The sequence below is a fragment of the Dysgonomonas sp. ZJ709 genome (genome assembly GCF_011039195.1).
Taxonomy (GTDB): Bacteria; Bacteroidota; Bacteroidia; order Bacteroidales; family Dysgonomonadaceae; genus Dysgonomonas.
In genome coordinates this window covers 461,371-513,219 of sequence record NZ_JAAKEM010000001.1, presented here as the reverse complement: position 1 = coordinate 513,219, position 51,849 = coordinate 461,371, and the positions used below count along the sequence as shown (strand labels likewise).

At 36.2% G+C, this 51,849-nt stretch carries 49 protein-coding genes (1 of these 49 only partly in view); 28 read left to right on the top strand and 21 right to left on the bottom strand.

Annotated elements, in window-relative coordinates; translation table 11 throughout:
• Window positions 1-401: 401 nt before the first annotated feature.
• The 3 genes from G7Y56_RS02300 to G7Y56_RS02290 are packed head-to-tail and all read right to left on the bottom strand — an operon-like array spanning window position 402 to window position 2,325.
• The gene (locus G7Y56_RS02300) at window positions 402-761 is read right to left on the bottom strand and encodes a GntR family transcriptional regulator (RefSeq protein ID WP_165040697.1); all 360 of its coding nucleotides are present in this window, start codon (window positions 759-761) and stop codon (window positions 402-404) included.
• 15 nt (window positions 762-776) lie between these two features.
• The gene (locus G7Y56_RS02295; RefSeq protein ID WP_165040695.1) at window positions 777-1,505 is read right to left on the bottom strand and encodes a hypothetical protein; all 729 of its coding nucleotides are present in this window, start codon (window positions 1,503-1,505) and stop codon (window positions 777-779) included.
• Window positions 1,498-2,325 (bottom strand): ATP-binding cassette domain-containing protein, encoded by an 828-nt coding sequence (locus tag G7Y56_RS02290; RefSeq protein WP_165040693.1) that lies wholly within the window; start codon window positions 2,323-2,325, stop codon window positions 1,498-1,500. Before G7Y56_RS02290 ends, G7Y56_RS02295 begins: the two co-directional genes overlap by 8 nt.
• Before the next feature lie 175 nt (window positions 2,326-2,500).
• On the opposite strand from G7Y56_RS02290, the gene G7Y56_RS02285 reads away from it, so the two are divergent.
• A complete protein-coding gene (locus tag G7Y56_RS02285) occupies window positions 2,501-3,400 on the top strand; it encodes a helix-turn-helix transcriptional regulator (RefSeq protein ID WP_165020700.1) in 900 nt (299 codons plus the stop codon).
• A gap of 399 nt (window positions 3,401-3,799) precedes the next feature.
• On the top strand, window positions 3,800-4,102 hold the full coding sequence (locus G7Y56_RS02280) for a hypothetical protein (protein WP_165020699.1): 303 nt from the start codon (window positions 3,800-3,802) through the stop codon (window positions 4,100-4,102).
• A 72-nt stretch (window positions 4,103-4,174) separates the two neighbouring features.
• Here G7Y56_RS02280 and G7Y56_RS02275 read toward each other — a convergent pair whose 3' ends face one another.
• A complete protein-coding gene (locus G7Y56_RS02275; RefSeq protein ID WP_165040691.1) occupies window positions 4,175-5,089 on the bottom strand; it encodes a dimethylarginine dimethylaminohydrolase family protein in 915 nt (304 codons plus the stop codon).
• A 129-nt stretch (window positions 5,090-5,218) separates the two neighbouring features.
• Between G7Y56_RS02275 and G7Y56_RS02270 the strand changes: the two genes are divergently transcribed.
• Window positions 5,219-7,024, top strand: coding sequence for an alpha-L-fucosidase (locus tag G7Y56_RS02270; protein WP_165040689.1), 1,806 nt, complete (start codon window positions 5,219-5,221; stop codon window positions 7,022-7,024).
• Between the two features lie 71 nt (window positions 7,025-7,095).
• Here G7Y56_RS02270 and G7Y56_RS02265 read toward each other — a convergent pair whose 3' ends face one another.
• Window positions 7,096-7,491 (bottom strand): hypothetical protein, encoded by a 396-nt coding sequence (locus G7Y56_RS02265; protein WP_165040687.1) that lies wholly within the window; start codon window positions 7,489-7,491, stop codon window positions 7,096-7,098.
• Entirely contained in the window at window positions 7,488-8,042 is a 555-nt protein-coding gene (locus tag G7Y56_RS02260; protein WP_165040685.1) for an RNA polymerase sigma factor, read from the bottom strand. The genes G7Y56_RS02265 and G7Y56_RS02260 overlap by 4 nt, the downstream gene beginning before the upstream one ends.
• 155 nt (window positions 8,043-8,197) lie before the next feature.
• Here G7Y56_RS02260 and G7Y56_RS02255 point away from each other — a divergent pair, with 155 nt between their 5' ends.
• The 6 genes from G7Y56_RS02255 to G7Y56_RS02230 all read left to right on the top strand — a co-directional run bounded on the left by G7Y56_RS02255 (window position 8,198) and on the right by G7Y56_RS02230 (window position 15,691).
• Window positions 8,198-8,581, top strand: a complete 384-nt coding sequence (locus G7Y56_RS02255) for a DUF6249 domain-containing protein (protein ID WP_165020694.1) — start codon at window positions 8,198-8,200, stop codon at window positions 8,579-8,581.
• A 2-nt stretch (window positions 8,582-8,583) separates the two neighbouring features.
• Complete coding sequence (locus G7Y56_RS02250) at window positions 8,584-8,934, top strand: hypothetical protein (protein WP_165020693.1); 351 nt, start codon at window positions 8,584-8,586, stop codon at window positions 8,932-8,934.
• A 238-nt stretch (window positions 8,935-9,172) separates the two neighbouring features.
• A complete protein-coding gene (locus G7Y56_RS02245; RefSeq protein WP_165040683.1) occupies window positions 9,173-11,656 on the top strand; it encodes a TonB-dependent receptor domain-containing protein in 2,484 nt (827 codons plus the stop codon).
• 164 nt (window positions 11,657-11,820) lie between these two features.
• Window positions 11,821-14,097, top strand: coding sequence for a GH92 family glycosyl hydrolase (locus G7Y56_RS02240; RefSeq protein ID WP_165040681.1), 2,277 nt, complete (start codon window positions 11,821-11,823; stop codon window positions 14,095-14,097).
• Window positions 14,098-14,173: 76 nt separating this feature from the next.
• Entirely contained in the window at window positions 14,174-14,716 is a 543-nt protein-coding gene (locus tag G7Y56_RS02235) for a hypothetical protein (protein ID WP_165040679.1), read from the top strand.
• 75 nt (window positions 14,717-14,791) lie between these two features.
• A complete protein-coding gene (locus G7Y56_RS02230; RefSeq protein ID WP_165020689.1) occupies window positions 14,792-15,691 on the top strand; it encodes a DMT family transporter in 900 nt (299 codons plus the stop codon).
• Between the two features lie 54 nt (window positions 15,692-15,745).
• On the opposite strand, the gene G7Y56_RS02225 is transcribed toward G7Y56_RS02230, so the two are convergent.
• From G7Y56_RS02225 to G7Y56_RS02215, 3 genes are all read right to left on the bottom strand, one after another.
• Complete coding sequence (locus tag G7Y56_RS02225; protein WP_165040677.1) at window positions 15,746-16,399, bottom strand: YceI family protein; 654 nt, start codon at window positions 16,397-16,399, stop codon at window positions 15,746-15,748.
• Between the two features lie 147 nt (window positions 16,400-16,546).
• Complete coding sequence (locus G7Y56_RS02220; protein WP_165040674.1) at window positions 16,547-17,065, bottom strand: DUF2867 domain-containing protein; 519 nt, start codon at window positions 17,063-17,065, stop codon at window positions 16,547-16,549.
• Between the two features lie 25 nt (window positions 17,066-17,090).
• A complete protein-coding gene (locus tag G7Y56_RS02215; RefSeq protein WP_165020686.1) occupies window positions 17,091-17,960 on the bottom strand; it encodes a cation diffusion facilitator family transporter in 870 nt (289 codons plus the stop codon).
• Window positions 17,961-18,199: 239 nt separating this feature from the next.
• On the opposite strand from G7Y56_RS02215, the gene G7Y56_RS02210 reads away from it, so the two are divergent.
• The 12 genes from G7Y56_RS02210 (at window position 18,200) to G7Y56_RS02155 (ending at window position 31,016) form a co-directional block, all read left to right on the top strand.
• Window positions 18,200-19,633 (top strand): alpha-L-fucosidase, encoded by a 1,434-nt coding sequence (locus G7Y56_RS02210; protein ID WP_165040672.1) that lies wholly within the window; start codon window positions 18,200-18,202, stop codon window positions 19,631-19,633.
• Between the two features lie 183 nt (window positions 19,634-19,816).
• The gene (locus G7Y56_RS18825; RefSeq protein ID WP_165040670.1) at window positions 19,817-20,026 is read left to right on the top strand and encodes a 4Fe-4S dicluster domain-containing protein; all 210 of its coding nucleotides are present in this window, start codon (window positions 19,817-19,819) and stop codon (window positions 20,024-20,026) included.
• 174 nt (window positions 20,027-20,200) lie between these two features.
• Window positions 20,201-20,617: a hypothetical protein gene (locus G7Y56_RS02200; RefSeq protein ID WP_255498613.1), complete on the top strand. Its 417-nt coding sequence runs from the start codon at window positions 20,201-20,203 to the stop codon at window positions 20,615-20,617.
• Window positions 20,618-20,639: 22 nt separating this feature from the next.
• Window positions 20,640-21,209, top strand: a complete 570-nt coding sequence (locus tag G7Y56_RS02195) for an RNA polymerase sigma factor (RefSeq protein WP_165040668.1) — start codon at window positions 20,640-20,642, stop codon at window positions 21,207-21,209.
• A gap of 200 nt (window positions 21,210-21,409) precedes the next feature.
• Window positions 21,410-23,692 (top strand): TonB-dependent receptor, encoded by a 2,283-nt coding sequence (locus G7Y56_RS02190; RefSeq protein ID WP_165040666.1) that lies wholly within the window; start codon window positions 21,410-21,412, stop codon window positions 23,690-23,692.
• Window positions 23,693-23,895: 203 nt separating this feature from the next.
• Window positions 23,896-25,290: an alpha-L-fucosidase gene (locus G7Y56_RS02185; RefSeq protein WP_165040664.1), complete on the top strand. Its 1,395-nt coding sequence runs from the start codon at window positions 23,896-23,898 to the stop codon at window positions 25,288-25,290.
• Window positions 25,291-25,513: 223 nt separating this feature from the next.
• On the top strand, window positions 25,514-26,302 hold the full coding sequence (locus tag G7Y56_RS02180; RefSeq protein ID WP_165040662.1) for a tetratricopeptide repeat protein: 789 nt from the start codon (window positions 25,514-25,516) through the stop codon (window positions 26,300-26,302).
• A gap of 311 nt (window positions 26,303-26,613) precedes the next feature.
• Window positions 26,614-27,201: a PspC domain-containing protein gene (locus tag G7Y56_RS02175; RefSeq protein WP_165040647.1), complete on the top strand. Its 588-nt coding sequence runs from the start codon at window positions 26,614-26,616 to the stop codon at window positions 27,199-27,201.
• A gap of 11 nt (window positions 27,202-27,212) precedes the next feature.
• Complete coding sequence (locus tag G7Y56_RS02170; protein ID WP_165020678.1) at window positions 27,213-27,548, top strand: PadR family transcriptional regulator; 336 nt, start codon at window positions 27,213-27,215, stop codon at window positions 27,546-27,548.
• 10 nt (window positions 27,549-27,558) lie between these two features.
• Window positions 27,559-29,064: a PspC domain-containing protein gene (locus G7Y56_RS02165; protein ID WP_165040646.1), complete on the top strand. Its 1,506-nt coding sequence runs from the start codon at window positions 27,559-27,561 to the stop codon at window positions 29,062-29,064.
• A gap of 189 nt (window positions 29,065-29,253) precedes the next feature.
• Entirely contained in the window at window positions 29,254-29,742 is a 489-nt protein-coding gene (locus G7Y56_RS02160; protein WP_165040645.1) for a hypothetical protein, read from the top strand.
• 290 nt (window positions 29,743-30,032) lie between these two features.
• Window positions 30,033-31,016, top strand: a complete 984-nt coding sequence (locus G7Y56_RS02155) for a tetratricopeptide repeat protein (RefSeq protein ID WP_165040644.1) — start codon at window positions 30,033-30,035, stop codon at window positions 31,014-31,016.
• A 6-nt stretch (window positions 31,017-31,022) separates the two neighbouring features.
• On the opposite strand, the gene G7Y56_RS02150 is transcribed toward G7Y56_RS02155, so the two are convergent.
• From G7Y56_RS02150 to G7Y56_RS02125, 6 genes are all read right to left on the bottom strand, one after another.
• Complete coding sequence (locus tag G7Y56_RS02150; protein WP_165020674.1) at window positions 31,023-31,589, bottom strand: hypothetical protein; 567 nt, start codon at window positions 31,587-31,589, stop codon at window positions 31,023-31,025.
• Window positions 31,590-31,716: 127 nt separating this feature from the next.
• Window positions 31,717-32,298 carry a DUF1287 domain-containing protein gene (locus G7Y56_RS02145; RefSeq protein ID WP_165040643.1) on the bottom strand — a complete coding sequence of 194 codons (582 nt, stop codon included), beginning with the start codon at window positions 32,296-32,298 and terminating at the stop codon, window positions 31,717-31,719.
• A 139-nt stretch (window positions 32,299-32,437) separates the two neighbouring features.
• Window positions 32,438-34,051 carry a RagB/SusD family nutrient uptake outer membrane protein gene (locus G7Y56_RS02140; RefSeq protein ID WP_165040641.1) on the bottom strand — a complete coding sequence of 538 codons (1,614 nt, stop codon included), beginning with the start codon at window positions 34,049-34,051 and terminating at the stop codon, window positions 32,438-32,440.
• A gap of 19 nt (window positions 34,052-34,070) precedes the next feature.
• Window positions 34,071-37,226, bottom strand: a complete 3,156-nt coding sequence (locus G7Y56_RS02135) for a TonB-dependent receptor (protein ID WP_165040639.1) — start codon at window positions 37,224-37,226, stop codon at window positions 34,071-34,073.
• Window positions 37,227-37,737: 511 nt separating this feature from the next.
• Entirely contained in the window at window positions 37,738-38,514 is a 777-nt protein-coding gene (locus tag G7Y56_RS02130; protein WP_165040638.1) for a hypothetical protein, read from the bottom strand.
• 64 nt (window positions 38,515-38,578) lie between these two features.
• The gene (locus G7Y56_RS02125) at window positions 38,579-39,493 is read right to left on the bottom strand and encodes a LysR family transcriptional regulator (RefSeq protein WP_165040637.1); all 915 of its coding nucleotides are present in this window, start codon (window positions 39,491-39,493) and stop codon (window positions 38,579-38,581) included.
• Window positions 39,494-39,638: 145 nt separating this feature from the next.
• Between G7Y56_RS02125 and G7Y56_RS02120 the strand changes: the two genes are divergently transcribed.
• From G7Y56_RS02120 to G7Y56_RS02110, 3 genes are all read left to right on the top strand, one after another.
• On the top strand, window positions 39,639-40,355 hold the full coding sequence (locus tag G7Y56_RS02120; protein ID WP_165040636.1) for a pirin family protein: 717 nt from the start codon (window positions 39,639-39,641) through the stop codon (window positions 40,353-40,355).
• 309 nt (window positions 40,356-40,664) lie between these two features.
• Window positions 40,665-41,537: an AraC family transcriptional regulator gene (locus G7Y56_RS02115; RefSeq protein ID WP_165040635.1), complete on the top strand. Its 873-nt coding sequence runs from the start codon at window positions 40,665-40,667 to the stop codon at window positions 41,535-41,537.
• Between the two features lie 71 nt (window positions 41,538-41,608).
• A complete protein-coding gene (locus tag G7Y56_RS02110) occupies window positions 41,609-41,974 on the top strand; it encodes a DUF3868 domain-containing protein (protein WP_165040634.1) in 366 nt (121 codons plus the stop codon).
• A gap of 183 nt (window positions 41,975-42,157) precedes the next feature.
• Here the strand turns inward: G7Y56_RS02110 and G7Y56_RS02105 are convergent, their stop codons facing one another.
• On the bottom strand, window positions 42,158-42,991 hold the full coding sequence (locus G7Y56_RS02105) for an MBL fold metallo-hydrolase (RefSeq protein ID WP_165040633.1): 834 nt from the start codon (window positions 42,989-42,991) through the stop codon (window positions 42,158-42,160).
• A gap of 340 nt (window positions 42,992-43,331) precedes the next feature.
• On the opposite strand from G7Y56_RS02105, the gene G7Y56_RS02100 reads away from it, so the two are divergent.
• Window positions 43,332-43,874, top strand: coding sequence for a DUF4924 family protein (locus G7Y56_RS02100; protein WP_165040632.1), 543 nt, complete (start codon window positions 43,332-43,334; stop codon window positions 43,872-43,874).
• Window positions 43,875-43,886: 12 nt separating this feature from the next.
• Complete coding sequence (locus tag G7Y56_RS02095; protein WP_185153969.1) at window positions 43,887-45,158, top strand: peptidase U32 family protein; 1,272 nt, start codon at window positions 43,887-43,889, stop codon at window positions 45,156-45,158.
• Window positions 45,159-45,242: 84 nt separating this feature from the next.
• On the opposite strand, the gene G7Y56_RS02090 is transcribed toward G7Y56_RS02095, so the two are convergent.
• The 3 genes from G7Y56_RS02090 to G7Y56_RS02080 all read right to left on the bottom strand — a co-directional run bounded on the left by G7Y56_RS02090 (window position 45,243) and on the right by G7Y56_RS02080 (window position 46,964).
• Window positions 45,243-45,746 carry an outer membrane protein gene (locus G7Y56_RS02090; protein ID WP_165040631.1) on the bottom strand — a complete coding sequence of 168 codons (504 nt, stop codon included), beginning with the start codon at window positions 45,744-45,746 and terminating at the stop codon, window positions 45,243-45,245.
• Between the two features lie 127 nt (window positions 45,747-45,873).
• Window positions 45,874-46,344: a porin family protein gene (locus G7Y56_RS02085; RefSeq protein ID WP_165040629.1), complete on the bottom strand. Its 471-nt coding sequence runs from the start codon at window positions 46,342-46,344 to the stop codon at window positions 45,874-45,876.
• Between the two features lie 212 nt (window positions 46,345-46,556).
• Complete coding sequence (locus tag G7Y56_RS02080) at window positions 46,557-46,964, bottom strand: DUF4332 domain-containing protein (protein ID WP_165040627.1); 408 nt, start codon at window positions 46,962-46,964, stop codon at window positions 46,557-46,559.
• A gap of 153 nt (window positions 46,965-47,117) precedes the next feature.
• On the opposite strand from G7Y56_RS02080, the gene G7Y56_RS02075 reads away from it, so the two are divergent.
• Together G7Y56_RS02075 and G7Y56_RS02070 are read left to right on the top strand one after the other, a co-directional pair.
• The gene (locus tag G7Y56_RS02075) at window positions 47,118-47,462 is read left to right on the top strand and encodes a translation initiation factor (RefSeq protein WP_185153972.1); all 345 of its coding nucleotides are present in this window, start codon (window positions 47,118-47,120) and stop codon (window positions 47,460-47,462) included.
• Window positions 47,440-50,679 carry an exodeoxyribonuclease V subunit beta gene (locus tag G7Y56_RS02070; protein ID WP_165040622.1) on the top strand — a complete coding sequence of 1,080 codons (3,240 nt, stop codon included), beginning with the start codon at window positions 47,440-47,442 and terminating at the stop codon, window positions 50,677-50,679. Before G7Y56_RS02075 ends, G7Y56_RS02070 begins: the two co-directional genes overlap by 23 nt.
• A gap of 59 nt (window positions 50,680-50,738) precedes the next feature.
• Here the strand turns inward: G7Y56_RS02070 and gldN are convergent, their stop codons facing one another.
• A complete protein-coding gene (gene gldN, locus G7Y56_RS02065) occupies window positions 50,739-51,752 on the bottom strand; it encodes a gliding motility protein GldN (protein WP_165040619.1) in 1,014 nt (337 codons plus the stop codon).
• A gap of 5 nt (window positions 51,753-51,757) precedes the next feature.
• A protein-coding gene (locus G7Y56_RS02060; RefSeq protein ID WP_165040617.1) for an SUMF1/EgtB/PvdO family nonheme iron enzyme crosses the window boundary here: on the bottom strand, window positions 51,758-51,849 show its 3' portion. It continues 1,333 nt past the right edge of the window; the window shows 92 of its 1,425 coding nt (coding positions 1,334-1,425); its start codon lies off the right edge, out of view — the gene reads right to left on this strand; the stop codon is at window positions 51,758-51,760.

Genomic DNA, 51,849 nt, shown 5'->3' with positions numbered 1-51,849 from the left:
TTACAAGAAAACAGCTTAAGTAAGCTATTTTCCCTTTTTCAATCTGCCCCCCTAAAAAACGGGTAGTTGAAAAAGGAAAAATGCGATAACTTTTAACAATATTAATAGGAATTAATCATAGAATTCAGAATAGCTGAAAAACAGATACTAATCATAATTCATATACATTGCTTATATCGAATTCACGTCAAATAATAAACAAACCCTGTCTCTTTCATTAGAGACAGGGTTTGTTTTAATAGTGTTTGTACGAATGGAGATACATATATCTCCTTTATTTATCCGAATTATGTACCGGATGCGATGGAATTAATTGCCTGATAGACCATCACAGCGAAAAAGACTACAATAACTGCGATCATAACTATTAATATTTTATTTGCATATTTTTTCATAACACTCTATTTTTTAGATTTTTCATAACGATCTACCACTTCTTCAATCGTAATACCCAACAGGTTCATTGCCTGAAAAGTTTCAGGAAGAGTCTCGTCAAAAAACTCTTTCTTTTGAAGTTTTGATATTTGCTTCCGGGCATCCACAGAGACAAAATATCCCATACCACGTTTCGGATAAATAACCTCTTCGCTTTGCATATACTCGAAAGCACGCATAGCTGTATTAGGATTTACCTGCAACATCCCACCCAATTCGCGTACCGAAGGGATGCGCTCATCCTCTACCCACTCACTAGTTAGTATTTTCTGAAAACAGAATTCTACTATCTGCATATATATAGGTTTACTTGCTTTGAAATCCATAATTTTCTTTTTTTGTTAAATTTCGGTTTCTCTCAGTTTGAAAAAAGATATAACCCACATACCGATAGGAAGCACCACACCCGACATAATGTCCCATTTGTCCGATACTCCAAGACTAAATTTATATTTTAGCATACCATGTTCTGGGCCATATAGGGCTACTACACTACCAAATACAATTGCCAGAACTAAAGAAAAAAGAATCAGAGCCAGACAGACTTTGGCAAATGCATAACGTCGGAAATAAAAATAGCCTAAGAAAAATATCGATTGTACTACTAACACTTTATGTATCCTGTACCATGATATTTCAGATCCGAGGTCTAAATCTTTTGCATGAGCATTCAATGCTTCAATGGGAAGAATGGAAGATATGCCCGACAATATGAACAAGATAGAAATACATAAGAAAGGAATCAAGAAAGCATACTTCAAAAATAAACTTAAGAATTTTTCGAAAGTAGATGCAGGAAGCATAAAATCAAAAATAGAATTATTCTTACTAATATTTTTCCCTAACAAACAGGGGGCAAATATTATTACAAACATATAGAGAATAGGTATCAAATCGCCCAAACTGGCAGAGTCCGTTGCAACAAAAAGCACAGTAGATATAATATAAATTGCTACCGAAGCAGCTATCAGATAAAGATATTGCATTCTGTCAGCAACAATATTCCGTTTCTCCAGGTTTATAAATCTTTTTATATTAAATATGGCATCCATAGTTTCAAAATTAAACATTAAACAATCCTTTTATTCTATCTTTATTATTCACTACCGCATTAAACAATGCTTCTATGTTGAGAGTGCTCTCTTCTCTATCAGCATTAACCTGAACTGATAAATAACCCTGTATAGATTGTTCGCAATAAAGAGCATCGATTGGTTTTACAGCACTGTGAGTGAAAAGAAGTTTCTGAGTAATTTCTTCTACCGAATTATTCAATAATACCTGATTACGATCAAGAATAATAATAGGATCGATTAAACTTTCCAAGTCGCGAACCTGATGGGTTGAAATAACAATGCATCTTTCTTCATCGTAAGCCGAAGCTACAACCTTTCTAAATTGGCTTTTAGAAGGAATATCCAATCCGTTTGTCGGTTCATCAAGCAATGTGATTGGTGTATTAATAGCCATTGCATAAGATATCAATGTCTTTTTCTTCTGTCCGAACGACAGTTCCGACATCTTCCGATCATTCTCTACCTGAAACTCACTCAGGCATGTATCGAATTGCTCCTGACTGAAATTAGGATAGAAAGCCGAATTATATTTTACGAACTCATTAATACTAATTGCAGGGGCTTGAAATTCCTCCGGCAAGAAAAACATTTTTGATAGCATATCCGGATTTCGATAGACCGATTTATGTCCGAACACCTCACAACTCCCCTCTTTGGGAAATCGCAAACCACTAATAATGTGCAACAAAGTAGTCTTACCTACTCCATTCTCACCCAATAAGCCATATATCCCACCCTTCAATTGCAATGAGACATTATCGAAAATAGGACGCGTCTTCTTATAATAAAAACTAAGATTATTTATTTGTATCATATCCTAACGATTTAGTGTATTACATAACTAGAACACTGCAAATATATAACAATATTTTAATATTCCAAAAAAAAATTCTATATTTACACATACACAATTTAGAGTAAGAGAATTTATTTTTAAATTTACGGCTGAATTCAAGACTTTCAGATTAATAGAGAATTAATTCGACACAATGGCAGGAGTATTATATGCACACGAGCATACAAGTTGTTACAACTACGATAAACCAGAAAAGCCAATAATTCAAGGCTTTACAATAAATAAAGGACAAGGATGGAACTTCTTTTCAGAAGACAGCAAAATCATCCTTATCACAAAAGGGCAACTTTGCCTTTCTTTTGGAGATTTTTCTGATAGAATAATCTCTAAAGGCGAATTTCTGCATTTACCTTCGGGCTATCAATTTACATCTAAAGCTAAGGAGAGTACAACCCTGCTGATTTTAAAACTTACTTCGCTTACAAAGCTTTGCGACTGTTTTGCCACAGAAAATCTCCTATTAGAAAAAGATAAAGATGCCGACTTCAAACATGATTTAACATTCCTAACCATGAACGAAGTTGCATGGAACTACACTCAGGGCCTTGAATTCTACATGAGAGACGGTTTAAAATGTGTCTTTTTGCTTAATGCGAAAATTAAGGAATTCTTTTACATACTGCGAGGTTACTATACTAAGAAAGATCTTTTGGATTTTTTCTATCTACACTTAACGAATGATATCAGTTTTTCCGATTTCATTCATCAAAATCATCATAAAGCAAAAACAGCACAAGAACTAGCAGACTTGTCGCACTATAGCCTATCGGGATTTCAAAAACGATTCAAAAGAGTTTTTGGCATTTCGGTCTATAACTGGATGCTTGAACAACGAGCCAGAAACATTCTACATGAAATAAACGGTAGTGCCAAGTCTTTCAAAGAGATAAGCAACGAATATGAATTCTCATCCCCATCACATTTTAATAACTTTTGCAAAACCCACTTTAGAGCAACTCCCGGAGAAATACGTGACAGTGGCAAGATAGAAACATTCCTCATCCATACAGAAAAGAAAGAAAGGTCGAAATAGTATATATTCTGGCTGATATCTGTAATTCACATAAAGTTAAAACCACGTATATTTGCATAGTCTTTTTAAATAAATAAAAAGAGTGTGCTGAGTAATAAAATTGAATCCTGTCGTGAGATTTGGATTACAATTAACTCTATTGTGTAGTTTTGTAAAGTTTGTGTTAAGGTTGGGAGTCTACGAAGGGATTTTGTGGACTTCCTCATTTTTTTTATCGCTACCACATCTCTTGACTGATAAATACAATCTCAATTAATCACTATTATCTTCGGAATAAATTAGATAAGATAAATTACTAATTATTTATAAACTTTTGCTTCTATGAGATTGTTAAATTGATAATTGAAGTATATTTGAAACAACAAGTAGAAAATGTTTAACTTACAAAATAGAGAAGTTATGAAGGGATTTTTAGTGGGATTGGCTGTTGGCGCACTAGGTGTATACGCAGCATTGAAGTTAGTAGACGAAGAAAAAAGAGAAGAACTGTACGAGAAAGCACACAAAGCAGCAGATAAGGCTAAAATAGAACTAGATCACGGTTTGGTTATTGGTAAAAGCAAGGCTTTACGTGCAGGCGTTATTGCCAGACAAGAAGTACGAAAAGGCAAGAAAAAAATCAATCAGGTAGCAGGCGATGTGGCCGGTAAACTAGCTGACGAATTAACAGAATTTGAAGCAAAGGCTAAAGCCAACGCTTAAGCATATACATAAAAAAAGAAAGGCTAAGACTATATTCGTCTTGGCCTTTTTTATGCTATAGCATTTAAATACTCATTCTCTTATTAAGGGTAAAGTAGAACAACGTAATAACCCTCCCATCTTCGATATTTCATAATAAGGAATGCTTTCTACTGTTATCCCCCATTCATTAATCATAAACTGATTCAGTCTGCTAAATCGCTCTTCACTTACTACTACAGATGGCGATATAGAAAATATGTTGGTATTCATATAATACATTTCTTCCTGTGTTACTTCAAAGACATTCCCTTTGCCAAAGAACTCAATTAAATAATTATAATCATTCGGGTTACGAAATCCATCTTTGTAGATTATTGCTTTGCCATTTCCTACCGGCATAAAGGTACAGTCGAGATGTAGAATTCCTTTACGAGGATCTGTATCATTTTTTTCCAATTCAAGAGGTACAAATGTTTTATTAGGAAATAATTCTTTCATAAAATCTATTGCATAGGCATTTGTCCGTGCTGTTTTGAAGTTTGGATAATCATCCGCTGTATATGTACCTACAAATACAACATCATTATATAAAACAACATCACCACCCTCTACGTGCGCTTTCTCCGGCAAATTATATATCTTATTAAAAGCAATCTTACTATAAATAGGAGCATAAGCCTCCTGCTCATCCGCTCGCTCGGGTATTATATTCGATGTTATTATTTTATCGTCTATCACAAAAGCAACATCCCGGGCATATACCTGATTACAATTAGGTAAAATAAGCGGACGAAATACTTTTACCTCATATTTCAGTAAAACCTGCTCAAAAGCACTCATTTCAGCAACAATATCCTCTTCACGAGGATAAGTATTATTTTTAACCGATTCATACGATTTAGCATCATAAGTCTCGTTTACGGCCGGATCTTTTCCGATAGAATACGGTTGACCTAATACAACAGTTTTCAATCGTGCTGTCTCATTCTGTATATTCAGATTCATATCTTTTTGTTATTTGAGTCTAAAGATAATGCATTTAAGTACAAAAATAGTAACAATCAACCAAGTCTTATTTTATACTTTAGTAACATTTTTCTATCTTTGAAAATATTTTAATAATTAAATCTTATCATGAAGAAGAACCTATTTACAATTATTTCTGTACTACTCCTATCATCATTTATGGTACAGGGTCAAAATCAGAAAGTAGAACCGACATGGGAGTCTATAAAAGAACGTGGATATCCTCAATGGTTTGGCGATGCAAAACTTGGAATCTTCATCCATTGGGGGCTATATTCAGTTCCTTCGTGGACTAAAAAGGAAGGCTATTCCGAGTGGGCCTACAAAGGCTGGCGTGACGGAGGATCTCAAGCTGTAAACTTTGCAAAGAGTGTATATGGTCCTGATTTTAAATATGAAGATTTTAGAAGCCTATTCAAAGCCGAAATCTTCAATCCACAAGAATGGGCAGAGCTCTTTAAACGCTCAGGAGCAAAATATGTAATACTGACATCGAAGCATCACGACGGATATGCCTTATGGGGTAGTAAATATTCTCCGGGATGGAATTCGGTAGAAACAGGCCCTAAACGCGATATAGTAGGAGAACTGACTACTGCCGTAGAAAATGAGGGACTAAAGATGGGATTATATTACTCACTACCTGAATGGTCTAATCCATTGCATTACTGGGAAATAGACCCTAACGATTCTATAGCTCGTTATGTTGATCAACATATGATACCTCAATTCAAAGAAGTAATAGGTAAATATAAACCTTCCGTAATATTTACCGATGGAGAGTGGTGGAATAGTGCAGAGCAATGGCATGCCCGTGAGCTTATCGCATGGTACTACAACTTAGTAGGCAAAGACGCTATCGTCAACGACAGATGGGGATCTGGTGCCGATTATGGCTTCAAAACTCCCGAATACAGTGCAGGTATTACAATGACAGACCGCCCTTGGGCAGAGGTTAGAGGACTTGGACGTTCTTTTGGACTAAATAGAAATGAACCTTTAGAGAATTACCTAACAGAAGAAGACCTTATTCATCATTTTGCTTCGTTGGTAGCCAATGGTGGTGGCTTAACGATAAACGTAGGCCCTGCGGGTGACGGACAAATACCATTATTGCAACAGGAAAGACTAGTACAACTTGGCGAATGGCTCAATGTTAACGGCGAAGCTATTTATGGTACACATGCTTATAAGAAACATATCGAAGAAAAGCCTATAACCATTAATCGAATTGACTCTACTATCAACTTCAATTGGGTACGTAATTCTCCCGATCCGCGAATCCGTGTTGATAATTTCACAGGAGAATGGACTGGATATATTGCCCCTAATTATAGCGAGGAGTATACTTTTACAGCTAAGGCAGACGATGGTGTGCGTGTTTGGATAGACAATAAGCTGATTATAGATCAATGGAAGAAACAAGATCAGACATCAGATGGATTTGTTCAAGGTGCTCAAACTACACAAACCCATAAGAACAGTATCAAACTGAAAAAAGGCGTAAAATATCCTATTAAAGTAGAATATTTCGAAGATGTTCAAAATGCTTCTATTGTAGTTAACTGGTCTTCTAAATCTCAACAAGAAGAAGTTATTCCACATACCGCTCTTTATACTGATAACACGCCAAATTCACCTCATGGGTTGAATGCGACATACGGTTCATTGAAAAACTATATTGCCTATACTCAAAAAGAAAATAATATTTATGCTATCCTACTGGAGTGGCAAGACGATAAATGTGTATTGAATATAGATAAACCCGCAGATAACTCTATTGTTACACTGCTTGGTCGCGAAGGTAATTTACCATGGACTTATCAGAACGGACAAATGATAATAGATGTGAGTCCTATCAAATTTACAGAGATTCCTTGCCGCGCGGCTTGGACTTTGAAAATAGCACAATAAGAAATACTAAAAAAAGCCCCTGAATAAATATTTATTCAGGGGCTTTTTTTAGTAGTGATATGTAAGTATTTTCATTGATGTTTATGTTCTTTATTCCACAAATGTTTGCGGATAAGAGTATCACCGATCAGTAAAGCAAGAGCAATACAAGATACTGATATAATGGACGAGCTAAAATTCAAAGATGAGAATCCAAAGTTCAAGTCGCTTTTCAACATTTGCAGATCGCTATTGGGTGACCACCCTAAGATATAAAAAATAAGTGCCGGAATACCGAATATCCCTACAACTCCTGCAACAACACTTAGGAACATTACGATTTTGGCACGAACCGATCGCTCACTTTTTTGTTTCTCTGCAACCATTTGTATCTGCTGCATAAGGCGACCCTCAAAGTCGATTGAGGGGTCGGTAGGATTTATTTCATGAAATAAACTCCTTAGTCTATCACTTTCATGCTTCTTCATTGTTGTATGAGTTTATTTATTTCAAAGTTCATAATTTTTCTTGTTCTGTGCAACTTTACTTTCACGTTTGCAATACTGTGACCTGTTATCTGGCTAATATCCTGTATGCTATGATTATTCAGATAAAACATTGTAATCATCAAGGCATCTTCGGGCGATAACCGACCTAACACTGTATCAAGACACTGCATACGCTCCTCATGGCTTATTTCGTCTATCGATTCGGTAATATCTTCATCTTTTATATTTTCAGAATGATCTTCGAAAGCTACAAAATCATGTTTACGCTTGCGTAACTGCGATATTGTTGTGTTATAAGCGATACGATAGAGCCATGTACCAAACTCAGATTCTTCGCGGAATTTATCCAATGATTGAAAAACCTTTATAAAAACCTCCTGAGTAATATCTTCCGCATCAGACTTATTAATAACAATTTTGCCGACAATAGTAAATACCATTCTCTGATAACGGCGTACTATATGCACGAATGCATTAGTATTACCGTCCTTTACTTGGCGAACAATATATATATCATCGAAATCTGCCATAACCGTATGACGCACTATGGTGGTAAAGGTTACAAATGTAGAATAAAAAGATTATAGAAAAATATTTTTGATATTATTGTAACCTTCTCAAAAGTAGTGCGTCAAAATGAGCAAACGAAACAACGAGAATGTTTAACTTTTAATATTATAAATTTATGAATGATTTAGCTCCTATTTTAGTTGTCGGTATTATAGCATTTGCTATCTATCGTCTTTTTGAATTGTTTGTTCGTCGTGGCGAACGCATGGCAATAATAGACAAATTAACGGAAGGTCTTGATATGAAAGCCCTAAGTAATCAATTGAATTTGCCTATACTTGAAAAAGGCTCTGGTTCGTGGGCTATTAAAATTGGTATGTTACTTTTAGGAATAGGTTTCGGAGTTGTTGTTGCAGTTATAGTAGATATGTCTACCGAAGGCATACGGGTTACAGATAATGCAATACATGCCTTTTATCCGGCTTGTGCTGCTGTATTTGGCGGACTGGGATTAGTCATTGCCTATTTTGTAGAAAGAAAAGGCAGCAAAAAAGATTAATTATGAAAGGGATTATAGGGATATCAATTACTGTCGTGCTTATTACTCTGTTAGCCATCGGTTGGTTTTATATGAGGCAAACGGGTTCCTTTACGGACAGAAATCCCGATAAAATAAACCTTTGCCGTAAAAGCAGCAGTGAAATAATTATTTCGTGGAAAGATCCAGATTTGAAAATAAATAGATTTCGCGCATCGCGAAATGAAGACGATACAGTACATGTTTCCATTGGATTTGTTAGAAATGAAAGCGATGATAATAGTGTCACAGTGAGTATCGATACCCTCAAAGATCGGTATATAGAGTTACATGGCGCAGTATACACAATCAGCGAGATACCTGTTTGCAGATGAATAAGCATTGATTACACAAGTTCAGTTTAGTTAAAAATAGTGATTTTTTAAAAGGGTACTAATAGGATTATTAGATACCCTTTTGTTATTAACAATTACTTTGATCGGTGATATCATTAAAAAACAACGTGATTATTAATTGTTAAAAATAAGAAAACAAGACTCATTATTTACAATAAAATGATAACATTAGCGCTTTGTTAAAAATATCTATAAAAAACACTACATCCTTAAACCTATGAGAATACGCTTCTTATTACTTCTGTTGTTGGCATTTGCAGCAACTACTATCTCTGGTCAGGTAAAACCTGATGCGAATGTCACCATCAAAGGTCAACTGGTAGACTCCCTAACAAATGAGACAATACCCTATGCAACATTAAAAATTGTAGAGAAAGGCAATCCAACAAACGTTGTAACGGCTCTGCCCTCCGACGAGAATGGAAATTTCAAATTCTCTATGACTAAGAAAGGAGAATATCTTATGGTTATTCAGTTCATAGGAAAAACAGAAATAACAAAACCGATTACGATTGATGATCAGAAACTGTTAGATCTGGGTAAAATACAGATGGCTGACGATTCTCATGTTTTATCCGAAATAGTCGTTTCAGCACAGCGCCCATTGGTAAAAGTCGATTTTGATAAGATAACATATAACCTCGAAGGCGACCCCGAATCGAAGACGAACAATGTACTGGAAATGCTAAAGAAAGTACCGATGGTTACTGTTGACGGCGAAGATAATATACAGGTAAAGGGATCGTCAAGTTTCATTATATACATGAATGGTAAACCATCGAATATGATTACCAGCAACCCGAAAGATGTATTGAGAAGCATGCCTGCAAATACAATCAAAGATATTGAAGTGATAACCGAACCCGGAGCTAAATATGATGCGGAAGGGGTAGCCGGAATTATTAATATAATCACTCATAAGCAATCTTCTTTGGGTGGATATACAGCAACACTCAATGCCGGAGCAAACAGTCAGGACGGGTTTAATACCGGTGCATATCTGTCGTTGAAATATGGTAAGATCGGGTTTACGGGCAATTACAATATATACACTTACAATAACCCCAGAGGTGCTCAGACATCATTCAAAAACTTCTACTATGATGATGCGGAAAAGTACACTCTCGAAAACGGAAGTGGTAAAAACAAAGGTAACGGACAATATGGATCAGGTGAATTTAGCTTCGAAATGGACACACTCAACCTTATCAATGTCGGTTTCAGTAGATATGGAGGAAAGAACACTTCTCTTAGCGATCTGATTACTGAACTACAGGATGTCAACTACAATTCCATTTATAAATACGAACGCGATGGTGAATCAAGAAACACGTATGGAAGTACCGACCTTAATGCTGATTACCAACGAACCTTTCATAAAAAAGATCAGTTATTGACTTTTTCTTACCGCTTTAGCACCTCGCCGGTAGATAGCAAATCGAATAATATAGTCGATATTATTAGCGGAACACCTCCGGGATATGCAGTAACTAACAGACAGTTTTCGGACGCCTACATGAGGGAACATACTTTTCAAACAGACTTTACTGCACCCTTTGGGAAAATACATACTCTCGAAGCCGGGGTTAAATACATTATCCGCCTGAATAACAGTAATAGTGGGCAATCTAATATGGATGATGCCGGCAATTGGATACAAATAGATTCTTATAATGATGAATTCAGACATCGTAACGACATACTCGCCGCCTATAGTAGTTACAGTGCAAAAATAAAGAAATGGGGATTTAAAACAGGGCTACGTTTCGAAGCAACCAAGTTGGATGTGGAATTTCCAATAAAAACAGAAATGAATTTCAAAACTGAACATAATGATCTTGTACCTTCGGCAACCGTAACGTACCAGTTGAAACCAACGCAGAATATTCGTTTTGGCTACAACATGCGCATTTCGCGTCCGGGCATCCGACAACTAAATCCTTACCGAAACACATCTAATCCGAATTTCATACAATACGGTAATCCTGATCTGGATGTAGTGAAAAGCCATTCTATTAGTTCGAACTATATGTTTTTCAATCCCAAGTTGAATATCAACCTGAATGCTTCTTATAATTTTGAAAACAATTCTATTGAGACTGTTAACAGAATAAATAATGGAATCAGCGAGTCTACTTATGAAAATATAGGTGAAAATAAAAACCTTAGAATGTCTGTCTATACAAATTGGACACCTAGCATGAAACTACGAATCAATAGCAATATATGGGGTGGATATACCGACATCAAAGCCAATAATGGATCAGGCTTAGCCAATAGCGGATTCGATGCCGGCGTTTACGGCGGAGCTCAGTATACTCTACCTTGGACATTGAAAGCAGGAGTCAATGCCGGTTACTTTGGCGCAAGAGTGAATCTACAAGGGAAATATTCCGCATTTAATTTTCATAGTTTAAGCCTTATGAAAAGTTTTATGTCTGACAAGCTGACATTTAATTTATATGCACAAAATCCGTTTAACGATTCTTTCAAGTTCGAGAACATTATCGATACAAGAGAATTCCATTTCGAATCACAAAATACAATATACCGCAGACAATTCGGCATTAGAATTTCATTCCGTTTTGGAGAAATGAAAGCTCAAATTAAGAAAACAAAACGCGGTATTACAAACGATGATGTTATGTCAGGAGGTAGTGATCAAGGTGGTGGACAAGGAAGCGGAGGACAAGGGCAATAAAGTTATTATTCCATAAATACAAAATGATAGTAATACCTCACATATCTAAAATGCTGTGAGGTATTTTTCGTTATACTATTATTTTGTATGTACATACTTAATTAAATGCGATAAATTTACTAACTTCGAGACTTTAATATAATAATAAAACCAATTTCTAAACCATGAAAAAACAGCTTATTTTCGCTGCATTTATTACATCGGCATGTCTTATATCGTGCGGTGATAAAAAACAGCAACCCGCTCCCATTAGTAATGCAAATTTAGTTCAATACGTAGATCCCTATATAGGTTCGGGGGAGCATGGACATGTATTTGTAGGTGCAAACGTTCCATTTGGAGCTGTACAGGTTGGCCCAAACAATATTTTTAAAGGTTGGGACTGGTGCTCAGGTTATCATTATTCGGATAGTATAGTTATAGGTTTCTCGCACACACACCTTAGTGGCACAGGTTGTGCTGATCTGGGCGATATACAAGTAATGCCATATACGGGTGAAATACGCACAAAAAGAGGCGAACAAAACAATATAGAAGGAGCATATTCTTCGTATTATAAACACGAAAATGAATCCGTTAGACCGGGTTTTTATTCTTTACTAATGGACAATGGTGTCAAAGCTGAATTAACAGCCAGCGAACGCGTCGGTTTCCACAAATATACTTTTCCTAAAACAGAAGATGCTTCACGCATTATGATTAACCTGAAAGAAGGTAATGATGACAAAGCAATCGACACATACATCAAGCTGGTAGACGAATATACAGTTGAAGGATACCGGATTTCTACGGGATGGACACCTCATCAAGAAGTTTACTTCACAATGAAAAGTAACCAGCCGATCAGTAAAATAGCTGTCTTTGACGACGATGCCCCGAAAGATGGTAATGAATTGAGGACAAAAGGTGTAAAAGGAGTCCTATCCTTCGACAAACCATTGGACGAAATAATGCTAAAAGTCGGTATTTCATCTGTCAGTTGTGCAAATGCATTAGAAAATTTAAATGCAGAAATAGCCGATTGGGACTTCAACAAAATAATATCTGATGCTGAAGCTAAATGGAATAAAGAGTTGGCAAAAGTATCAGTAGAAACAAATGATGAATCTGCCAAGAAAGTTTTCTATACGGCAATGTACCATGCTTTTATCGCTCCCAATTTATACGAAGATGTAAATGGCGAATTTCGAGGTATCGATAAGAAAGTATATAACACGAATGGTAAATTCAAGAACTATTCTACCCTATCGTTATGGGATACATATCGTACTGCTCATCAATTATACACGATTCTACAGCCAGAGCGTGTAGATGATTTCGTAAACTCAATGCTAAGCATATACGACCAACAAGGCAAATTACCCATCTGGCCACTTGCCGGAGGCGAAACAAATCAAATGCCCGGTTATAGTGCCGTACCTGTAATAGCAGATGCATACCTGAAAGGATTCACGGGATTTGATGCAGAACGTGCTTTTTCTGCTATGAAATCGTCTGCTACAAACCCGAATCAGAAAGCAATCCCTTACCTTCTTGAACGTGGTTACATTCCTTGCGACAAAGAACACGAAGCAACATCTATCGCCATGGAATATGCCGTAGACGATTGGGGCATTGCTGCTATGGCTAAGAAAATGGGTAAAACAGAGGATTACGAACATTTTCTGAAACGTTCGATGTATTACAAAACTTATTTCGACCCTGCAATAGGATTTATCCGACCTAAAATGGCTGACGGCACATGGCGTACACCTTACAGTCCAATCAAATCGGTACATGGTGTAGGCGATTTCTGCGAGGGTAACGGATGGCAATACACGTTTTTCGCACCGCACGACCCTGAAGGATTAATTGGATTATTCGGGGGCGATGATCAATTTGTTGCAAAGCTCGATAGTCTATTCATTACCGAAGGAGACTTAGGAGCTGATGCTTCGCCCGATATCTCGGGACTGATCGGACAATATGCGCATGGTAATGAGCCTAGCCATCATGTTGCATATCTTTATAGCTTTGCCGGACAACAGTGGAGAACTGCAGAGAAAGTGCGCTATATTATGGATCATTTCTACACCGACAAACATGATGGAATAATAGGTAATGAAGATTGCGGACAGATGTCGTCATGGTATGTTATGTCTTCTTTCGGATTCTATCCTGTCAACCCTTCGAATGGTGTATATGTATTTGGCAGCCCTTTATTCGACAAGGCAACCATATCATTGCCCGAAGGAAAAACATTTGCAATAGAGGCGATCAATAATAGTAAAGAGAATATATACATACAATCAGTAGAACTCAACGGACAAAAGTATGATAAAGGTTATATCCTACATCAGGATATCGCAAAAGGTGGAACACTGAAATATTATATGGGAAAAGAGCCCAATAAGAATTTTGCTTCGTCACCCGATAATCGTCCTAAATCATTTATGAACTAAATAAATCATTTATAAACCACTTATGCCTAACAATTACTCGGTATAAGTGGTTTTTATACATTTCTGAAATATGCACATGAAAAAACATTATCCTTTAATATTAATTGCAACAATTAGTATCTTACTAGTATCTTGCTCTCAAAAAGATGAATCTCCGACAATTAGCTATATTCAATCTACTGACGGGACGGTAAATGATATTGATATCAAGATTGAGAAAATAGAAGAAATAAAAAAAATTACTGTAGCGGATAGTCTTACTTTCTATGCACACGAAATTGAAAGACAAAAAAATCTTGCTGATGAAAAAATAAAGCTATTGGAAATACTATTGCAACGATATAATGATGGGCTGATAAAGGAACATAATGATCCGACACGAATAGCATATTACAACCGTAAAATAGCACAAAAAACGAATGAAATAAATAACTACGAAAAGGAAAAATCATCATGGGTAAATCCTTATGAGAGTATGCAACCAGATGAAGTACTAGCATTACTTGTTAAATGTACCTATAAGAAAACATTTGCCTCAAATGGTAAAACAATCGAATATACGGAATATTTCAGACTGTCGCCCGATAAACTGAAATGTTATGGAAGGACTAGTATATAAGGATAAAAGAATCTTTAGCTAACATCCAAAATTTCATCCTATATACTATCTTTACATCCGATTTAGAATATAGAAATGAAGCAAGCATTCATCAAACTGCATTTATCGATCCTCATTGCTGGATTTACCGGTATATTCGGAAAATTGATAACCCTCAACGAAGGATTATTGGTTTGGTATCGAATGCTAATAACAGCTATTCTACTTTTCTTTATGCTGTGGATAAGTAAGAAACTGCAACGCGTCCCGCTTAAAGATATGCTTCGTATCGGAGGCGTAGGATTATTGCTTGGTTTGCATTGGGTATTCTTTTATGCCAGTATCAAAGCTTCGAATGTATCGATTGGTGTAGTCTGTTTCTCCATTGCGGGATTCTTTACCGCAATATTCGAACCGATTATCAATCGCCATCGGATCTCATTTAAAGAACTACTTTTTAGCATTGTAGCCCTTTTTGGTATTTTTCTCATCTTCCATTTCGATACACGCTATCGTACAGGAATCATTCTGGGCACTGTATCGTCCGCATTAGCAGCATTATTTGTTATAACGAATAAGAAAGTGAGCATAACATACAATTGGGGTACAACATTATTCTACGAAATAGTAGGCGGATTTGCCTGCTTAAGCCTGTTACTACCAATTTACCTGCATTTCTTTCCGGTAGGTTCTTTCGTGCCGAGCAAATTAAACATAATATACTTATTACTTTTCAGCCTTGTATGTACTATTGGCTTATATATGCTGCAAATACAAGCACTCAAACACATATCTGCTTTCACACTCAATCTTAGTTACAATCTCGAGCCGATATACAGCATTATCTTAGCCATGATTATTTTCGGAGAAGCAAAAGACCTCGATCCTGCATTCTATATCGGATTAGGACTCATTATACTATCTGTTATATTACAGATGTGGAGTGTTATGCGTCAACGAAAAAAGAGTCTACAAAAAGAATTTATGCTGGAATAAAAAAGGCACAAACCCCAGTTGGGATTTGCGCCTTCATATTTATTCAGTTACTTATTATTGAGCTGCTTTAGCTACAATAGTTAGTTGTATTTCCATATCATCGCTGATTGCTTTATCTTTCAAATCGGCAAAAATACTTTTCGAACCATAATTAACACCCCATTGGGTACGATTGATAGAGAATGGTTGAGATACCGCTTTATATACATCACCATCTTTTGTTATCAACGCATTGAATGAGATGTTTTTCTCAATACCTTTCAATGTAAGATTGCCACTTATACGATGTGTTACAGAATCGTTACTGGTTACAGGCTCTACTGTAGTTATCTCGAATTTTCCTTCCGGATGTTTCTCTACATCGAAGAAATCGGCACTCTTCAAGTGACCTACCAACATTTCTTTTTGTTTAGCATCCGAAAGATCTTCATCAATAATATTATTCATATCTAAAACAAAACTACCCGAAGCTATATTTGTTCCATTAATTGCCAATTCAGCAGATTTAATACCTAAAGTACCGTGGTGGCTGCCACCTACTTTAAAACCTGTCCAATGAATTGAAGATTGAGATAAATCGACTTTAAGGGCTTGCCCTTCAGCAGAAGCTACTGCTTGTGCGTCAGCACCGTCCACTTTATTTTTTGCATTGTTGCTACACGAGGCAGCAAATATTAACGTTAATGCTAATAGATAATACGCTTTCATAAATATATGTACTTTAAATTAGTGTGAAAATTATTTGAAACTCTAATATAAACAGTTAACATACACAAAAAGTTTACCTATTAATGTATAGTTAGTTTCTATTAGCTTATGTGCCTATAATTAACTTAGTGTCTTAATTCCACTAAATTAGAAAAGTTTTTTCATTTGTCGTTTAATCTTGTATAAGATAATTATATAGTGAAAAGGTAGGATTGTATAGAAATACAAGAATCCCAATTTATTATGAAACTGTACGACTGTCGAATATTTAATAGTGCTAAAATTATCCTCATTTTCAATTCTACGAATAGAGAAATACATCGTCAAATGCGTATCAGTTAGGCAAAAAATAGTCTCGTCCTCCGATTTACAAGGGATACTCATCATATCGAAGCTTTCGTCCGAGCGAATACATTCAATAAGCTTGGCTTTAACATCAACCTCCGATTCAGAATGCTTTAGTCCGAAAGGTTTTACCAGCCAATTGCGCAAGCGAAACAACAAACCAATCCATTTAGGTAAATCAGTCCAAAAATCAACCTGTAAATCGTCTGCTGTCAGATTATCACAATGAGGCACTTCGCAATAAAATGATTCTTTATAGGAAGATGGTAGATACTTAAAGATCAGATCATCAGCAACAATACTCGTTCTACTTACTTTCATTGATTTACAGAATATTAAATTGAATTTAAAATGATGGTTCTATATGAATCAATACATCCGCTATTTCAGGCTTTTCTTCAATCAATTCACGTTTCAATTGGTGTGCAATATCATGTCCTTGCTTTACAGTAAGGTTTTTATCGACAATAATATGCAAATCGACATAGTATGTCATACCTGTTTTTCGGATAAAGCATTTCTCCGTATCAAGTACACCGTCTACTGTTTTTGAAAAATTACAAATATCGTCTACCATATCGTCATACATATTCTTATCCATCATCTCACCCCAAGCAGGTTTCAATATCTTATAGCTATTGTATAAAATAACAAACGAGGCAAGTAAAGCTGCCCAATCGTCGGCAGACTCGTATCCATCACCCATTATTAAGGCAAATGATATACCGATGAAAGCTGCAACGGAAGTAATAGCATCGCTACGGTGATGCCAGGCATCTGCCTTGAGAGAGGTGCTATTTGTCGAACGGGCTCTTCGCATCACGATATGATACGATACTTCTTTCCAGATAATGATCGGACCTAAAATAAAAAGTGTAAATGGTTTAGGCAAAGCATGAGGGGTGCGGATATTAGAAATACTTTCGATAAATATGACCGTAGCTGATGCCACAAGAAACCCGACAACAGCGAAGGTTACAATTGCTTCGATACGACCATGCCCATAAGGATGCTCTTTATCGGCAGGTTTGTTCGCATACTTTATGCCAAATAAAACTAAGACGGAGGAAAATATATCGGCTGTAGATTCTATTGCATCTGCAATAAGTGCGTAAGAGTTCCCGAAGTATCCGGCCAGCCACTTAACTAAAGCAAGGCCACTATTACCTATAATACTAAAATAAGTCGCCCTGACCGCAGTCTGTTCTTTGTCCATTGTATTTTACTCTATTAGGAAAGCAATAGTTACAAAGATAAGTTTTGTTATGCTAAATCTGCTTACAAAAGGCACTATTCTTCCCCTAAAATAATTAGTTCCCAGAGATATATTTATTAATAAATAGTTTTAATTAAATAGAATATATACGTCCCTATCCCTTGTTCACGTCAGTATATATCATTATTTTTGCTAATAATTGAATACTGTTTAATATCTACAATAAAAACAAATTACCAGTGAAAAACAAAATTCTATCATTATTCCTTTTGTCAGCATTGGCAATATCAACGGCTTCGGCTCAAACGTATGCGCATGGTCGCTCCTCGACATACACGTGGCCAAAAGACAAACAAGTTCTCGAAAAACTTGATAAATGGCAAGATCAAAAGTTTGGTATGCTTATACACTTTGGTCTGTACTCTCAATTGGGTATAGTTGAATCGTGGTCTATCTGTGCGGAAGAAGAAGATTGGATTCCACGCGATTCGACAATTACGTACGACGATTACAAGCGCCAGTATTGGAATACGATAAATGAGTTCAAACCAGACAAACTCAATCCCTCGGCATGGGCTGCATATGGTAAAAAAGCAGGAATGAATTATGCTGTATTTACAACAAAACATCACGATGGTTTCAACCTGTTCGATACGAAACAATCTGATTTCTCTATTGCCAATGGTGCTTTCCGTAACGATCCACGCAAAAATGTAGCGAAAGAGGTTTTCAACGCTTTCCGCGACCAAGGATATATGATCGGCGCTTATTATTCGAAACCCGATTGGCATTCGCAATATTATTGGTGGGACAGATATGCCACACCTACCCGCAACAACAACTACGACACAGAAAAAAATTCATGGCGTTGGGGTAAATTCAAAGAATTCACATACAACCAAATTGAGGAACTTATGAATGGTGATTATGGTTCTATCGACATTTTATGGTTAGATGGTGGCTGGGTACGACCTGCCCGCGAAAACGACGGACAACGTGCAGGCAAAGCCTACAAAGGAGCACAAGATATAGATATGCCGAAGATTGCTGCTATGGCTCGCCGCCATCAGCCGGGACTGTTGGTAGTAGATCGCACAGTGCCGGGCGAATATGAAAACTATCAAACCCCTGAGCGTGGTATTCCTGAAACTCAACTCGAAAATCCTTGGGAAAGCTGCATCACTCTTGGATGGGATTGGGGATATGTGCCTACCGATCAGTATAAATCTCCGGCTACTGTTGTACACACTTTAGTCGAGATTGTAGCAAAAGGCGGAAGCTTATTACTTGGCATCGGACCTAGACCCGACGGAACGCTACCACAAGCTGTTGAGCAACGCTTAGAAAAAATTGGAGAGTGGACATTGAAAAATGGTGAGGCAATATACAATACACGTATTACACCGGTATATAATGATGGTTCTACATGGTTTACTCAAAGTAAAGATGGCAAAAAAATATATGCTATTACAAATCTAGAAGAGGGTAAACCCTTACCTAAAACTATTGTTTGGAAAGGAAACGAACCGATAAAAGGTAGTAAAGTTATATTCCTTCAAACAGGAAAAACGGTGAGTTGGAAAAAAACAGCTAACGGCATAGAGGTAAATGTTCCGAAAGGCCTGCCTGCAGATCAGCCTGCTCTGGCTTTTTCTTTTGTAACGGAAAAATAAATTGTTATTCTCCTCAACATACTAAAGCCCTTAGCTACTACAGCTAAGGGCTTTATCTTTTCGGGTTGAATTATTTTCCTTCAATAATCAAAATAATTCATTTTCCTTAAAATATTATTTCGAGTCGTTCGTCTTAGATAGTAGAAGATATCTTGAGAGTATAAATAAGATTAGTAAAATTAAATGAGAAACGATGAAAAAACATTATTAAAAATATCGAGCAGAAAATGTACAGGATGCGAATTATGTGCGGCTGTCTGCCCGTCTCAGATACTCAATATGGTATTCTTGGGTAATAAAGAATGCGCAAGGATATCAAAACAAAATAAATGTATAGGTTGCCTTAGTTGCATCGAAATATGCGAGAGTGGAGCAATCAGACTTATAAATTAATAGATTATGGAAAAGAAAAAAGAAAAGAAAACTATAAACGACATTATGCTTATACCTGTCTTAGCGATTATAGTAACAATATTAATGTGGGGTTGCAATGCACTAATCCCCTTCTTAATAAACTAATAAAGAAATAAAAATCAGTATAGTAATAAATTAGAAATATAGATAATTATGAAAATGACTAAAACAAAAAAATTCCTTGGAGTTTTAATTTTTATCGCAGTTGCGGCATTGGGTATAGCAGTTGCAATGTTATTATGGAATGCCCTTATACCTCAAATAATAGGCTGGACAACAATAAACTATTGGCAAGCTGCAGGATTATTGATTCTTTGTCGCTTATTATTCGGAGGATTTGGTAAATTTGGACATGGTGGTTGTGGAGGGCACAGGAGATTTTTCGGTGGTCATGGTAGAAAACATAGTCACGTATTCGAAAAGATGGAAGGAATGTCTCGTCAAGAACGTAGAGAATACATGAAAGAACATATAAGGAGATTTCATCCTTTTGATGACGATGATAGAAGGTACGATGATGAAAGGAGATATGAAGACGAAAGAAGAGGAGAACAAACACCGGAACAGTAAATTAACTGTTTAATAATCTTATATGACAACAACAAATGCTGAAAGCCTAAATGTTTCAGATATATTCAAAAAATACCGTTCACAGTTAAAAAGCTACATAAACAAGCGTGTGCTGTCGAAAGAGGATGGAGAAGATATATTGCAGAATGTATTTTATCAACTATCGAAAGTGGATATGTTGGGAAATCCTATCGAACAAATATCATCATGGTTATATTCGGTAACGCGCAATCAGATAGTAGACCGTAGCCGTAAGCAAAAAGAGGTTGCAATGCCATATATTAATTCAGGGAGTGACAGCGATTCATTTTTGACCGAAATTACGGAAACACTATTATTCGACAAAGATGCTTCCCCTGAAAATGAGTATTTACGCTCTCTGGTTTGGAAAGAGTTGGAGTTAGCCCTGAATGACCTACCTGTAGAACAACGGGAGATATTCGAACTCACAGAACTGGAAGGCTTCTCTTTTAAAGAAATATCTGCTGTGTCAGGTGTTGCAGTCAACACATTGATATCAAGAAAACGATATGCAGTATTACATTTACGAGAATGCTTACGACATCTATATACTGAATTATTGGAAGGTTAGCGAATACTACTAATATCACTTTACAAAAACGTCTTTTAAGCCTGGCTTTCAAGATGTTTTTCTATTACTACAGAACACCTCTTATACCTATATATGGGTATAAGAGGTGTTTATTTTCATTATATATAGCGACTATATAAATCTATGAATTTATATATCTTTGCGCAGTTTTTTCATACAGCTACTTTAATCTCTAATATATGTCACGTTTTACCTTACTGATACTACTATCATTATTCTCCATTTCCTTATTTAGCCAGCTTTCAATAAACGTAAGTGGCCATGTTGTCGACAACAATAGCGGAGAGCATTTACCCTATGTTACTATCGGAGTGAAGAATACAAATTTAGGGACTGTGAGCGATGAAAGTGGTCATTTCACAATCAAAAACATGAAACCCGGAAAGTATGTTATCGTTGCCCAAACCATGGGTTTCAAGCAAGAAGAACAAGAGGTTCTATTAACACCCGGACATAATGTCGACCTACATTTTCACATGGAAGCATCGGAGACACAACTCGATGATGTGGTAGTCACCGCAAACCGAAATGAAAGCAAACGCCGCGAAGCATCGGTAATAGTCGGTGTTGTCGATCAAAAGCTGATGGAGACTACAAATTCCATCAATCTGGCTCAGGGCTTAAACTTTCAATCAGGATTACGGGTAGAAAATAACTGTCAGAACTGCGGATTTCAACAAGTAAGAATAAATGGACTAGAAGGTCCGTACTCTCAAATACTTATAGACAGCAAACCAATATTCAGTTCTTTAGCCGGAGTTTATGGCATCGAGCAAATCCCGGCAAATATGATCGAGCGTGTCGAAGTTGTGCGTGGAGGAGGTTCTGCTCTGTTCGGTTCAAATGCTATTGGAGGAACGATTAATATTATAACTAAAGAACCTCGCAACAATTCGTTTTCGGTGAGTAATATGTTTTCTCTAATTGACGGCAATTCTCCTGACAACGTATTAACGATGAATACCAGCTTGATAACTGACGATCAGAAAGCAGGGATATACATGTTCGGTATGATTCGCGACCGTAGAGAATGGGATGCCGATGGTGACGGATTCTCAGAATTAGGAAAACTGAATTCACAAACATATGGCTTTCGGAGTTATTACAAACCGACCAGTCTAAGTAAACTGACATTAGAATACCATCGTATTAATGAATACCGACGAGGTGGAGATAGTCTGCAATTGCCACCTCATGAGGTGCAAATAGCTGAAATGGCTGATCACAACATCAATGGGGGTGGAATAAACTACAATATTTTCAGCGACAATTATCTACATAATGTAAATTTGTATACTTCGCTGCAACATACCGGACGAGACACTTATTATGGTGCAAACTACAATCCGAATGCTTACGGAACAACAGATAATATGACTTTGGCATCGGGTGCGCAATACTCTTACCAGATGGCAAAACTATTTTTTATGCCTGCTCAGGTTACTGCCGGATTCGAGTTCAATTACGACAATCTCCATGATGAAATGCTAGGCTATGGGCGCAACCTGAAACAGATAACCCGTATATATGGTGGCTATCTGCAAAATGAATGGAAAAACGATATGTTTACAATCCTATTGGGAGCGCGACTCGATAAGCATAATCTGATTGACAACCCTATTTTCAGTCCACGAATCAATGTTCGCTATGCACCTATCTGGAATTTAAATATGAGAGCAAGTTATGCCGAAGGCTATCGTGCGCCTCAAACATTTGATGAAGATTTGCATATCACAGCTGTAAATGGCGAAGTATCGTTTATCGAGAATGCAAAAAACTTGTCAGCTGAGCACTCGCATAGCTTTAGCCTTAGTGCGGATTATACATTCGATGTTGGCAGTTGGACCTTCAACCTGCTGGCTGACGGCTTCTATACACGCCTGGACGATGTGTTTGTATTGGAAGAAATTGGCACTGATGAAGGTGGCAACATGATAAAAGAACGACGTAATGGTAGCGGTGCAGTAGTAAAAGGCGTAAACCTCGAATTAAAAATAACACCTACTAATTGGGTTCAAATACAATCGGGCTTCACTATCCAGCAAAGCAATTACAGAGAACCCGAACAATGGAGCGAAGACACAAGTGTAGAGCCAACCAAACGAATGCTGCGCACACCGAACGAATATGGATTTTTTGCTGCAAATTTCACTCCGACAAAAAAACTGACAGCATCGATGTCTGGAATATATACAGGCAGGATGTTTGTACCCCACTTCGCAGGATATATACCTAAAAACGAGTTAAAACACACTCCCGATTTTTTCGATTTATCATTGAAGTTAGCCTATGATTTCCCTATAAGCAACAAAATCACATTACAATTATACGGTGGTGTTCAGAATATATTTAATAGTTTCCAAGAAGACTTTGACCGAGGACCGAACCGTGATGCAGGATACATGTATGGCCCGGGACTACCACGCACCTTTTTTATGGGAATAAAGCTCGGACAATTTTGATTTATAAAATAAAGAGGGTGTGTCATTAATAAGTGTACACAGTCTAAGTGTTATTCTCTTTTGTCATACGAGAAATTACTTGTGACACACCCTCTTTTTGTATATTTCACGGGTAAAACTCATTGCTCATCCTTTCATAAAATAAGAATTATATCTATCTTAGTATTATAATTATTTGACGCATTAACCTTAAGAAGTAAAGCATGAAAAAAACCTTTTTACTAACCCTTATTATATTATTAGGGTTTTCCTTATCAGTATCTTCACAGCAAAAATCATTATTGCAATTACAGCAAGATTTTGTAGACCTACGCTTTGGAATGTTTATTCATTTCAATATTCCGACATATATGGCTGATGATTGGGCTGATCCTGATGCTTCGCCTGAGATTTTCAATCCGATAAAACTAGATTGCGGTCAGTGGGCAAAAACAGCAAAAGAAGCTAATATGTCGTACGGCTGCCTCACCACAAAGCATCACAGTGGCTTCTGTATCTGGGATACCAAAACTACTGATTATAGTGTTATGAGTAGTCCCTTCAAACGCGATGTTGTGAAAGAGTATGTAGATGCATTCCAAGCCGAAGGTTTGAATGTAATGCTCTACTATTCCATTTTAGATACACATCACAAATTACGCCCGGGACATATAACACCTAAACATATAGATATGGTGAAAGCTCAATTGACAGAGCTCTTAACTAATTATGGTGAAATTAAGGCGTTAGTTATAGATGGATGGGATGCTCCATGGTCACGAATTTCTTATGATGAAATACCATTCGAAGATATTTACTATCTGGTAAAATCATTACAGCCTAATTGTTTGATTATGGACCTGAATGCAGCAAAGTATCCTACCGAGGCTTTGTTTTATACCGATATCAAATCGTATGAACAAGGTGCAGGACAACATATATCGAAAGAAAGCAATAAGCTACCGGCTCTGTCTTGCTTACCTATCAACGAAAACTGGTTCTGGAAAGAAAGCTTCCCTACTGCACCGGTAAAAGATCCTGCATTCTTAGTAAATGATAATATCATTCCATTCAATAAAGTATTCTGTAATTTCATATTGAATGCAGCACCTAATCGCGACGGACTAATCGACGATAACGCTGTGGCAGCTTTCCGCCAAATAGGTAAACTATGGAAAAACGAAGGTCCTTTAACAAATAAGCTTCCTGTAGCCGAAGCACCCATTATTTCGTCTAATATTGCAAAATTCAAACCATCGAATTCAAGCTGGAGCTCGGATATGCAACTAATGGATTTTGCCAACGATGATAATTTCAGATCGGGATGGGAATCAAATCCACAAATCAAGAAACCGTGGTGGGAAGTTGATTTAGGTAATGAACAGCCAATAAACATGATAACTTTTGTTGAAAAGAATCTAAAGAACGATATTCAAACATATCGCTTAGAATATTTATCGAATGACCAGTGGAAGCTTTTATTCTCAGGTACTAAATCTGACATAATCAAAATCCATCGCTTCGATCGTGTATGGGGTAATAAAGTTCGCATCTCGATAGATGGTTCTAAGGCTGCACCTACCATTGCCGAATTTGGAGTGTATAATGAAAGACGATAACTGACAAAACTCATAAAAGAAGAAGCGACTCGAAATTTACTTTTAAGTCGCTTCTTCTTTATAAATCAATAAACACACTCAATCATCATATTGTATGATAATTACTTCATATTCATTGATCACGGGTAATGATTAAAATTTAAAAATGGGTTTGAAAAATACAGAACAATCAATATTATGAATGAGTAATTTTAATACTTTTGTTCTAAACTGATAAATGAGTATGAAACAACTTTATATACTTCTATTTCCCCTCCTATTCACATCGTGTAATGTCGTAGACAGCATGGGAACTACCGGAATAATTATTTTATTCGCCATCTTAATGCTGGCAATGATAGGTATGTTTATGTATGTTGCAAAAAAGAAAAAACAGGCCGAACAGACTGCTACCGGATTTTCGCGCGATGTAAAAGCTATGATCGATAAGTTAGGCAATCCTAAAGATAAAATAAAAGCATTGGAGCAAACCATCGAGCGAATAAAGGCTGACGAAACGTACAAGAAAACTACAGCATGGCGTGACAGCCTCTTATCGAAAGTATATCAACACATGGCTGCGGTATATTTCACGATGAACGAAGAAGAAAAAGTAATAGAAACCTGCACCGAAATAATAGCTCTGGAACCCGAAAATATGATGAGTTACTACAACCGGGGATCGTTATATAGCAATCGGGGACAGTATGAGAAGGCTCTAAAAGATCTGACCGAAGCTATCAGCATAGATTCATCATACGCAAGCACCTACAATAATAGAGGATTGGTATACGACAAAATGGGGCAGCATCAAAAAGCCATTATAGATTTCGGTTATGCTATTGAGCTGGAAGAGTCTCCTATTGCCTATTTCAATAGAGCAAATACCTATATGGAACTTAATGATTACGAAAAAGCCATTATAGATTACAAAACTGTATTAGAGATAGACACAGAAGACTTAACAGATTTGAAAAGTGATATTGAAAAAGCTTTAAATTACGCGCAAGAAAAACTCCACGAGAAAGAATAGATAATAAAATATAAGTAAAAAAAGGCGGACTTTTGATGGAAATATTAGAAGTACGGCCTTTTTATTTCTAGATACGACACTTCTACCTCCTAAAATCTTGCCCTTAATAATAAGAAATCAACAAATAAAAGAGTCAAATCAGTTAATTAAAGTTAATTAACCAAAACCACATTATGCATAATCAACTATTAAACAGCGATATAACAAATCAGTATAAATAAAACGAGGCTACCATGTATTGCATAGTACTAATATTATTACATATATTTGCATAACAAATAACTGTGCATAAAATTATAATATGAAATATTATGAAAAAAGTAATAGAAGTCAGTATAGGAGGCATCAACTTTACAGTAGAAGATGATGCATATTTTCGTTTGAAAGATTATTTGAAACGCTTTGAGGCAACGATTCCCGATGCTGACGAAGCGCGTGAGGTGATGGAAGATGTAGAAGCACGTGTTGCCGAAATATTTCAGAATGAGATGAAGTATTCTAATCAGGTAGTAAATATGAAACTTGTAGAAACAGTAATAGATCATTTGGGTGTGATAGAAACTGAGTTTGATGAAGAAGCCAAAACAAGCACATCGGGCACAAGGTACAAGGCGGATAACGAAGGTTATCAAAAAGGAGAAAAACGTCTTTATCGAAATCCCGATGAAAAAATGATTGCTGGTGTATGTACAGGACTAGCAGCTTACTTTGACGTTGATGTAACAATTATAAGAATATTATTTGTAGCGATCTTCTTCCTATATGGAGCCGCACTAATAACTTATATTGTGATATGGATAGTAGCTCCTATAGCAAATACTGTTCCTCAAAAATTAGCTATGAGAGGTTTCGCCCCCACAGCCGAGAATATTAGAAGATATACATACGAACACAAATAAAACAAATACTCATGGAAACAATTAATGTAGACAATATAAAAGCGCAAATGCGCAAAGGTATTCTTGAGTATTGCATTTTAAGTATACTCTCGAAAGAAGATGCCTATGTATCGGCAATTATCAGCGAACTGAAAGATTCGGAAATGATCGTAGTAGAAGGAACGCTATATCCCTTGCTTACCCGACAAAAGAATCAGGGTTTATTAAGCTATCGCTGGGAAGAATCAACCCAAGGACCTCCCCGTAAGTATTACGCTATAACTGAAAAAGGACGTGCCGTGTTGAATGAACTCGACAATGTTTGGATAGATCTTGTGAAGGTAATAGACAATATCAGAAACAAATAAAAACAAGTATATGAAACCAACTATAAAAGTAAGCATCGGCGGCTTAGCTTTCAGTATCGAAGAGGATGCTTATCATATTTTGAAAACGTATCTGGAAGCTCTCAGAAAGCATTTTGATAAAAATCCGGAAGCTGAAGAAATTGTTGCCGATATAGAGGCGCGTCTGAGCGAACTATTAATCATGCGCATCAATAATACTGATGTTGCCGTTACACTAGAAGATGCCCAAGAGACAATAAAGATAATGGGCAATCCGAAAGATTTTGGAGATGAAGAAGCCGCAACAAACGATAATAGCAATCATTCAAAAGCGGAGGAGACAGGTACTTTCGATATCTTCAAGAAAAAATTATATCGTGATTCCGACCACCGTATTATAAGCGGAATATGTAGCGGATTAGGACATTATCTCAGAGTAGATCCGGCTGCAATACGCATAGCATTGATTGGTATAATATTAATACTAAACATATTCTCGTTCAAAGCCGCCGCTACAGTTGTATTGGCATACATTATTTTCACAATAATAATACCTAAAGCTAAAACTTTTGAGCAAAAGGTATCTATGACAGGAACTAATCCCTCGATAGAGAATATAGAAGATCGCGAATTATTTGCTACAAACAAGAAATACCGAGGAAGTATTTTTACTGACTTTATAAGGGTATTTTTCAATTTTATTTTTGGATTTGCTGCCGTAATAACAATTATAGGACTTATCGCCATTTCGGGAACACTCTTATGGCTATATTTCGATACGGAAATATTTAATGTGCGAAATTATTTAGCACTGATAGGTATGAATACTATCGATTTTAGAATCGCCATGGTATTGCTATTTATTCTCCCTCTTGTCGGCCTCTTCAACCTGTTTGTAAAAGGATTACGTCGATCTAGATTTACACGTACAACACTGGTTAGCTTCATTGTAGGATTGTGCTTCTGGTTCGGTGCTGCATTTTATATAGGAAATAAGGGCATCTCTTGGGCAAAGAATTACAGATATGAAGCTTCCTCTCTAGAGAATATTCCTCTGGCTACGAACTCTGATACCATATATATTAGAATAGCCGATGAATATAAAAATGCTACCCAGCAACCGAATACACCTAACCTGTATTTTAATAGGCTTAAAGGTAGAGATAGAGCTGTATTTATTCTACCCAGAGTACAAATCGAGCAAGACTCTTTATTAACGTCTTGCACGGTAGAAGTAGATAAAAAGGCTTTTAGCAGAACTTATGATGATGCACAGCAAAGAGCGAATAACTTGCGCCTAGACTACACAAGTAAAGACTCTTTATTCATCATTAGCCCTAAGTGGTATGATAATGACAATCCATGGGATAGGGAGATAATTTCGATCAAAATTAAAACCCCTGCTAATAAAACTATTATTGTGGAACAACCTCTAAGAGACTATTACAGGTTTAATTCAGATCGATTTCATCGCAATGGCTGTATAAATAACTGGGGATGGCGCCAAAATTTTGATTGGGACTGGGATTTCGATTGATCCAGTTTCTAATTACATCTAAAATGTATCGAATTTTCTATTGATAATAAATAAGTTCTTTCTTATTCGTCGGATAGTAGCCAAATAGGTTGCTATCCGATTAATTTTTATATTAATAACAAATTGAACTTTTATTACTTACATCTTATTTCTATCTTTGCAACCGCAAAATACAAAACAAATCACTTTATGAATACAAAATTACTGAGCAGACTTTTCATTTTAGTCTTTATTACTAGTTTTACACTTATTTCATGCGACAACGAAGATGACCCCAAAATTCCAATATCTACTGATATTGTGGGTGTGTGGACGTACAAAAGTACTCAACCAAACGTAAATGTAGGAGATAATGCCGATTTAGGAAAACAGATTGAAAACTTCATTAGCAGTTATAACGACAATAGCAAAGGGTCTACTTATAAATTCGCTGATAATGGAACCTACATTTTCTCTTCGAATGGCAATGAGCCAATAAATGGAACTTATAAACTCACTGTTAATAATGTTTTTGAATTGAACGATAACGTGAACAATAAACAGACTGCAATTATACAGGATAAAGGGACTAAAACTATTTACATCTCACTAGACCTGAAAAATGTTGTTGCCAAAGAATTAAATATTGATGCGAATAAAATTATATCTGCATCATTAATCGAGGTATTCCAAAAATAAAATATTCTCACCCACTATGTTGAGCCTGCAATTATGCAGGCTCTTTTTTGTGAATAAGCGAATATGCAAATAAATTTTTCTCGTGAATATGTAACAAGTTAACCTTTCTTTCGTTTTATATATAGGGGAGCTAATATAAATGCTTTCTCGAATACATAAACACTACTATGAAAAAATATCTGCCTGAGATAGGTAGATATTTTTGCTTTAATATGAAATAGATACAGCGCATAGTATATAAAGCTTTTTATATATCTTTGCAATAGGAACAAACTTAATTCTTTTAAAAAATGCTCACTAGCAACTCAAGAAGATATATAAAGAAAATAATACCGATGCTTTGCCTCTCATTTATAATGATAGCCGGTAATTCTTGTAAACTATTCGATAAAGATCTCGAACAGGACAAACATATTGCTGCTTTCCGCCATCAAATGCTTGTTACTCTTGACAGCCTGAAGAATCCAAATGATAGAATACTAAATTTTGAAGGGATTATAGAGCAAATAAATATGGATGAAGCTCTCATTACCCCTCGAAAGAAGACCATTCTGCTTAAAGAATGCTATTCATTTATCAGTAATGAGTATTGCAATATTGAGAACTACGATAAAGCGATCGAATACTGCAATATAAATATTGAATTGGATTCGACAGAAGCCAGCGGATATTTTAATCGTGGTGTAGCATATCAAGGCATTGGAAACGATAGTTTAGCATTGATTGATTATAACAAGGCGATAAATATTAATGGAAATTATACTGACGCTTATTATAATTGCGGAATCATTTACGAAGATTTACAAAAATATGACTTAGCTATTGACAATTACACTAAGGCTATAAAATTAAATCCTTCTTACATTGTCGATGTGTACATAAATAGAGGAAATGCATACGTCGAATTGAGTAACGATCAGAGTGCCATTGCCGATTACAATCAGGCAATACAGATAGATTCTATGGACGTTGTAGCCTATTGTAACAGAGGAAATACTTATACAAATATAGGTGAATACAAAAACGCAATTAATGATTATACAAAGGCGATAAATATAGATTCTTGTTTCGCCGGTGCGTACACAAAACGGGCATTTGCTTATGAATTACTTCGTGAATATGACAATGCCGTTGAAGACTATATGAAAGCACTAAGTCTGGATCCTGATAATTCTCAAGGAATCAATGAAATGGCAAAAGCCGGAATTGGCAGAACGAAAACAACCCGAAAAGTCATTAAGGAAATTCATTCAAAGAAACAAAAACAAGGCTGAAATAATTTATTTTAGCTTCTTAACCTTCCCTTTTCCATCTGCTTCGAAACGATATTCGTCGTAGTAAACGCGTCTATCTACAGATCCCGTACGCTTCTTTAGCGAAAATTTATGTTTTACTTTGTTTGGCTTATTGTGCAGAGTAATAGTATATGTTCCTATACCATCAACAGAAATATCATCTGCATCCAATATCTCCATAGCCTTATTTATATTGTTGGCAATCATTGAACAACAATTCATTACTGCAATCTTATGACCTTTGTATTTTTTTGAATTCTCTGTCGCATTATACGTTGTATCTTCTTTAGATGTACCATCCTTTAAATCAATGATGATAGCTTTTCTCTTTTTATTGTTTTGAGGGTCTACGTAAAAAACAATAGCTTTACCCTTTCCGATCGAAAAAGTATCATCATCTGTATCAGCTGCTCTAAAGTCAATCTCAATCACCTCCATATCCGGATTTATATATTCCATTATCATACTATCCAGATATTGAAGATTATCAGTTTCGGTAAAATCGACACCTTTCTCTTTATCAAAAGGCTTTTTAGTTTCCCCACAAGCCATAAATAGAAAAATAATGACAATAGTAATTGTTGGAATAATGCACTTCAAATATCTATACATAATCTTACGAAATTAATTGGAATACTCTAACTGATAAACGACAATGCCTAAAGTTAAATAATCTCTTTTATTTATATTGGTAATGACCTGTAATCTTAAAATTAAATATCATATCTTCAAGTACCTGTCCCCGACCAATATTATGAACAATAAGAGGACGTAGGCCATCCTTAGACTGACGATCTGTGACTATACCAATGTGCGTAATACCACCACCTAAATCCCATGCTACAATATCACCCGGCTTATAGTCGCTTCCTTTATCTGATATTGGCAGTACAATTCCAAAGCGTGAAAAATACATTTGCTGATTCAACACCCGTCTGTGATCAATATTCCGATCAGTCTTTTTCATACTCCATCTTGTAGGGTATTTACTGAAATTAGCTTTCATATCCTCATGCACTTTTTGTTGCAAATCAATTCCAAATTTTCGATAAGCACGAATAACCACATCTGTACAAACACCTTTACTAGCAGGTACATCACCATTCGGATAGGGGATACTATAATAAGCCGGATCATAAGTTACTTTATCTCTGGTGAGCTCTATAGCTGCGGCAGCCAGTCGTCTATAAAAATCTGATTCTTGCGCATAAGAAATAAAGGATATGCAAGATAAGAGTAGGATTATAATTAATTTCCTCATTGTTGTGTTTCTAAGGGATAAGTGTACACAAATATATTATTATTTAATCAATGTGCAAAAAGATATAAAATAACGAATATAGTAGCTACAAAAAAAGAGGAGCTTAAAGCTCCTCTTTCATTTATAGAAATAAAGAATATTAATTTAATGGTTCAGCCATTAGATTAGGATTTCTTTGTATTTCAGAGTTAGGATACGGTAACAAAAGATCTTTCTCGGTGAATGTTCTTCCTCTACCATTTCTAGCTCCAATTACATCCACAAACTGGAATGTAGCAGCAGTAGCACTAGCATCAAGCAAAGGATATTTTCTAGTACGAGTAACATCCATCCAAGTCTTATTTTCAAATATCAACTCACGCATTCTTTCTTTCCAAACTTCTTTTACAAAAGCATCCGGAGATAATGTTGCTAATTGAGCCTCTATATCAGATTGACTTTTAGATATAGATGCACGAGCTTGTATTGCTGCCAAGCGGCTAATAGCCAAAGCAGATACATTACCTGTAGCTAACGTGTTAGCTTCCGCATAAATCAAATACATTTCTGCTAATCTATATACAACTCTGTCTTTAGTATTTTTAGTATTTACAACAGCCGCAGTTTCTTCAAAAAAGAAGAATGGATATTTTTTAACACGGCCTTCTGACAACGGAATAACTTTTCCCGTCAAACGGTTTTTAAACTCAGTATGGAAATATTGACCATCTTGATAACGCAAGTCATCTGTCTTATCATATACATTCAAGAAAGTTGGAACCGGAGTTAAACAGTCATTTACAATATCATATTTAAGGCCAAATACTTTATGAGTCTCAGCAGGAAAACACCACGCACTATAAGGTCCCGCATCAGAAATATCACCATCAAACTCTATTTGATATAGATATTCGCTTTGAACATCTGAAGTTCTAAGAATATTATACACACTATTTTCCCCTTTATCTGTGCTTTCAATTAGAGCATAAGCAGGATCTTTTATTAGCTGATCAGCATATTCTGCCGCCTTCGCATACATAGATTTATCTTGTAGTGGATATCCCCCCATATTCAAAGACACATCTGCAAGAAGAGCCAAAACAGTACCTTTAGACACTCTCATACCATTAAGCGGAAATGCTGTATTAGCCAAACCTCCATCATTAAGCGCTTCCGTCAAATCTTTAATAATAAAATCATAGATTTTTCTTTCCGAAGAGCGATTAGGGTAGAAATTGTCATCAGCCAAAGATGTGTATTGAACATCGATTAAAGGAACTGGTCCAAAACGTTTAACCAAAAAGAAATAGTTCAATCCTCTAAAGAATTTAGCCTCAGCTAATAATCTGGAACGTTCAGCATCTGTCAATCCCGGACATGTTGGAAGATTTTTGATCGCATAATTTGCTCTTCTGGAAATCTCCACATATAGAGGCGACCAGTAACTAGTCAGATCACCATCATTTACATTAGAATCAACTTCTAGGTTCAAGGCATTTGTAATAAAAGTATTCATACCTGCGTATGATACATTCTCATACAATCCTGATAAATATCCGTCATACATAGCTCTCGACGCTGTATATGAACCAGCACCCCAAAAGCCGGAGAAACCTTGTCTGTATAGAGCATTCACAGCAGCACGACCATCGGCCGCAGAGGTGAACGGTTTAGTACCATCCTTCTGTGATCTCATTTCTTCTTCTAAGAAGTCATTACAGGAGCTAAATCCTAAAATTGCTAGCGCAATGACTGTATATAAAAATTTTCTCATAATATATTCCTTTTATTTTTTAGAAACTAAGATTTACACCCAATGAATATACTCTAGATGTAGGGTATTGGAAGAAAAATGTATTTTGTCCAAACTTATCTCCATAAGAAGTTGCTTCCGGATCATATCCTTTGAAATCGCTAGAACAGATTACGAATGCATTTTTCACACTTGCATTGATACGTAGAGAAGATAATCCTGTTTTCTTCAATGCACCCGGGCTAACAGTATAACCTAATTGAATTAAGTTACCTCTGATATATGAACCGTCAGCCACCCAATGAGAGTCACTTTGCGAGCTTTGTCCGGAAACTGCGGCATGGCGAATTCTCTGAATCATTGTATTTTGATTAGTTTCAGTCCAAGCGTCATATAGAGTTGTACTCAAAGTATTAGTAAGACCAGTTCTATCTTCAAGTGAATGGAAGAAATTTTGTCTAACATCAGCTCCTGATACAAATTGAAGATCAACTGTTAAGTCAAAATTCTTATAATAGAAATGGTTTATAAGGCTACCTGTTATTTCCGGCATACCTTTACCTAATATTTTCTTATCTGCAGAACGTTTCGCTTCACCTGCTACGAATGAAGGAGACTCACCATTTGCAGCTGCTCTTGCAGCTTCGGCAGCACCTTCTTCAGAGCTATATGTACCTAGACGCTCGTATCCCCAGAATGTACCTAACGATTCACCTACGCGAAGAATAATATTACCACTAAGGAAATCCGGTCCCATGAAAATATCTTCATTATTTGCACCTAATTTCTTAATTTCATTCTTATTGTAGTTCATATTGAATGTTGTTTCCCAACGAAAATCTTTAGACTCAATATTAGTACTATTAATCATCAAATCAATACCTTGATTGTCAACCTGACCAATATTATCCCAAACAACACCATAACCTGTAGTATAAGGGATCGGACGCTCTAGCAACAAATCTTTAGTTTGTTTGTAATAATATGATGCTTCTACATTAATTCTATTATTAAACAAACCGAAATCTACTCCGACATCAAATTGGTTAGTTCTCTCCCATTTCAAATCCGGATTAGGAAAACGCTCCAAGTAGTTATAAGGGCTTCTAACTCCGCCTAATAAAAGGGTACTGGAAATTAAAGGTGCTTGAGATCTATAAGTTTCTATTTCGGTATTACCAGTAGAACCATAACTTGCACGTAGTTTCAAATTAGATATCCACGATGCTTCTTTCATAAAGTCTTCTTCGGTAATGATCCAACCTAGTCCCAAAGAAGGGAATGTTGCATACTTATTGTTTCCTCCAAATCGGGAAGAACCATCGACACGCACTGTAGCTGTTGCTAAGTAACGATCTTTGAAAGCATAACTACCACGAGCGAAGTAAGAATGCATCGACCATCTGTTCCACCCTGATGTAGGTCCAGAAGGTTGAGTACCAGCTCCTAAATTGTTATATCCGAAGAAATCATCCGGGAAGTATCTAACATCTCCACTATTATTTGAATCTGTAGTATTTTGAGACCAAGCCATACCTAAAGTACCATTAATACGATGAACCTTATTAATAGTTTTTATATAAGTCAAATAGGTTTCTTCTTGCCAGAAAAGATGGTCTTCTCTATTAATGAAAGCTCTACCGCTTGAACCTGCCGACATGTTAATCAAATCAGTTCCTTGGTATAATTTAAATTGTCTGAAATTCGCATCAACCCCTATTTGAGTTCTTAGGTCTAAACCCGGAAGAATATGGAAAGTAGCTGCTAAGTTACCAAAAATCTTAGTTTTATAGCGATTTCTTTTTACTTCTGTCAACTCATGAACAGGGCTTGGCATAGCTTCCAGTCCAAGATTAGTACCGCTACTGTTAGAATATGTTCCGTCAGGGTACTTCACAGGGAAAATAGGAGGCATTTCAAGCATCGTACGACGAGCATCTTGTCCACCACCGAAGTCTTCAACTGAGTTACCCCAAACGTGGTTAATCATTAAGTTAGTATTAAATGACAACCATTTGTTCACGTCTGTATCGTAAGTCAATTTAGCATTCAATCGTTTCGCATAGTTATTAATCAACTGACCTTGTTGATCTGTAAAATTGAAGAATGCTCCTAGAGATGACTTATCGCCTTGACTTTGAATATTTACCTGATGGCTATGAGAAAACGCATCGCGTGTAGCCTCTCTTTGCCAGTTAGTATCATACAAAGGATTACCATTAGAATCGAAAAGATCTTTATTAGATGTATCTGGAACTTGAGCTGTTTTTGATGAATCAAAATACGGTATATTTTGTCTACCAATACGTTGAACCTCCATAAACTCTGCCGAATTCAAGACATCAATCTCTTTAAACAAAGTAGAAACTGTCAACCAACCCGCATATGAAACAACTGTTCCTTTTTTACCGGTTGTACCTCTTTTAGTAGTAACAAGGATAACCCCATTAGCACCACGGGCACCATAAATAGCTGTAGCAGATGCATCTTTCAGCACCTCCATACGCTCAATATCATTTGGATTTAAGAATTGAATATCGGCCATTTGAACCCCATCAACTACATACAAAGGACTTGTGTCTGTGTTAATAGAGTTTACACCACGAATCAATACACGAGGACCATTATCACCAAGTGGATTACCTGTTGTATTAAAAATAGCTACCCCTGCGACACGACCTTTCAGCCCCTCTAATGCATTATTAGCAGGAAGTTGCAACAATTGCTCACCCGTAGCCACACCAATAGATCCTACAACATCCGACTTACGTTGAACACCGTATCCTACTACTACGATATCATCCAACATTTGACTATCTTCCTTAAGAACAATAGTTACATTGGTTTGATTAGCAACATTAACCTCTTGAGACAAGTAGCTAATGTAAGAAAATTGCAGCACCGAATTACCAGCTGGTACTTGCAATGTAAATTTACCGTCAAGATCAGTGATAGTACCAACAGTAGTACCTTTCACTCTGACGCTTACCCCATAAAGAGGCTCTCCGATTTCATCAGACACTGTACCAACAACAGTTTTGGTCTGTTGCTGCATGTCTTCATAAACGCCCATTTCCGATTTCGCATAGATACTTGGAGATGCAGCAACACTACAGCTACCTACAGCCAGCATGGCTATAAGACACTTAGAATGAATACTTTTTCTCCTCACCAAAGATGAAAATGCATTTCTCATAGATGTTTGAGTTTAGTTAAAATATTAAAAAACACTGTGTATTTCATTGACCATATTCTAATATATGTCAACAAATCCTGTCACAAAGATAAAATAAAATTCATCATATGTTCATACATTCCTCTAAAAATCATACCTTTTAGCAGATGTTGTACAACACACATTAACATTTGATCAAACAAAAGATGCGACTAAAAACAATAGACATACAAAGCTGAAAAGAAAAGCATACAACAACCCACGCCCAATATGTAAATAATTTAATATATGCATATTAAGTAGAATCAAGGACAGAAATAGCAAGATACAAATTAAGATACAGAAATCTAGATGAGCCAAAATACCTCAATTTAACTTATGTTAATTTAACTATAAATAATACTTTGAGACCAAGGTAAGAGGACATAAGTAGAAATAACATTTTAGAATAAAACCCAAAACGTTATTTTACATATAATAGCAAATAAACAAAACAATTGTAAAAAATTAGCCAGTAAAGTAAATAGAAAGATTATTTGGCATAAAAAACCGGTGATATAACCGGACGTGTTTCCCACTTACCATTAAAAGGATTCAACTCGCGAACCACACCTGCCTCGACTCCAAATTTCTCTGTTATTTTAAACTCAACAGTGCCACTATAATAAGACTGCGGATACATGCCCACCACAGGAGAACCTGTATTATTGCGCTGCCCAAAAGCAGAATACTGACCATAGACATTGACACGAAAATGATCATTTAAAAGAAATTTCATATTCCCTCCCACACCGATATCATTGTAATGTGCACCATATACATTATATTTAGATACATAAGGTCCGCCCGACATCTGCAGCCAAGAAGTCGGTTGATACCCAAATCGGGCGTTCATAACTCTTATTGCGCCCAATGTGGGGTAAGTATCCTGAGTGGAAAGCGTAGTTAAAAAGGCTTGATCGGAAAGCCGATAAAAAGCGGAATAGCTATAATCGTTTGCAAATAAATTATGGACATTTATTGCATTGGGAAAGATTGTAGAAAAAGGATCATAAAACATTGGAGGCAAACTAAAATCGATCGGCTCCGAATTATTTTTTCGCAAAGGTTGATAATCGGGAACGTATGCGGCAGGGGGTTCTTTTAATAATGAAGCATCGTCCGTCCGCAAATAATTATCTATTCGCTCGTTTCTCAATTCAATGTTATTGTTTTTATCAAATAAAGGAATGCTATCCTTTACTGTTTCAATCTGACCATAAGAGTTAGCTGAAATAACGATTAACAACAAGAATAATAGCTTTTTCATAATACAAACCTTTACTATATGAACTCTAAAATTAACTATTTATTATCAGAATCTAAGATATAACTCATACAAATTCATTCAGAGTATCAGTTTTTAAAGCTAGCAAATTTTTCATTTCGTCAATTCGGGAAGCCTCTACACGCAAAGGGTTATAAGCCAGAAATAATGTATTCGTAGTTGAAACAATACCTCTCCACAATATCTTCATATTGCTATCACCAGTACACTTATCAATAAATAAATCGGACACCACACTAATCCCGTTACCTAAGCTTACCGCCTTCAAAATTATATTAATATCAGGAATTACATAATGAGGTTTTATCAAAGGTCTTTTATTAAAGTTTTCCCGCCAAAAACGACGAATAAGAGACAACTCATTGTCATAAGTAATCCAAGCTTGAGCTATCAGCCATTTTTCAGCCTCAACCAGATTATTATCACTTATGTAGTTATCAAAAACATGACTATCAAAAGAATTATCTGCAACAATCATAAAAGATTCATTCATAATCGGAAGATAATAAACATCAGGCTTTTCTATTTGTTGGGTAGCTATCACAAAATCCAACTCTTGCTTAACCAAGCAATCAATCAAGTCCTTGGTTAATGCAAACTCCACATTCAAATTAGACTTACACTCTCCTAGCCTATCAACTAAGTAATTATTGAAAAACTCGATCGGACTACCCAAACGAATAGTACTATTTCGCTTCAAAGCCGATTTTCGGAATTCAGTTTCTACCTTTTCCAAATTTTCTACCGATTCTACAATTTGCGTGTAGAGCAATTTACCATATTCCGTAGGTACTAATCTACGAGGTAACCTACCAAACAGTTTATGTCCGACATGATTCTCCAAGGCTGCAAGCTGAACACTCACATTGGGCTGGGATATAAGAAGTTCATGCGAAGCTTTTGTCAGATTACCAGCTTGATAAATTGCCTTAAATGTTCTATACCATTCAAAATTAACCATATTACAAAGATACAAATTATCTATTCATATATTAATACATATCTATTAATTTTACTATTTTACAAATAGATATTATATCCTTATCTTTGTAAAGCAGAAAAGAAATCTATCTGCATTTTAAACAATTACAAGAAAGGGTAAATATATGAAAACAGTATTATACAAAGCATCGACAAGAGGACATGCTTATCATGGTTGGCTAGACACATACCATACATTCAGCTTTGCTAATTATTATGATCCGTCGCGCATCCACTTTGGAGCACTAAGAGTTATAAATGACGACATAGTGGAAGGTGGTAAAGGCTTTGGAACACATCCCCATGATAATATGGAGATAATAACAATACCTCTATACGGGGATTTGGAACACAAAGATAGTATGGGACATACGGAAGTAATCCATTCAGGAGAGGTACAGGTGATGAGTGCCGGTTCGGGTATCACACATAGTGAATACAATGCAAATCGTGACAAACCGGTCAATCTTTTCCAAATATGGGTATTTCCTAATAAAAAAGACGTGGAGCCTAGATATGGACAGAAAGCATTCGACTTCATACATAACAAAAATGAACTGACTCTAGTCGTTTCTCCAAACGGAGATAGTGAAAGTTTATGGATACATCAGGATGCATGGTTCAGTTTAGGAACTTTCGACAAAGAGTACAGCTTTGATTACCAACCTAAGAAAAAAGGTAATGGAGTATACGCAATGGTTGTCGAAGGAGAGTTTACTATTGGCGACCAAAAGCTACACCACCGCGATGGAATAGGAATATGGGAAACTGATACGATTAAAATAACTGCTAACACTGAAAATGCTCGTATTCTATTAATGGATATACCTATGGAATTCTAATATAGAAAACCTAATTTAGGAAAAGCCCTGGATCTCTCCAGGGCTTTTCTTTTTCTCTTAAAAATCTATTTACAAACAACATACATAGCAACAAGAATGAAACATAAATAATATTTTTTTCAAATAGTTTAAGAAATATCACACGAACAAATCCCTTCCTAAATTGGTTAACATACCTCACAAACTATATTATTTTAACTAAAACAGCAATCATAAATACCATATTTCTACAATATGATACCAGATGACCACTGTTTAATTATCGAAAACTTTAATACTATATATTTGCAATCTCAAAGAGACACCAAAATGCTATATTGTAAAAATACAGTTTCATTCAAGGACGAAGACGTTGTTGACCCATTGGAAAACGACTTTAGGGTATATAAGGATTCTAAGCATATGCCTATCACCCCATTTCCTTCTTATGCACGCTTTGGTCTGGTTGGTTTATGCCTGACCGGAAGTGTAAAAATTAGTATACATAATGATGAATATCTCTTAAACAAAAACCAACTAATAGTTATTCTTCCCGGCCAACTTGTGTCTGCAAAAGAAATCAGCTCCGATTTCTCAATAGACTACTTCACTATGTCACATTCTCTATTCAATGATGTACTTAGTGGCATTTGCAGATTCTCAGCTAGTTTCTTTTTGTATATGAGATCAAAAAGTCATTATAAATTAATAGGAAAAGAGGTTGATAACTTCACCAATTATTATCGCTGGATATACAGCAAATCGAATTCTCAACATCTATTTCGTAGAGAATACATTATAAACCTTCTTCGCCTTCTATATCTGGATCTTTATAATAATTACAAAAACACAGTTTCGTCAAAAAGTTCAGGTCTGGATGCCCGAAAAGAAGAGTTAGCCTATAATTTTTTCCTACTGATACTAGAGTATTACAAGGAAAATAGAGATGTCGCTTTCTATGCAGATAAATTATGCATCACACCCAAATATCTATCAACAGTAGTTAAAACCATTAGTGGCAAATCGGCTAAAGAATGGATTTTGGAATATATAATACTGGAGATAAAAGATTTATTAAAGTGCTCAACTTTAAATATTCAAGAAATTGCGACAAAAACACATTTTGCGAATCAATCGTCTCTAGGGCGCTTTTTCCGAAAACATACAGGCATGTCTCTTTCTCAATATCGGATGAACAAATAGAATCGAATATACTATATATAGTAAAGTAAGGAAAATAGGATTGTTTACATCGTTATAAAAACCAGAAAAATATGAATCAATTGATTAATGTTGAAGAATCTAAAAAGAAGAAAAAAGGAAACTCTCTCCAAATCGATCTGGATATCAACATTCCATACATTCCAATTGGAGAAAACGAATCTATAATGCTCATACCAACACTAACTGAGGGGAAGCACAAGCAAGAATTGCCGTACATACTTATAAACGGGAGTGAGCGGCACAAAGGATATAAGAAACTAGTAAGATCGTTGGGCGAAGAGGCTATACATTCAGGATATAAATTATATAAAGCTTTCGATGCAGAAAAAGATTTAAATCACAGCCACTCCTATTCCGTTCAAGTGGAATATGAAGATTGGATGAGTGATGCTGAAGTAAATTTTACAAAATTTTAATCATTCTGTTTTCAGGTAAAAGCTATAAAACCAGTTCAAGTTCAGTTTTGTAAATTTGAAGCGTAGTTTTGTAAAATCCGAATCCTGTGAGCCGTGAGGTCCGCAGGATTTGTTTCTTAGAAATTCCTATCACTAATAATGATACAAGAATACGGGATACAAACAATAAGAGATTTTTATTGACTACGAATAGTGCAAATCAGTTGCTTTATAATTATCATTTATTTTCTTCACTTTACTTTTTACCACACGTGCATCATGGTAATAAATCAGCATATAATTATTACTTTCAGCTTCTTCCAGAAAACGTTGTTTTTCAGCCAAGGAGGTTAATGCACATAGATCATAAGCAGATATCCATTCCAGCGACACATGTGCAGAGGTAGGTATTAAATCCCCAGGAAAGACTATAACACCATCTTTACCCTCTATATAGACAACCAATTGCCCGACACTATGTCCATCAAAAAGGCGAAGTCGGAAACCATCATATAACATTGTATCCTCGTCTATCAAATGAAGTAGACCGGCTTCCTGAATCGGAAGAATATTATCAGCAAAAATAGCGTCTTGCTCTAAACGATTGGGAGATAATATATTTCTCCACTGCTGCCCGCTCAACCAATAGTTAGCATTAGGAAAAGAGGGTATGACATCTCCATTTACATCTTTAAGTGTTGCATAACCACAGTGATCGAAATGCAAGTGAGTAAGCACCACATCCGTAATATCGTTCGAATGATAACCATGAGAATCTAAAGCATCCGCAATATTGAGCAGATCATATGGCTGGTAATAATTAGCTTGACTAAGATGCTTATCTCCCATCCCCAAATCAATCAATACTTTCCTTTTCCCATCCGAAGATACAGCTAGTACACAACGCATAGCTAATGAACACAGATTATCGTCTGTACACACATACTTACGAGACCATGCACGCTTAGGGATAGCCCCAAACATTGCACCGCCATCTGCCATAAAGTATCCGCTTTCTATTGTTGTAACGTTAAACATGAGATTAAAGATATAAAAAAAGAAGAGACGATTATCAACAACCATCTCTTCCTAACCTAAAACTAATACTAAAACTAACTTTAACACACTAATTATGAAAACAGGTTGGATAAAACCAATAATTATTAACCAAACAATCATCTAAACACACTATGAAAAAATACACCTGTTTTCTCTTGCTCTTATTATAAAAACAAAGATTCAATAACTTTGTTCACAACAAATTGAATATATTATCACTATAAGTGCATAGACAAAGTCTATATAAGCAAATAGATCATTCACACAAACCATATTCTCATTTTTATTCTTTACTTTTGTAACCTTAAATTTCACTGAAATGCTTATAGCTAAAAAACTTAAACAAGACAATATTGCAGAATACTTACTCTATATGTGGCAAGTAGAGGATTTGATACGTGCCTATGAACTAGATATAGATAAAATTGACGATGCAATAATAGCACAATACACACAGTCAGATGAAATTAAAGCCGAAACCAAAGAATGGTATGAAAGTCTTATCGACATGATGCGCAGGGAAGGTATTACCGAATCGGGACATCTGGTAATTAACAAGAATGTAATACTCGACCTTACCGATCTGCACTTGCAACTACTAAAATCATCTAAAGAATCCGACTATACGGCAACTTACTATAAGACCCTATCCTTTATAGTGGAGTTACGTTCCAAATCGCCGGACAAAAACATTCCCGAACTAGAAACTTGTTTCTCTGCTCTGTATGGCTTTCTATTGATGAAACTACAGAAGAAAGAAGTATCGGGCGAAACTCAAGCCGCTATTTCGCAGATCAGCTCATTCTTACGACTACTCTCTATCAAATATAAAGAAGACCGTGAAAACGGTTTAGAATTATAAAACAAAAAATAAATGAAAAATATATCCGACTATGAAATTATGGCTCCTGTGGGGTCATACGATTCATTAGCTGCTGCAATACAAGGTGGCGCAAATTCTATATACTTCGGTATAGAAGGGCTAAATATGCGTGCCAAATCGTCAAATAACTTTACTGTCGAAGATTTAAAAAATATCGTTTCTATCTGCAAAAAGAATAACCTGAAAAGTTATCTTACAGTAAATACGATCATTTATGACAATGACATCACATTGATGCATAAAATAGTGGATGCAGCTAAAGAGGCTGAATTATCGGCTATCATTGCTTCCGATGTAGCTGTAATGATGTATGCCCGCAGCATAGGAGTGGAAGTACATCTGTCTACTCAATTAAATATAACGAATACGGATTCTCTCAAATTCTATGCGCAATTTGCCGATGTAGCAGTACTTGCTCGCGAATTGAATCTCGATCAGGTGGCAGCAATCTATAATGACATTGTCGAGCAAAACATAACGGGACCCAGTGGAGAGCTTATTCGCATCGAAATGTTCAGCCATGGCGCACTCTGTATGGCTGTTTCGGGCAAATGCTATCTGAGCTTACACGAAAAAGATCTTTCGGCCAACCGCGGAGCATGTAACCAATTGTGCCGGAGAAGCTATATTGTGAAAGATAAAGAAAGCGATATAGAACTCGAAATCGACAACGAATACATCATGTCTCCCAAAGACTTGAAAACAATCCACTTCATGAATAAGATGATGGATGCAGGTGTACGTGTATTCAAAATAGAAGGGCGCGCACGCGGACCTGAGTATGTGCGTACAGTTGTAGAATGTTATAGGGAAGCTATCAAAGCACATTGTGAAGGAACATTCTCGGAAGAAAAAGTAGAAGAATGGAACGGACGCTTAGCGACAGTTTTCAATCGTGGATTTTGGGATGGCTATTATCTTGGTCAACGCCTTGGCGAATGGTCGAGCAATTATGGATCGGGTGCAACCAAGCGCAAAATATATATCGGAAAAGGCATTAAATACTTTTCTAACATTGGTGTTGCCGAATTTTTGATGGAAACTCAATCGCTGAAAACAGGTGATGAAATTCTAATAACAGGACCTACTACAGGAGCTGTAAACCACATTGTAGATGAAATACGTGTCGACCTGAAATCTGTGGATGAAACTGTAAAAGGTGAGAAGTTTTCAATAAAAATAGCTGACAAAATACGCCCGGGAGATAAGCTGTTCAAGGTAATTGTAGTAAAGAAAAAGAAACGCTTTATAGACAAAGACTAAAAGCAGATGATATATTGAAATAAACAGAAAAAAGGCAATTCACTATGAATTGCCTTTTCCTATTTTATGAACTATATTCTTTTATTAGAATCTGAATCCGTATCCAAGCATTATTGTTGCAAAATCCCAATCATTGAATGTATATTTAAACTCAGCATTTAAAAAGTTCTTAGGGCTTAGGCTATACTCAGCACCTGCTCCTAAGTTAAATCCAAAATCAGTACTTGAACTAGATGGAATTTCTACTGTCTGACCAGAGATTTCTCCAATTTTTTGAGAAGATCTGTGATTATTTATCATTGCAAAACCTGCAAGTGGATATACAGTAAAACCATCTTTCAACGGAAATAAATAATGCGCATTAAGGTTTATGTCCATTCCCATAACTTTATCTTTCGGGAAGAAGAAAGTTACATCCGGAGCGATACGAACGTTTTCCATAATAGAGTAACGACCCTCTACTCCAACGCCGAATCTTTTAGCTTCTGTTTGATATCCTGCTTTAACTAAAGCTGAAGTAAAACCTGTTTGAGCGTTTGCGCTAAACGAAAAAGCTACAAGAGCTACTAATAGTAATAATTTTTTCATCATGTTGTTTTATGTAAAATTTATAATTCTTTGCAAAAATACATTAAAATTAATACATAAGCAATACCATCAAATAGAAAAGGCAGTTCATAACGAACTGCCTTTTCTAAAGAAACAATGTAACTCATTAGAATCTAAAACCGTACCCTAGCATTATAACGCCAAAATCATGGTCAGTAAATGTATATTTAAAATCTAAATTTAAAAAGTTCTTAGGACTTATGCTATACTCTGCACCTGCGCCTAAATTAAATCCAAAATCAGTATTCGAATTTGAATTGCCATCATTTGAGTAACGATTGTTTATCATTGCAAAACCAGCTAGTGGATATATCGAAAAACCGTCTTGCAAAGGCAATACATAATGAGCATTAACGTTTACGTCTAATCCCATAGTGTGATTTTTAGGAAAAAAGAATGTCACTTCCGGAGCGATACGAACATTTTCCATAATAGAGTAACGACCTTCTACTCCAACACCAAATCTTTTAGCATCTGTTTGATATCCCGCTTTAACTAAAGCTGAATTAAAACCTGTTTGGGCATACACACTAAACGAAAAAGCTACAAGAGCTACTAATAGTAATAATTTTTTCATGTTATTTTATATAAATTTTAATAAATTGAAAGCTTAATTAAAAATTAAACAACCTAATTATAAAAAGGTTCAATCTCTCACATGACATTCTGACTGTAAAATAGGCTATTAATCTATTTTCCAGCTTGTTTAATAACTATTACATTTTTAAATCCAAATTAATTTATATCAATATATATAGAAGTCACTTTCTATCGCCAAAAAACGACATATCAATATGTCAACTTGGCTTCCAGCCCTTTTGCCAATTCAATCATGTCATGCAATTCTTTCACAGAAGGCACACGACCTGTTAATTTTTTCGATGCGTTTACTTCTTCCAACTTAGAATGTAAATTCTCTGCTACACGATGCTTAAATTCTTTAACTGTATCTATACCAGCAGCTTCAAGCAATTCCGAAAACTGACCTGCAACACCTTTGATACGAAATAAATCGGCGTGGTTAGCCCATTTCAATATAAGAGATTCACTAATGCCTGTTTTTTCGGCTAAATCTGAACGACCTTTCTTTGTCGCCCCTTTATCTAAAAGATCATTTGTGGTTGTTACACCTACTGCTTTGAGCTTCTCACCATATACGGCCCCAACTCCTTCTATCTGTTCTATCGGATATGACATAACTCTAGTTATTTAGTAATTAATACTTTGTATTATATAATATATACAATAAATTTATAACAGATATTATTAAGAATAAGTTTTGATATTAGCCATACTTTTCTTCCATCGTCACTTATTTTAAACTAAATTTGTAAAGAATAAAAAACCAATATCAGTATGAGCGACTGGAAAGACCGTCTGAATGTTGTGTATTCCACAAATCCAGACTTTAAATATGATTCAGAGGAGGAAGTTGAAGCAGATACATTGCTGAAAGAAAAACAACTGCTACGAATTTCATTGGACAAGCGTAACCGCAAAGGTAAAGCTGTGACTCTTATAACAGGCTTTATCGGAGCTACCGACGATCTCGAAGCATTAGGCAAATTACTAAAAGTAAAATGTGGTGTAGGAGGCTCTGTAAAAGATGGAGAAATCATTATTCAAGGCGATTTCAGAAATAAAATCTTAGAAATATTGCAAAAAGAAGGCTATGCCAAATCACGTTGCATTTGACGATGAAATAAATTTACATGTATTTAAAGCATCGGCAGGATCGGGTAAAACCCATCGCCTGACCGCCGAGTACCTATGCCTTCTTTTCTCATCACCATTTGCATACCGCCATATACTTGCCGTAACCTTTACCAACAAAGCGACCGACGAGATGAAAAGCCGGATTATTGATGAACTAGCCAATCTGGCAGCAAATCGTAAGTCGGATTATATAGAACTTCTTTCATCCGAGTATGGCTATAATGAGATACAGGTAAGGAAGGAGGCTCGTGATATTCTTGTGCGCATTCTTCACGACTACTCGTCTTTTTCGGTAAGTACTATCGATAAGTTTTTTCAGCAAACCATGCGCGCTTTTACCCGTGAAATAGGATTAGGCGGAGGTTATAATGTAGAACTGGACACAGGCAAAGTGTTAGGAGAAGCAATAGATTCAATGCTTTTCGATTTAGAGCGTAGCGAAAACAAACAATTGCTCGACTGGCTCATCCGCTTTTCGGAAGAGAAGGTCGAGAATGGAGAAACATGGAATATCCGTAACGATATACAGTCTCTTTCATCCGAAATATTCAAGGAAAGCTATAAGGCATATAGTAATCAGGTACAAACTGATATCGAAAATAAGGAGCTGATGACCGATTATAAAGATATGCTCTTTGCCATAATCCAGAGTTTCGAACGTATTTCGCAGCAAACAGGAGAGAAAGCACTCAATATAATTAACCGCTATGGGCTGACACCCGAAGACTTTAAAGGAGGGGGCAGATCGCCATTCAAAACATTTCTCAAATGGGCAAAAGGGGAAATAGAAGAACCAACCGCTACGTTTAGAAAACTAGAGAATGATGTTTCAAACTGGTATATAGCAAAAGCCGATGCTGCTACAAAAAACAAAATAGAAGATTCGTTTGCCGAACTGAATGCATGTGTCAGTAATATCATTGTACATTACGATAATTCAAGAACATATCAGACCGCTTACGAGATAAACAGATACTTCTTTACACTGGGAATATTGGGTGATGTGGATAAAAAAATCCGCCAATATGCAGCAGAGAATAACATAATGCTGATTTCGGATACAACCGAACTGCTGAATCGTATAATCGAAGGAAACGAATCTCCGTTCATCTATGAAAAGGTAGGTACACGCATCAATAACTATATGATAGATGAGTTTCAGGACACATCGGGTATGCAATGGGGTAATTTTCTTCCATTAGTACGTGACAGTCTTGCAGATGGAAATAAGAATTTCATTGTTGGGGATGTGAAGCAAAGTATCTATCGCTGGCGAAATTCGGATTGGAAGTTACTGGATCAGCAACTCGATATTGATTTTAAATCGGAGGGTATATATAGGGAAACATTAGATATGAACTGGCGAAGTGCCCGTAATGTAATTAATTTCAACAATGCTATATTCTCATCAGGCGCCCGATTGTTACAGGATACGTATAACAAGGTTCTGCCTGAAGAAACAACCGATGTTCGTTTGCAACCTTTTTATTCACGAATAACCAAGGCTTACGATCAATTATATCAACATATACCCGATAGCCACAAATATAATGAGGGGCATGTAAAAATAGAGTTTGTAGATACCGAAGAACACGATTGGCAATCGTATGTGTTGGAACAATTACCATTACATATAGAACAGCTACAAGACAGAGGTTACAAACTTAAAGATATAGCGATACTCGTCCGCACAAAAAAAGAAGGTGCTGAGGTTGCCAACAGGTTATTGGAATATAAGAGCCTCCACCCCAATTCGAAATATCACTATGACATTATATCGGATGAAGCGCTGTTCGTTAGCAATTCGAAGAGTATAAAACTTATTATCGCCCTACTCAAATATTTGCGTAATCCGTTGGATGCTTCACTCAAAGCTTTAGCTATATACGAATATTTCAAATATAGTAATCAGCTTAAAGCCGAAGATGCCCTACAGAAGTACTTTTCTGAAAACGATGAGCTACCGCAAGAAGTACTGAACGAATTAAACCGCATTCGTGAATTGCCATTGTATGAAATGACTGAAGAAATATTCGAATTGTTTCACGATGCGATGGAGAATAATGAGCAGATTTATATCCAGTCGTTTCTCGATATGGTACTGGATTTCACGGTTCGCAATTCGTCAGATCTGGATTCTTTCCTTATATGGTGGGACGAAACAGGATCGACCAAAACAATATTTACACCCGATGGTCAGGATGCCATCCGCATTATGACCATACACAAATCGAAAGGCTTAGGTTTTAATGTTGTACTTCTGCCTTTCTGTCATTGGGAAATAGATCATAAACTAACAACTATTCTTTGGTGTCACCCTGAGATAGAGCCATTCAACAGGCTTCACCTTGTACCCGTGAAGTATTCACAGAAGTTGAAAAATACAATCTTCGAATATGAATATTTTGACGAGCGGCTGCATGCATTTATCGATAATTTTAATGTTCTTTATGTGGCTTTCACCCGCGCTAAAAACGAGCTGATAGCTTTTTGTCCTAAGCCTAAAAAAGATGAGGTGAATAATATATCCTCTCTTTTGTGGAAATGTATAAACTCAACTGATATTTTACCCACTGATGATAGGGAGTTAATTGATTTGTCGCAGTACATAGACGACGAAGATTGTACACTCGATCTGGGAAAAGACTATAAGGCGATAAAAAAAGAAAGCCCTTCCGCTAATGAAATCGATATAGATATTTTACCAAGCGTCTCTTACGATCAACGTTTGAAATTATTATTGAATAACAAATATTATTTTACCGACACCGGTCAACGCGATTATGGCACATTAATGCACGAAATTGTAAGCCGCATCAATACAATTGAGGACATAGAGAGTGCGGCAGAAAGTTATCATATAACAGGAGATATAACAGCCGGACAGAAAGATGAAGTCATATCTTTGTTACACAATTATCTTTCCGACCCAATTGTTTCACGTTGGTATACGGGTAAATACAGAATACTGAACGAAGTCCAGATATTACAACCTAACGGTACATTTATCAGACCTGACCGCGTTATGATTAAAGACGATGATGTGATTGTCATAGATTATAAGTTCGGCGAAAAGGAAGATAAAAAATACATTCGTCAGGTAAAATATTATGCCGATCAGATCAGCAAAATGGGCTATAGTGAAGTAAAAGGATACATCTGCTATATCAAATTAGGAAAAGTGATAGAAGTTTAAAAATAAGAAAGGAGATAATATGTATTACCTCCTTTTCCTTTATATGATTAAACCAACAATCAGCGTCTATCTCTTGCCGAATAAGTCGGACTGGATGATGTATTTTTAGGCTTACTTGCTTTCGGTGTCTTCGGTTTATTATTGTTCGATTTTTTAGTATTTGTATTTTGAGGATTAATCGAGTCATTGACTACCCACAGGCTTTTTTCGAAACTTGTCAATTCTCCTTCAATCTTCTCTCTCGCCTGCTTCAATTCTTCTTCGGTTTTATATTTTTCGGCTAATATTTTATTTTCCATATTAGTTGTCTTATATATCTCACCTTCGAACAAACGCATTCTAAAATAGTCGTCAACCGTTTTAGTTATCGCATTATTCAGGTCGGAAGTCATAATAGGCATACGAGCAGCATAAGGACGTAAATTTTCGTACGGAATCCAGAACTGAGGGTATTTACCCGAAATCACATCAAAATCATCCTGGCGAAGCAATACGGGACAAATAGCAATCGTTTTCGTATCGAGAACAGAGTTGGATTGATCGAAATACCAAGCCTCTTTCACATAATAAGCCAAAACTTCGTTACTTGGAATATCCATCTCATTGAAGATAAACGTATTTCCATTTTGTTGGTAAGGAATATTTAACCTCTCCAACACATCTTTGAAATTGACTTTATTCTCATCATTGAAGACTTCACGTCCATCAAGAAAATTATATGCCACTAAATCTCCTTGCGCCATAAGCTTGAAGATCATAGTGAATAAATTCATTCTGTCTCCAATAGGCTCCACCGGATAGTATAAAGCTGCATTTGTTCCCTTCCCGAGATCAAGCACACGATATACTTCGCGTACCCATGTAGCATTCGACAAATCTTTTGTTTGTGTCTCGTTCATTTTTTCTGCACGCACCGACAATCGCGGTACAGTCGCACCTTGAGGCTGTTGTTCTTGCTGCCTGCGAGCCAGTCTTTCCCGCAACGACTCGGTTTGTTCCTCCTGCGCATACCCGAACTGAGCTACACATAAAAAACTAAACAATATTGCAGTTAGTTGAAATATCTTTTTCATCATCATTACTTTTTCGATTTTGCAAAGCCTACCTGACTTCTCACGCATCTGAAGCCAATATACGATCGTGGCTGATTCTGGAATTCAGAATCTCTCA

Bases quoted from the DNA above. Each gene is read 5' to 3' on its own strand.
- G7Y56_RS02195 (WP_165040668.1), top strand. From the start codon at position 20,640: ATGACAACAACAAATGCTGAAAGCCTAAATGTTTCAGATATATTCAAA.
- G7Y56_RS02190 (WP_165040666.1), top strand. From the start codon at position 21,410: ATGTCACGTTTTACCTTACTGATACTACTATCATTATTCTCCATTTCC.
- G7Y56_RS02115 (WP_165040635.1), top strand. From the start codon at position 40,665: ATGCTATATTGTAAAAATACAGTTTCATTCAAGGACGAAGACGTTGTT.
- G7Y56_RS02080 (WP_165040627.1), bottom strand. From the start codon at position 46,964: ATGTCATATCCGATAGAACAGATAGAAGGAGTTGGGGCCGTATATGGT.
- G7Y56_RS02235 (WP_165040679.1), top strand. From the start codon at position 14,174: ATGAAAAAACATTATCCTTTAATATTAATTGCAACAATTAGTATCTTA.
- G7Y56_RS02185 (WP_165040664.1), top strand. From the start codon at position 23,896: ATGAAAAAAACCTTTTTACTAACCCTTATTATATTATTAGGGTTTTCC.
- G7Y56_RS02110 (WP_165040634.1), top strand. From the start codon at position 41,609: ATGAATCAATTGATTAATGTTGAAGAATCTAAAAAGAAGAAAAAAGGA.
- G7Y56_RS02130 (WP_165040638.1), bottom strand. From the start codon at position 38,514: ATGAAAAAGCTATTATTCTTGTTGTTAATCGTTATTTCAGCTAACTCT.
- G7Y56_RS02155 (WP_165040644.1), top strand. From the start codon at position 30,033: ATGCTCACTAGCAACTCAAGAAGATATATAAAGAAAATAATACCGATG.
- G7Y56_RS02170 (WP_165020678.1), top strand. From the start codon at position 27,213: ATGGAAACAATTAATGTAGACAATATAAAAGCGCAAATGCGCAAAGGT.
- G7Y56_RS02175 (WP_165040647.1), top strand. From the start codon at position 26,614: ATGAAAAAAGTAATAGAAGTCAGTATAGGAGGCATCAACTTTACAGTA.
- G7Y56_RS02160 (WP_165040645.1), top strand. From the start codon at position 29,254: ATGAATACAAAATTACTGAGCAGACTTTTCATTTTAGTCTTTATTACT.
- G7Y56_RS02180 (WP_165040662.1), top strand. From the start codon at position 25,514: ATGAAACAACTTTATATACTTCTATTTCCCCTCCTATTCACATCGTGT.
- G7Y56_RS02260 (WP_165040685.1), bottom strand. From the start codon at position 8,042: ATGGCAGATTTCGATGATATATATATTGTTCGCCAAGTAAAGGACGGT.
- G7Y56_RS02085 (WP_165040629.1), bottom strand. From the start codon at position 46,344: ATGAAAAAATTATTACTATTAGTAGCTCTTGTAGCTTTTTCGTTTAGT.
- G7Y56_RS02225 (WP_165040677.1), bottom strand. From the start codon at position 16,399: ATGAAAGCGTATTATCTATTAGCATTAACGTTAATATTTGCTGCCTCG.
- G7Y56_RS02230 (WP_165020689.1), top strand. From the start codon at position 14,792: ATGAAGCAAGCATTCATCAAACTGCATTTATCGATCCTCATTGCTGGA.
- G7Y56_RS02070 (WP_165040622.1), top strand. From the start codon at position 47,440: ATGCCAAATCACGTTGCATTTGACGATGAAATAAATTTACATGTATTT.
- G7Y56_RS02295 (WP_165040695.1), bottom strand. From the start codon at position 1,505: ATGTTTAATTTTGAAACTATGGATGCCATATTTAATATAAAAAGATTT.
- G7Y56_RS02145 (WP_165040643.1), bottom strand. From the start codon at position 32,298: ATGAGGAAATTAATTATAATCCTACTCTTATCTTGCATATCCTTTATT.
- G7Y56_RS02090 (WP_165040631.1), bottom strand. From the start codon at position 45,746: ATGAAAAAATTATTACTATTAGTAGCTCTTGTAGCTTTTTCGTTTAGC.
- G7Y56_RS02140 (WP_165040641.1), bottom strand. From the start codon at position 34,051: ATGAGAAAATTTTTATATACAGTCATTGCGCTAGCAATTTTAGGATTT.
- G7Y56_RS02280 (WP_165020699.1), top strand. From the start codon at position 3,800: ATGAAGGGATTTTTAGTGGGATTGGCTGTTGGCGCACTAGGTGTATAC.
- G7Y56_RS02270 (WP_165040689.1), top strand. From the start codon at position 5,219: ATGAAGAAGAACCTATTTACAATTATTTCTGTACTACTCCTATCATCA.
- G7Y56_RS02135 (WP_165040639.1), bottom strand. From the start codon at position 37,226: ATGAGAAATGCATTTTCATCTTTGGTGAGGAGAAAAAGTATTCATTCT.
- G7Y56_RS02150 (WP_165020674.1), bottom strand. From the start codon at position 31,589: ATGGCTTGTGGGGAAACTAAAAAGCCTTTTGATAAAGAGAAAGGTGTC.
- G7Y56_RS18825 (WP_165040670.1), top strand. From the start codon at position 19,817: ATGAGAAACGATGAAAAAACATTATTAAAAATATCGAGCAGAAAATGT.
- G7Y56_RS02300 (WP_165040697.1), bottom strand. From the start codon at position 761: ATGGATTTCAAAGCAAGTAAACCTATATATATGCAGATAGTAGAATTC.
- G7Y56_RS02220 (WP_165040674.1), bottom strand. From the start codon at position 17,065: ATGAAAGTAAGTAGAACGAGTATTGTTGCTGATGATCTGATCTTTAAG.
- G7Y56_RS02250 (WP_165020693.1), top strand. From the start codon at position 8,584: ATGAAAGGGATTATAGGGATATCAATTACTGTCGTGCTTATTACTCTG.
- G7Y56_RS02215 (WP_165020686.1), bottom strand. From the start codon at position 17,960: ATGGACAAAGAACAGACTGCGGTCAGGGCGACTTATTTTAGTATTATA.
- G7Y56_RS02285 (WP_165020700.1), top strand. From the start codon at position 2,501: ATGGCAGGAGTATTATATGCACACGAGCATACAAGTTGTTACAACTAC.
- G7Y56_RS02125 (WP_165040637.1), bottom strand. From the start codon at position 39,493: ATGGTTAATTTTGAATGGTATAGAACATTTAAGGCAATTTATCAAGCT.
- G7Y56_RS02200 (WP_255498613.1), top strand. From the start codon at position 20,201: ATGAAAATGACTAAAACAAAAAAATTCCTTGGAGTTTTAATTTTTATC.
- G7Y56_RS02095 (WP_185153969.1), top strand. From the start codon at position 43,887: ATGAAAAATATATCCGACTATGAAATTATGGCTCCTGTGGGGTCATAC.
- G7Y56_RS02275 (WP_165040691.1), bottom strand. From the start codon at position 5,089: ATGAATCTGAATATACAGAATGAGACAGCACGATTGAAAACTGTTGTA.
- G7Y56_RS02165 (WP_165040646.1), top strand. From the start codon at position 27,559: ATGAAACCAACTATAAAAGTAAGCATCGGCGGCTTAGCTTTCAGTATC.
- G7Y56_RS02105 (WP_165040633.1), bottom strand. From the start codon at position 42,991: ATGTTTAACGTTACAACAATAGAAAGCGGATACTTTATGGCAGATGGC.
- G7Y56_RS02265 (WP_165040687.1), bottom strand. From the start codon at position 7,491: ATGAAGAAGCATGAAAGTGATAGACTAAGGAGTTTATTTCATGAAATA.
- G7Y56_RS02120 (WP_165040636.1), top strand. From the start codon at position 39,639: ATGAAAACAGTATTATACAAAGCATCGACAAGAGGACATGCTTATCAT.
- G7Y56_RS02255 (WP_165020694.1), top strand. From the start codon at position 8,198: ATGAATGATTTAGCTCCTATTTTAGTTGTCGGTATTATAGCATTTGCT.
- G7Y56_RS02100 (WP_165040632.1), top strand. From the start codon at position 43,332: ATGCTTATAGCTAAAAAACTTAAACAAGACAATATTGCAGAATACTTA.
- G7Y56_RS02245 (WP_165040683.1), top strand. From the start codon at position 9,173: ATGAGAATACGCTTCTTATTACTTCTGTTGTTGGCATTTGCAGCAACT.
- gldN (WP_165040619.1), bottom strand. From the start codon at position 51,752: ATGAAAAAGATATTTCAACTAACTGCAATATTGTTTAGTTTTTTATGT.
- G7Y56_RS02240 (WP_165040681.1), top strand. From the start codon at position 11,821: ATGAAAAAACAGCTTATTTTCGCTGCATTTATTACATCGGCATGTCTT.
- G7Y56_RS02290 (WP_165040693.1), bottom strand. From the start codon at position 2,325: ATGATACAAATAAATAATCTTAGTTTTTATTATAAGAAGACGCGTCCT.